Annotated in this window: 53 protein-coding genes, 3 tRNA genes and 1 pseudogene (2 of these 57 only partly in view); 36 read left to right on the top strand and 21 right to left on the bottom strand. The window is 33.7% G+C overall.

The features are described 5' to 3' along the window. Both purL and ACZ2G0_RS09700 read left to right on the top strand, forming a co-directional pair. Window positions 1-999: the 3' portion of a phosphoribosylformylglycinamidine synthase gene (purL, locus tag ACZ2G0_RS09705; protein ID WP_470307458.1), read on the top strand. Its footprint begins 2,712 nt before the window's first position; the window shows 999 of its 3,711 coding nt (coding positions 2,713-3,711); its start codon lies beyond the left edge, outside the window; it ends in the stop codon at window positions 997-999. Window positions 1,000-1,117: 118 nt separating this feature from the next. Further along, entirely contained in the window at window positions 1,118-1,897 is a 780-nt protein-coding gene (locus ACZ2G0_RS09700) for a DUF3667 domain-containing protein (RefSeq protein ID WP_470307457.1), read from the top strand. A 208-nt stretch (window positions 1,898-2,105) separates the two neighbouring features. Here the strand turns inward: ACZ2G0_RS09700 and ACZ2G0_RS09695 are convergent, their stop codons facing one another. The 3 genes from ACZ2G0_RS09695 to aroC form a co-directional block, all read right to left on the bottom strand. Next, window positions 2,106-2,597, bottom strand: coding sequence for a DUF4920 domain-containing protein (locus ACZ2G0_RS09695; RefSeq protein ID WP_470307456.1), 492 nt, complete (start codon window positions 2,595-2,597; stop codon window positions 2,106-2,108). 265 nt (window positions 2,598-2,862) lie between these two features. After that, entirely contained in the window at window positions 2,863-4,143 is a 1,281-nt protein-coding gene (locus ACZ2G0_RS09690; protein ID WP_470307455.1) for a dicarboxylate/amino acid:cation symporter, read from the bottom strand. Window positions 4,144-4,231: 88 nt separating this feature from the next. Further along, window positions 4,232-5,290, bottom strand: coding sequence for a chorismate synthase (aroC, locus tag ACZ2G0_RS09685; protein ID WP_470307454.1), 1,059 nt, complete (start codon window positions 5,288-5,290; stop codon window positions 4,232-4,234). 183 nt (window positions 5,291-5,473) lie between these two features. Here aroC and ACZ2G0_RS09680 point away from each other — a divergent pair, with 183 nt between their 5' ends. Both ACZ2G0_RS09680 and ACZ2G0_RS09675 read left to right on the top strand, forming a co-directional pair. After that, window positions 5,474-6,298 (top strand): UDP-2,3-diacylglucosamine diphosphatase, encoded by an 825-nt coding sequence (locus ACZ2G0_RS09680; RefSeq protein ID WP_470307453.1) that lies wholly within the window; start codon window positions 5,474-5,476, stop codon window positions 6,296-6,298. Between the two features lie 117 nt (window positions 6,299-6,415). Continuing rightward, complete coding sequence (locus tag ACZ2G0_RS09675) at window positions 6,416-6,919, top strand: hypothetical protein (RefSeq protein WP_470307452.1); 504 nt, start codon at window positions 6,416-6,418, stop codon at window positions 6,917-6,919. 45 nt (window positions 6,920-6,964) lie between these two features. Here ACZ2G0_RS09675 and ACZ2G0_RS09670 read toward each other — a convergent pair whose 3' ends face one another. The 8 genes from ACZ2G0_RS09670 to ACZ2G0_RS09635 form a co-directional block, all read right to left on the bottom strand. Then, entirely contained in the window at window positions 6,965-7,393 is a 429-nt protein-coding gene (locus tag ACZ2G0_RS09670; RefSeq protein ID WP_470307451.1) for a protease complex subunit PrcB family protein, read from the bottom strand. Between the two features lie 50 nt (window positions 7,394-7,443). Then, on the bottom strand, window positions 7,444-8,577 hold the full coding sequence (bshA, locus tag ACZ2G0_RS09665; protein ID WP_470307450.1) for an N-acetyl-alpha-D-glucosaminyl L-malate synthase BshA: 1,134 nt from the start codon (window positions 8,575-8,577) through the stop codon (window positions 7,444-7,446). Between the two features lie 247 nt (window positions 8,578-8,824). After that, window positions 8,825-9,307 (bottom strand): ABC transporter ATPase, encoded by a 483-nt coding sequence (locus ACZ2G0_RS09660; RefSeq protein WP_470307449.1) that lies wholly within the window; start codon window positions 9,305-9,307, stop codon window positions 8,825-8,827. Window positions 9,308-9,390: 83 nt separating this feature from the next. Beyond that, window positions 9,391-10,182, bottom strand: coding sequence for a (Fe-S)-binding protein (locus ACZ2G0_RS09655; protein ID WP_300284350.1), 792 nt, complete (start codon window positions 10,180-10,182; stop codon window positions 9,391-9,393). Between the two features lie 65 nt (window positions 10,183-10,247). Further along, a complete protein-coding gene (locus ACZ2G0_RS09650; RefSeq protein WP_470307448.1) occupies window positions 10,248-11,585 on the bottom strand; it encodes a 4Fe-4S dicluster domain-containing protein in 1,338 nt (445 codons plus the stop codon). An 11-nt stretch (window positions 11,586-11,596) separates the two neighbouring features. Next, complete coding sequence (locus tag ACZ2G0_RS09645; protein ID WP_470307447.1) at window positions 11,597-12,556, bottom strand: MlaD family protein; 960 nt, start codon at window positions 12,554-12,556, stop codon at window positions 11,597-11,599. A 376-nt stretch (window positions 12,557-12,932) separates the two neighbouring features. Next, window positions 12,933-13,715 (bottom strand): N-acetylmuramoyl-L-alanine amidase family protein, encoded by a 783-nt coding sequence (locus ACZ2G0_RS09640; RefSeq protein WP_470307446.1) that lies wholly within the window; start codon window positions 13,713-13,715, stop codon window positions 12,933-12,935. A 62-nt stretch (window positions 13,716-13,777) separates the two neighbouring features. Beyond that, a complete protein-coding gene (locus ACZ2G0_RS09635) occupies window positions 13,778-14,857 on the bottom strand; it encodes an N-acetylmuramoyl-L-alanine amidase (RefSeq protein WP_470307445.1) in 1,080 nt (359 codons plus the stop codon). A 79-nt stretch (window positions 14,858-14,936) separates the two neighbouring features. Here ACZ2G0_RS09635 and ACZ2G0_RS09630 point away from each other — a divergent pair, with 79 nt between their 5' ends. Together ACZ2G0_RS09630 and ACZ2G0_RS09625 are read left to right on the top strand one after the other, a co-directional pair. Then, window positions 14,937-17,687, top strand: a complete 2,751-nt coding sequence (locus ACZ2G0_RS09630; protein ID WP_470307444.1) for a putative LPS assembly protein LptD — start codon at window positions 14,937-14,939, stop codon at window positions 17,685-17,687. 47 nt (window positions 17,688-17,734) lie between these two features. Then, window positions 17,735-18,115 (top strand): RidA family protein, encoded by a 381-nt coding sequence (locus tag ACZ2G0_RS09625; RefSeq protein ID WP_300283962.1) that lies wholly within the window; start codon window positions 17,735-17,737, stop codon window positions 18,113-18,115. Between the two features lie 91 nt (window positions 18,116-18,206). Here the strand turns inward: ACZ2G0_RS09625 and ACZ2G0_RS09620 are convergent, their stop codons facing one another. The 4 genes from ACZ2G0_RS09620 to ACZ2G0_RS09605 form a co-directional block, all read right to left on the bottom strand. Then, window positions 18,207-19,058, bottom strand: a complete 852-nt coding sequence (locus ACZ2G0_RS09620) for an N-acetylglucosamine kinase (protein WP_470307443.1) — start codon at window positions 19,056-19,058, stop codon at window positions 18,207-18,209. A 120-nt stretch (window positions 19,059-19,178) separates the two neighbouring features. Further along, window positions 19,179-20,183 carry a type I glyceraldehyde-3-phosphate dehydrogenase gene (gap, locus tag ACZ2G0_RS09615; protein WP_470307442.1) on the bottom strand — a complete coding sequence of 335 codons (1,005 nt, stop codon included), beginning with the start codon at window positions 20,181-20,183 and terminating at the stop codon, window positions 19,179-19,181. A gap of 64 nt (window positions 20,184-20,247) precedes the next feature. Continuing rightward, a complete protein-coding gene (gene pfkA / locus ACZ2G0_RS09610; RefSeq protein WP_300283968.1) occupies window positions 20,248-21,234 on the bottom strand; it encodes a 6-phosphofructokinase in 987 nt (328 codons plus the stop codon). 370 nt (window positions 21,235-21,604) lie between these two features. Beyond that, complete coding sequence (locus ACZ2G0_RS09605; RefSeq protein ID WP_470307441.1) at window positions 21,605-26,038, bottom strand: translocation/assembly module TamB domain-containing protein; 4,434 nt, start codon at window positions 26,036-26,038, stop codon at window positions 21,605-21,607. Between the two features lie 210 nt (window positions 26,039-26,248). Here ACZ2G0_RS09605 and tsaD point away from each other — a divergent pair, with 210 nt between their 5' ends. From tsaD to ACZ2G0_RS09560, 9 genes and pseudogenes are all read left to right on the top strand, one after another. After that, a complete protein-coding gene (tsaD, locus tag ACZ2G0_RS09600) occupies window positions 26,249-27,271 on the top strand; it encodes a tRNA (adenosine(37)-N6)-threonylcarbamoyltransferase complex transferase subunit TsaD (RefSeq protein WP_470307440.1) in 1,023 nt (340 codons plus the stop codon). A gap of 4 nt (window positions 27,272-27,275) precedes the next feature. After that, window positions 27,276-27,983: a 16S rRNA (uracil(1498)-N(3))-methyltransferase gene (locus tag ACZ2G0_RS09595; RefSeq protein WP_470307439.1), complete on the top strand. Its 708-nt coding sequence runs from the start codon at window positions 27,276-27,278 to the stop codon at window positions 27,981-27,983. A gap of 10 nt (window positions 27,984-27,993) precedes the next feature. Continuing rightward, window positions 27,994-28,635 (top strand): DUF4159 domain-containing protein, encoded by a 642-nt coding sequence (locus tag ACZ2G0_RS09590; protein WP_470307438.1) that lies wholly within the window; start codon window positions 27,994-27,996, stop codon window positions 28,633-28,635. A gap of 156 nt (window positions 28,636-28,791) precedes the next feature. Continuing rightward, window positions 28,792-28,926: pseudogene (locus ACZ2G0_RS09585) on the top strand (zinc metalloprotease); the annotation flags it as partial. Between the two features lie 706 nt (window positions 28,927-29,632). Beyond that, a complete protein-coding gene (locus ACZ2G0_RS09580) occupies window positions 29,633-30,589 on the top strand; it encodes a zinc metalloprotease (protein WP_470307437.1) in 957 nt (318 codons plus the stop codon). 716 nt (window positions 30,590-31,305) lie between these two features. Beyond that, window positions 31,306-32,256: a zinc metalloprotease gene (locus tag ACZ2G0_RS09575; protein ID WP_470307436.1), complete on the top strand. Its 951-nt coding sequence runs from the start codon at window positions 31,306-31,308 to the stop codon at window positions 32,254-32,256. Between the two features lie 81 nt (window positions 32,257-32,337). Continuing rightward, window positions 32,338-33,429, top strand: coding sequence for an AI-2E family transporter (locus tag ACZ2G0_RS09570; protein ID WP_470307435.1), 1,092 nt, complete (start codon window positions 32,338-32,340; stop codon window positions 33,427-33,429). Between the two features lie 2 nt (window positions 33,430-33,431). Continuing rightward, window positions 33,432-34,610 carry a class I SAM-dependent methyltransferase gene (locus ACZ2G0_RS09565; RefSeq protein WP_470307434.1) on the top strand — a complete coding sequence of 393 codons (1,179 nt, stop codon included), beginning with the start codon at window positions 33,432-33,434 and terminating at the stop codon, window positions 34,608-34,610. A gap of 6 nt (window positions 34,611-34,616) precedes the next feature. After that, window positions 34,617-35,183, top strand: a complete 567-nt coding sequence (locus ACZ2G0_RS09560) for a hypothetical protein (protein WP_470307433.1) — start codon at window positions 34,617-34,619, stop codon at window positions 35,181-35,183. A gap of 1 nt (window position 35,184) precedes the next feature. On the opposite strand, the gene ddpX is transcribed toward ACZ2G0_RS09560, so the two are convergent. Both ddpX and ACZ2G0_RS09550 read right to left on the bottom strand, forming a co-directional pair. Further along, window positions 35,185-35,838, bottom strand: a complete 654-nt coding sequence (ddpX, locus tag ACZ2G0_RS09555; RefSeq protein WP_470307432.1) for a D-alanyl-D-alanine dipeptidase — start codon at window positions 35,836-35,838, stop codon at window positions 35,185-35,187. A gap of 142 nt (window positions 35,839-35,980) precedes the next feature. After that, complete coding sequence (locus ACZ2G0_RS09550) at window positions 35,981-36,847, bottom strand: hypothetical protein (RefSeq protein ID WP_470307431.1); 867 nt, start codon at window positions 36,845-36,847, stop codon at window positions 35,981-35,983. Window positions 36,848-37,167: 320 nt separating this feature from the next. On the opposite strand from ACZ2G0_RS09550, the gene ACZ2G0_RS09545 reads away from it, so the two are divergent. The 12 genes from ACZ2G0_RS09545 (at window position 37,168) to ACZ2G0_RS09490 (ending at window position 47,997) form a co-directional block, all read left to right on the top strand. Further along, complete coding sequence (locus ACZ2G0_RS09545; protein WP_470307430.1) at window positions 37,168-37,371, top strand: hypothetical protein; 204 nt, start codon at window positions 37,168-37,170, stop codon at window positions 37,369-37,371. Window positions 37,372-37,462: 91 nt separating this feature from the next. Further along, window positions 37,463-39,133: a sensor histidine kinase gene (locus ACZ2G0_RS09540; protein WP_470307429.1), complete on the top strand. Its 1,671-nt coding sequence runs from the start codon at window positions 37,463-37,465 to the stop codon at window positions 39,131-39,133. A gap of 6 nt (window positions 39,134-39,139) precedes the next feature. Continuing rightward, the gene (locus tag ACZ2G0_RS09535) at window positions 39,140-39,808 is read left to right on the top strand and encodes a response regulator transcription factor (RefSeq protein ID WP_470307428.1); all 669 of its coding nucleotides are present in this window, start codon (window positions 39,140-39,142) and stop codon (window positions 39,806-39,808) included. Window positions 39,809-40,182: 374 nt separating this feature from the next. Further along, a complete protein-coding gene (locus tag ACZ2G0_RS09530; protein WP_470307427.1) occupies window positions 40,183-41,241 on the top strand; it encodes a type I restriction endonuclease in 1,059 nt (352 codons plus the stop codon). A gap of 11 nt (window positions 41,242-41,252) precedes the next feature. Continuing rightward, the gene (locus tag ACZ2G0_RS09525) at window positions 41,253-42,284 is read left to right on the top strand and encodes a hypothetical protein (RefSeq protein ID WP_470307426.1); all 1,032 of its coding nucleotides are present in this window, start codon (window positions 41,253-41,255) and stop codon (window positions 42,282-42,284) included. A gap of 4 nt (window positions 42,285-42,288) precedes the next feature. Next, window positions 42,289-43,206 carry a hypothetical protein gene (locus ACZ2G0_RS09520; RefSeq protein ID WP_470307425.1) on the top strand — a complete coding sequence of 306 codons (918 nt, stop codon included), beginning with the start codon at window positions 42,289-42,291 and terminating at the stop codon, window positions 43,204-43,206. Window positions 43,207-43,210: 4 nt separating this feature from the next. Then, the gene (locus tag ACZ2G0_RS09515) at window positions 43,211-44,797 is read left to right on the top strand and encodes a hypothetical protein (protein ID WP_470307424.1); all 1,587 of its coding nucleotides are present in this window, start codon (window positions 43,211-43,213) and stop codon (window positions 44,795-44,797) included. Between the two features lie 2 nt (window positions 44,798-44,799). Continuing rightward, a complete protein-coding gene (locus ACZ2G0_RS09510) occupies window positions 44,800-45,336 on the top strand; it encodes a retropepsin-like aspartic protease family protein (RefSeq protein WP_470307423.1) in 537 nt (178 codons plus the stop codon). Continuing rightward, window positions 45,317-45,634 carry a DUF6804 family protein gene (locus ACZ2G0_RS09505; protein WP_470307422.1) on the top strand — a complete coding sequence of 106 codons (318 nt, stop codon included), beginning with the start codon at window positions 45,317-45,319 and terminating at the stop codon, window positions 45,632-45,634. Before ACZ2G0_RS09510 ends, ACZ2G0_RS09505 begins: the two co-directional genes overlap by 20 nt. A gap of 8 nt (window positions 45,635-45,642) precedes the next feature. After that, on the top strand, window positions 45,643-46,476 hold the full coding sequence (locus tag ACZ2G0_RS09500; protein WP_470307421.1) for an endonuclease/exonuclease/phosphatase family protein: 834 nt from the start codon (window positions 45,643-45,645) through the stop codon (window positions 46,474-46,476). Between the two features lie 76 nt (window positions 46,477-46,552). Further along, entirely contained in the window at window positions 46,553-47,233 is a 681-nt protein-coding gene (locus tag ACZ2G0_RS09495; protein WP_470307420.1) for a SanA/YdcF family protein, read from the top strand. Between the two features lie 170 nt (window positions 47,234-47,403). Continuing rightward, window positions 47,404-47,997, top strand: a complete 594-nt coding sequence (locus ACZ2G0_RS09490; RefSeq protein ID WP_470307419.1) for a CHAP domain-containing protein — start codon at window positions 47,404-47,406, stop codon at window positions 47,995-47,997. A 121-nt stretch (window positions 47,998-48,118) separates the two neighbouring features. On the opposite strand, the gene ACZ2G0_RS09485 is transcribed toward ACZ2G0_RS09490, so the two are convergent. The 3 genes from ACZ2G0_RS09485 to ACZ2G0_RS09475 all read right to left on the bottom strand — a co-directional run bounded on the left by ACZ2G0_RS09485 (window position 48,119) and on the right by ACZ2G0_RS09475 (window position 48,437). After that, window positions 48,119-48,192, bottom strand: a tRNA-Arg gene (locus ACZ2G0_RS09485). Window positions 48,193-48,230: 38 nt separating this feature from the next. Further along, window positions 48,231-48,305: transfer RNA gene (locus ACZ2G0_RS09480), tRNA-Pro, on the bottom strand. Window positions 48,306-48,353: 48 nt separating this feature from the next. Beyond that, a tRNA-Ser gene (locus ACZ2G0_RS09475) sits at window positions 48,354-48,437 on the bottom strand. Window positions 48,438-48,676: 239 nt separating this feature from the next. Here ACZ2G0_RS09475 and ACZ2G0_RS09470 point away from each other — a divergent pair. From ACZ2G0_RS09470 to ACZ2G0_RS09435, 8 genes are all read left to right on the top strand, one after another. Next, window positions 48,677-49,855, top strand: coding sequence for an acetyl-CoA C-acyltransferase (locus ACZ2G0_RS09470; protein WP_470307418.1), 1,179 nt, complete (start codon window positions 48,677-48,679; stop codon window positions 49,853-49,855). 19 nt (window positions 49,856-49,874) lie between these two features. Continuing rightward, a complete protein-coding gene (locus ACZ2G0_RS09465; RefSeq protein ID WP_470307417.1) occupies window positions 49,875-50,636 on the top strand; it encodes a C40 family peptidase in 762 nt (253 codons plus the stop codon). Between the two features lie 143 nt (window positions 50,637-50,779). After that, a complete protein-coding gene (locus ACZ2G0_RS09460) occupies window positions 50,780-51,112 on the top strand; it encodes an ArsR/SmtB family transcription factor (RefSeq protein ID WP_470307416.1) in 333 nt (110 codons plus the stop codon). 18 nt (window positions 51,113-51,130) lie between these two features. Beyond that, window positions 51,131-51,595, top strand: coding sequence for a DUF6428 family protein (locus ACZ2G0_RS09455; RefSeq protein WP_470307415.1), 465 nt, complete (start codon window positions 51,131-51,133; stop codon window positions 51,593-51,595). Window positions 51,596-51,611: 16 nt separating this feature from the next. Next, window positions 51,612-52,238, top strand: a complete 627-nt coding sequence (locus ACZ2G0_RS09450) for an arsenate-mycothiol transferase ArsC (protein WP_470307414.1) — start codon at window positions 51,612-51,614, stop codon at window positions 52,236-52,238. 3 nt (window positions 52,239-52,241) lie between these two features. Further along, a complete protein-coding gene (gene arsB, locus ACZ2G0_RS09445; RefSeq protein ID WP_470307413.1) occupies window positions 52,242-53,324 on the top strand; it encodes an ACR3 family arsenite efflux transporter in 1,083 nt (360 codons plus the stop codon). A gap of 118 nt (window positions 53,325-53,442) precedes the next feature. After that, window positions 53,443-54,027, top strand: a complete 585-nt coding sequence (locus tag ACZ2G0_RS09440) for a fasciclin domain-containing protein (protein WP_470307412.1) — start codon at window positions 53,443-53,445, stop codon at window positions 54,025-54,027. 178 nt (window positions 54,028-54,205) lie between these two features. Continuing rightward, entirely contained in the window at window positions 54,206-54,556 is a 351-nt protein-coding gene (locus ACZ2G0_RS09435; RefSeq protein ID WP_470307411.1) for a hypothetical protein, read from the top strand. Between the two features lie 148 nt (window positions 54,557-54,704). Here the strand turns inward: ACZ2G0_RS09435 and ACZ2G0_RS09430 are convergent, their stop codons facing one another. After that, complete coding sequence (locus ACZ2G0_RS09430) at window positions 54,705-55,451, bottom strand: NUDIX hydrolase (RefSeq protein ID WP_470307410.1); 747 nt, start codon at window positions 55,449-55,451, stop codon at window positions 54,705-54,707. Window positions 55,452-55,598: 147 nt separating this feature from the next. Here ACZ2G0_RS09430 and ACZ2G0_RS09425 point away from each other — a divergent pair, with 147 nt between their 5' ends. Further along, window positions 55,599-57,671 carry the 5' portion of a glycoside hydrolase family 3 N-terminal domain-containing protein gene (locus ACZ2G0_RS09425; protein ID WP_470307409.1) on the top strand. The gene runs 396 nt beyond the window's last position, so the window shows 2,073 of its 2,469 coding nt (coding positions 1-2,073); its start codon is at window positions 55,599-55,601; its stop codon lies beyond the right edge, outside the window.

Genomic DNA, 57,671 nt, shown 5'->3' with positions numbered 1-57,671 from the left:
AATCAGAACAACATTGAATTCTTTAAAATTGGCGTTGCAACAGCAAACAACACTTTGAATCTTGGAACTTGGACTTTAAACATCCCAACATACAGAGACACTTGGTTCAAAACTTCCTTTTTATTAGATCAAAAACAATCTAAAAACGGTACAGCGCAAGCTCGTTTTGACAATTACAAAAACCAACCGCTAACTTATACTTTTCCGGCTCATTTTACTGGAAAAAAACCAGTTATACCTACTGGAATTGCAAGACCAAAAGCTGCAATTATCCGTGAAAAAGGAAGTAATTCTGAGCGTGAGATGGCTAATGCGATGTATCTAGCTGGTTTTGATGTGAAAGATGTGCACATGACCGACTTGATTTCAGGTCGTGAGACGTTAGAAGATATTCAGTTTATTGGAGCTGTTGGAGGTTTCTCTAATTCAGATGTATTAGGTTCTGCTAAAGGTTGGGCAGGCGCTTTTAAATACAATGAAAAAGCAAACACTGCTTTAAAAAACTTCTTTAAAAGAGAAGATACTTTATCTGTGGGTATTTGTAATGGTTGTCAACTGTTTATGGAATTGGAATTAATCAATCCTGAGCACGAAGTACACGGAAAAATGTTGCACAATGACAGTCATAAACACGAAAGCATCTTTACCTCTGTTACCGTAAATGAGAACAAATCGGTAATGTTATCGACTTTAGCAGGTAGCACATTGGGAGTTTGGGTATCGCACGGAGAAGGTAAATTCAACTTGCCTGAAGCCAAAGATAACTACAACATTGTTGGAACGTATGGTTACGACAGCTACCCAGCCAATCCAAACGGATCTGACTACAATACGGCCATGCTTTGCGACACCACAGGTCGCCACTTGGTAATGATGCCACACATTGAGCGTTCAACTTTCCAATGGAACTGGGCAAATTATCCAAAAGATCGAAATGACGAAGTTTCACCATGGCACGAAGCCTTTGTTAATGCTAGAAAATGGATTGAAAATAAATAAAGTTTACTAAATTTCAACTTTGATAGAGCTTTCAAATAGTATAATTGAAAGCTTTATCAATTGAAAACAGTAGACTCTGTCTTTTACCGACTGAATAGAACACTTAACAAATTACCGTATGAATAACAAGCAATGTTTAAACTGTGAACAAAAGGTATCTGGGAATTATTGTGAAAATTGCGGACAAAAAAATGATACACACCCTATTACTTTAAAACACTTTTTGTTTCACGACATTATACACGGTGTATGGCATTTGGAAAAAGGTATTCTCTTAACAATAAAGGAAACTTTCACAAGACCTGGACAAGCAGCATTGGATTACATTAATGGTAAAAGAGTCAAATACTATAATGTTTTTTATCTCATTTTAATGCTGATCGGATTAAATATTCTTACGGTGCATTATTATCATGAAATTAACCACTCAGCAGTAAAGGAAAATATAGGCAATGGTTTAAAATTCATGAATTTTTTATCGGCTAATGTAAAAGTAGTTTTACTAGGGTTCGTTCCGTTAATTGCTATAAATGCAATTCTTATTTTCAGAAGATTGAAACTCAATATAGCTGAACATTTTATAATTGGAGGAATAAATTTATTAGGAATTCTAGTTTTATGCCTCTTCGTAAACTTGTTTTCACTCTTATTCATATTTCAAGGAATAAAAGACTTTGCACAGATTCTTAAATCTATTTGCCTATTCTTGATCTTTTTATTTCCAGCTTGGACTTACTTTAATGCTACAAAAAAAAAGTATTCTATCATGGGTTTTATATGGAGGATTCTCATGTTTTATTCGTTAACTATCATTGAAATTATCATTATAATGTGGTTTATTGTTTATCTAGTAACGGGTCAAACTCAAGCACATTTACCTTTAAATATCAATTTATAATCGTTATTTCTATAGAGCGTCTTGAATTAGGTTAACTTCTCTTTAAACATACTCTACAAGGTTTCAACATGGCATGAAGCATTTGTTAATGCACGATTGTGGATTGAGAAAAAGTAATTTTCTTTTTATAGTATTAGAAAGCGCTCTTGAAAAAGAGCGCTTTTTTTATGTACTTCTTCTGAGATTTCAAGATGTAAAGACTCCTGATTTATTTTCCAATTAAAACGCCATCAGCCATTAGCGAATACTTTGTTTTTGGTGCAGTTATACTATCAATTGCAGCTTGTGATTTACCACCATCCTTAGCATAATGTTTTAAATCGGCAACAGATTCAACACTTATGTATGCTTTACCACTAATGATTACATCTTCGTTTTTAGAATCTGTAGGAACGAAAAAAGCATAATCTTTAAATTTTACAAATACTTCCTTCTCTTCTGGTAAATCTAAGTTCATCCAGCATCCCTTTTCTTTACAAACTGCTTTAATTTTTGACTTAAACTTAACAGCTACAGTATCACCTTGTGACAACTTCGCATAAGTAGCTAGAATTTCTTGTTCAGAAAGCGCTTTATCTACAGAAATGCTATCACCAAAGCTAGCATAAGCTAGATCCGACTTCATTTCTGACTGTTTTTCTTCCTTTTTACAACTAGCTAAAGCTAGGATAGAGCATGCTATTACAATGGTTTTCTTCATAATTAAATATTTTAGTTGGAATAATATTGATCCAAAAGTAGGCATAAATTTAAAATATAGCTAAAAAATAAAAGCATGAATTTAGAATCTACGCTTCCGTTTCGACGGTAATTTTATTTGTGTTTTCCAACTATTTACAAAATGGAATTAACTTTGTGAACCTAGTACATAACTAAAAAACTCCACTTCCTCCTATTTTAAAAAGTCAAAAAAAAACCTCTTTTAAAAAATTAAAAGAGGTTTCTATGTATTTTAAAAGGCTTAATTATTCAGCAGTTCCAATTTCTAGATCACTATCACCTTCCCATTGTCCTACTACAGATGTAGCTAGTGCATTCCCTAAAACATTAGTTGCGCTTCTAAACATATCACAAAAGTGGTCAATTGGTAATATTAATGCAATACCTTCGATTGGAATATCAAACATACCACAAGTAGCAGCAACAACCACTAAACTTGCTCTTGGAACACCTGCAATTCCTTTACTAGTTAGCATTAAAACAAGTAACATCGTTAATTGTGTTCCCAAATCTAATTCGATACCATAGGCTTGAGCAATAAAAATACTAGCAAAAGTCATGTACATCATACTTCCATCCAAGTTAAAAGAATATCCTAGCGGTAACATGAACGAAACGATTTTATCTTTTACCCCAAAGCGCTCTAACTCCTCCGTTAATTTTGGAAAAACTGCCTCACTACTTGTGGTACCAAAAGCAATAATTAAAGGACTAACGATACGTTTCAATAAAACAGTCATTCTGCTTTTTAAGAATAAGTATCCAACTGCAATTAAAAACACCCATAATGTTGAAATTCCGACTAAAAAAGAACCAAAGAATTTAAAGTAGGTAATTGCTAATTCTTGGAAATCCCTAACAGCAAATACACCTGCAATTGCTCCAAAAACTCCAATTGGTGCAAAATTCATTACATAATTTACCATTTTTAGGATAATATGCGATGATTTATCTAATGCGTTAATTACTGGTTTAACGTGATCTCCAATTGAAGCAGCTGCCAATCCAAAAAAGATAGAGAATACTACAATTTGTAGAATCTCATTAGTAGACATGGCTTCAAAGATACTTTTGGGAACAATATGCTCTATGAAATTATTGAAGTTAATGTTTTGCGTTTTATCAGTCACTTCTGCAACCGAATTAGCATCAACATTTGATAAATTTAAACCTACTCCAGGCTCTAAAATATTAACATAAAATAATCCGATTAATAGTGAGATCAATGACGCAGTAAAGAACCATCCCAAAGCTTTTCCTCCAATACGACCAACTGCACTTACATTTCCAAGTTTAGCGATTCCTACTACCAAAGTTGTGAAAACTAAGGGAGAAATAATCATTTGAACTAAACGGATAAAAACAGTTGCTAAAATTTTAATTTTTGAGCTAAACTCCAATGCAGCTTCTTCTGATATTGTATTGTGAAGTACAATACCAAGTCCAGCTCCTAGTATCATCGCAATTAGGATTTGCGTTGTCAAATTGGATAAAATTGACGGTTTTTTTGTTTCTGTAGAATTCATTTACTTTTAATTAATTAGGTGGAAATACTCCAAAATTACTGTTTTGCCAATATTTTATAAGAATATGACTTTACCCTTAGGTTGTATTTTAATATGTTTTATTGATCAAATAAAAATCAGCTAAGACTATAGCTGCCATCGCTTCTACGATAGGCACTGCTCTTGGAACAACACAAGGGTCATGACGACCTTTGCCTGTCATCTCAGTAATATTTCCTTGATTATCTAAAGACTCTTGCTTTTGCATGATAGTGGCCACTGGCTTGAATGCTACATTAAAATAAATGTCCATACCATTGCTTATACCTCCCTGAATACCTCCTGACAAATTAGTTCGAGTAGATCCATCTGAATTGTAAAGATCATTATGTTGACTTCCTTTCATTTTACACCCCTCAAAACCACTGCCGTATTCAAATCCTTTTACCGCATTTATGGATAGCATGGCTTTTCCTAATTCAGCATGTAGTTTATCAAAAACAGGTTCCCCTAGTCCTACAGGTACATTTTGAATAACGCATGTTACCATACCTCCTACTGTATCTCCTTGTTTTCTAATTTCGCGAATATAATCTTCCATCTTAGCTGCCATTTCAAGATCAGGACAACGTACAGGATTACTTTCGATTAAACTAAAATCAAGCTCATGGTAGGACTTATCTAAAGCCAAATCTCCAACAGCAGAGACAAAGGCATGAATTTTTATTTCAGGCAGCATTTGCTTCGCTATAGCTCCCGCTACTACACGGCTAGCAGTTTCACGAGCTGAGCTACGACCACCACCGCGATAATCTCTAAACCCATACTTTTGATCATAAACATAATCAGCGTGACTGGGTCTGTAATTATCTTTGATGTGTGAATAATCATCTGACTTTTGATTGGTATTCGGAATGATGAAGCCAATTGGGGTTCCCGTGGTTTTACCTTCGAAGATTCCTGATAAAAACTGGACTGCATCCGGTTCTTTACGTTGCGTAACTATCGCTGATTGTCCTGGTTTCCTTCTAGACATTTCCAATTCTATGGCTTCTAAATCAAGTACTATTCCCGAAGGGCAACCATCTATTATTCCGCCTAATGCTTCGCCATGAGATTCACCAAAAGTGGTTATTTTATATAATGTTCCGTAGCTATTTCCCGCCATTATTTTCTGTTTTGAACAAATGTACTATTTTAGTTGAAAGTTAAAAAACTTATGGTTTAGAAGTTTGAAAAACCAATAGCAAATTAGGATAAAAAAGAGTCTTTTTATACTTTTTCTTAACTTTTAAAAGTATTTCAGTTAACAATAGTGGTTTTAATTTGTAAAACTTCAAATTAAATCAAATTGAAAAAAAGAAAAGTAGAACTAGTAGTGCTATCCGATGTGCATTTAGGAACCTATGGTAGTCATGCAGAAGAGCTTCATAATTATCTTTCTTCTATAAAACCTAAAGTTTTAGTACTGAATGGCGATATTATTGATATTTGGCAATTTAGAAAATCATATTTCCCAAAAAGCCACTTAAAAGTGATTCAGAAAATTATTAGTATGGCCTCCAAAGGTACCACCGTACATTATATAACTGGCAATCACGATGAGATGCTGCGAAAATTTTCAGATACTTTCATGGGGAACTTCTCAATAATTGATAAACTCGTATTGGAAATAGATGACAAGAAGGCTTGGATTTTTCATGGTGATGTATTTGATGCTAGCGTTAATCATGCTAAATGGATCGCCAAACTAGGAGGAAAAGGATATGACTACCTTATCTTATGCAATCGATTTGTAAATTGGTGTCTCAAAAAAATTGGAAAAGAACCTTACTCCTTTTCGAAAAAGATAAAGGCGAGTGTTAAAAAAGCAGTAAAACACATTTCAGATTTTGAGCAGACAGCTACTGACCTTGCTATTGAAAATAAATATGATTTCGTCATATGCGGTCATATTCATGAACCAAAAATCATTAAGAGAGAAAACAAGGAAGGTAGCACAACCTATCTAAACTCCGGAGATTGGGTAGAAAATCTTACTGCTCTTGAATACAATAAAAAAAGATGGAAACTATATAAGTACGAAGAATCAAATTTCAATGATGATGAAAACCTATTTGAAATGGAGGATCAAATAGGCAAACACCTCCTTACCAACATGATATTAAAAACATAATTTGCAGTCAGATATTATAAAAAACACCAAACATGGAAATTGTATAACATTTCAAAATAATCTCATAATCGTTAAGCATTACTTTGACTGTATCTTTGCTAAAACAAAAATCAAATTATGAAAAAGATTATTTTATCAGCTGTTATGCTACTAGGTTTAGCATTTAGCTCACAAGCTCAAACTATATCTAAAAATGCACTAGGACTACGTTTAGGAGACAGTGGTGGATTTGGCTCAGAGATCACTTACCAAAGAGGTTTAGGAGACAACAACCGTCTTGAACTTGACTTAGGTTGGAGAAACAGAAAAAACTTCAACAACAACGGTTACGATGACAATGCGATTAAATTAGCAGCTTTGTACCAATGGGTTTGGAACATAGATGGTGGCTTTAACTGGTACGCTGGAGTTGGTGGTGGATTAGGGAGTTATAACTACACAGCCGGTAACACACGTTACAATGACAACTTTGCTTTTGCCGCAGGAGATATTGGTATCGAATACAACTTTGATATTCCATTGTTAATCTCTTTAGATTTCAGACCTGAATTTGGAGGTAACGGATACTACAAAAACAACTACGGTTCAGATATTGCATTGGGAGTTAAATTCCAATTCTAATCAGAATCAATCTTATAAAAATGCCACTAGAAATAGTGGCATTTTTTATTCTATAATAATTTCTTTCTTAGAATTTACTTTCACAACGCAAAAAGGATAGGTGATTACTTGAGCTACCATGGCTCCAGTCGCAGGCACATTCTCTTTTACGGTGATAATAATATTCTTTTCAGTTTCTTCAACAGACTCAACTCCTATTGAATATCCAGCTGTAGCTTTTTCTCCCATATTAAGGATCACAAAATTGGACTTTTGAACATCCTGCAAACTAATTTTCTTGGCTAAACTAGGATCATTCTGGAGCATTTTAATTTCTCTGGGCTCCGATAAGATTTCAAAAAAACGAATATTCCCCCCACCATCTGATTTTTGCGTAAGTATTTCATATAGTTTGTTGCTTTCAGCCACGGGGATAGTAGCAACACCGCATGAAAAAAGAACTAAAAGGAAAGGAATGACAAAATATTTTTTCATTAGTATACTTTTATGCTACAATTTAAATCATAGGTAGTAAAAACAGCAACTTATCCGTGCTTCTTGATGGCTTTTTTATACAAATCAACATAAAGAGGTAAAATATTTTTAATATCAAACTTTTTAGCGACCGTCAATGCGCGCTCTTTAAACTGGCTAAGTACCTCGTCTTTTTCTAAAATTTGAATAGCATTAGTAGCCATTTCGTCTATATTTCCAACATCAGATAAATATCCTGAAATACCTTCAAAATTAACTTCCGGTAAACCACCGGAATTACTTGAAATTACTGGTACACCCCAAGCCATTGCTTCAAGAGCTGCTAAACCAAAACTTTCGGTTTCAGACGGAAGCAGAAATAAATCAGTATAACTCAATATTTTATCAATCTCATTACTGTTACCAAAAAAGATTACCTTGTCTAGTATACCTAACTCCTGACATAACATTTCTGCCTTTTCTTTTTCAGGACCATCCCCAACCATCATTAACTTGGCTGGAATTGTTTGCTGAATTTTATGGAATATCTTGATAATATCCGGAATTCTTTTCACTTTTCGGAAGTTACTGATATGTGTTATGATGCGTTCGTCCTTTTTAGCCATTACTGATCGATGGCAAGGAATAGAAGGATCTAATCTGTTTTTATCTAATTCGATAAAATTAGGAATAACATGAATGTCCTTCTTAATATTAAATAAATTGTAGGTATCATCCTTTAAGCTTTGCGAAACCGAGGTGACAATATCTGATTTATTGATACTAAAACTAACGGCCGGTTTATAAAAAGGGTGGTTTCCAACCAAAGTAATGTCCGTTCCATGCAATGTTGTTACCATCGGAATTTTTATTCCTTCGCTTTTTAACATTTGCTTAGCCATATAGCCCGCATAAGCATGAGGTATAGCATAATGAACATGTAAAATTTCAATTTTGTATAACTTAACCGTATCAACGAGCTTACTTGACAAGGCTAATTCGTAGGGTTGGTAATGAAATAAAGGATATTCAGGCACATTAACCTCGTGGTAATGAACATTAGCATTTAGCAAAGCCAGACGTACTGGCTGACTGTAAGTTATAAAGTGTACCTCGTGCCCTTGGCGCGCTAATTCTAAACCTAATTCAGTAGCTACGACACCACTTCCTCCAAATGTTGGATAACAAACTATTGCAATTCTCATGTATGTAATTTAATGGAACGAATTTAATAAAAATCAAGCGGACTTCATTTTAAATCGGCAAAGAAAAACCTTTTAAAATGTTAAACTTTGCATTTACTTGAATCAACTTTGTTGCTTTTACTAACGACATACTTTCACAGCAGCAATATTATTAACTAGAAAATCAAGACAGAGTTAACATAGAGCAAAAAAAAACATCTGAAATATATCCAGATGTTTTATATAAACTTAAGTACCTTAGAGTCATTTAAAAAAAGCGACTGTGCCAGCTGTCAATTGCGGGTACTTCCCACGACTCTTTGTATTCTTCTATATTATTTATAAGGTTGTTAAAAACGATAGTATTTTCAGTAACTGCTTTATCCTTCACCATTTTTTTAAAATCAAGTAGTGGTTTGTGAGCAATGTGTTCCCCTAACTTAAAGGTTACATTCATTTTATCTAACAAATCTACAGTATATTTCTTTTCTAAACTTTGAATAAATTCAACTGAAGCATCAATTGAACATCCCGTTGCAGCTTGAACATCTTGGTTCACTGCTAAAATAATAAAACGATTGTATTTTAATTGATAAGATGATTCTAAACTAGTACCGTGTGCAGCCCATCCATCAAGAAAAGAACGCAAGGCTGTCTCTACTTCAGCAAACTCCGCATCAGAAAATTTTCTATTGGATTGATAAATCCAAATTCTAGAATCTTCTGGTAAATCTTCAAATGGTACGTACATGTTTTAATTTTGTTTTTTAATTGAAAGCTTTTTCAACTGCTATGGGAATGAAATTTTCGCATACCAATTTTTTGGAAACTAAATTACAAATCTTGTGCATTAGCAATTAACTCTGCGATATCCATCACTTGAACTTCGCCTTCTTTCTCTTTATTTTTGATTCCGTCTGTCATCATCGTATTGCAAAAAGGGCAACCCGCTGCAATAATATCAGGCTGTACTTCAAGTGCATCCTCAGTTCTCAATACATTTACCTCTTTGTTTCCTGGTTCAGCATCTTTAAACATTTGAGCTCCACCTGCTCCACAACATAAGCCATTTGCCTTAGAACGCTTCATTTCTACAAGTTCCACGTCTAATTTTTCAATTAACTCACGTGGTGCTTCATAAATTTTATTGGCTCTACCTAAATAACACGGATCGTGAAATGTTATTTTCTTTCCTTTAAACTGTCCACCTTCGATTGTTAGTCTACCATCATCTAATAATGATTTTAAAAATTCCGTGTGATGTACCACTTCGTATTGACCACCTAACTCCGGATATTCATTCTTTAAAGTATTGAAGCAATGTGGGCAAGCCGTAACGATTTTTTTAGCTTCATATGCATTTAGCACCTCAATATTCATCATGGCTTGCATTTGAAACAAAAACTCATTCCCGGCTCTTTTAGCTGGATCTCCAGTACAACTTTCCTCAGTACCAAGTACTGCAAAAGGAACATTAGCACGGTTTAGAATACGTACAAATGCTTTAGTTATTTTTTTTGCTCTATCGTCAAAACTACCTGCACAACCTACCCAAAATAATACCTCAGGTTGTTTTCCTTGAGCTAACATCTCTGCCATAGTAGGCACAATTAAATTTTCTGACATTGTTTAATTTTTTATTCGGTTATCGCTTTTCAGCTTATTTCTTTTGAACTTTAACTACTAAAATATTAGTTTTCGTCTTTCCAGTTCAATCTATCTTGTTGGTTGTATTGCCATGGTGCACCATTATTTTCAATGTTAGACATCATAGCATTTAAGGGCATTGGCGCTGCACTTTGCTCCATTACTAGGTAGCGACGCATATCCATAATGATTGATAACGGACTAATATTTACGGGACATTCTTCAACGCAAGCGTTACATGAGGTACATGCCCATAATTCTTCGGTAGTTATATAATCGTTTAATAAGGTTTTATTATCTGGAATAAAAATACCTTTATTAGCATCTATATTTCTACCCACTTCTTCTAAACGATCTCTAGTATCCATCATAATCTTACGTGGAGACAATTTTTTCCCGGTTTGATTAGCAGGACATGACGAAGTACATCTACCGCATTCCGTACACGTATATGCATTAAGTAATTGTACCCAATTCAAATCTTGCACATCACTAGCACCAAACTTAGCTGGCACTTCTCCCTCTGCTGCTGGAGGCGCTGCCGCAAATGGGTCTGCATTAGGATCCATCATCATCTTTACTTCCTTAGTCACCGCTTCTAAATTATCAAACTCCCCTAATGGGTTCAAATCAGCAAAATAGGTATTCGGGAAAGCCAATAAAATGTGTAGGTGTTTTGAAAAATACAAGTAATTCATAAAGATTAAAATCCCAACGATATGCATCCACCAAAAAACCTCGGTCAATAACATTACAAATTCATTCGACATTCCGTTAAAGATCGGCTCAATGAATTGACTTATTGGAAAAGATCCTGCTTGGATAAAATGTGAAAATCCTCCTGGTACATTTTGCAAATGTAAATCAGTAGCATTCATTAGCAAAAATAAAGTCATCAATACAACTTCAAAATAAAGGATATAGTTCGCGTCATTCTTAGGAAACCCTTTTAAATCAGAATGTATAAAACGTTTTAGTCTAATTACATTTCTTCTGATCCAAAATACAGCTACAGCAAAAAGTACCAAAACTGCTAATATTTCAAAAGATGCAATCAAAACGTTATAGGTTGTGCCTAAAAAAGCAAAAACTCTATGCGTACCAAACAATCCATCAATAATGATTTCAAGTAATTCAATATTGATAATTATAAATCCTAAATAAACGATGATGTGCATAATTCCCGCTACTGGGCGTTTCACCATTTTAGACTGCCCCAAAGCAATCATGGCCATGTTTTTCCATCTTTCGCTAGGGTTATCCTTTCTATCTACATCAATTCCAAGATTGATATTTCTAACTATTTTCTTGATATTTATAAAAAAATAACCAAAACCAATTGCTAATACAATGGCAAATAATACATTATCTAAGTAGCTCATAAATGCTAGTTTTATTGTTTTTTAATTGTATCTGAAGGTGGACCAGTATAAGGTTTGTTTTTCTTGCCGAATAAAGAAATATTTACGTATCGCGTTGGATATAGGCGCACATCTTGAAGAAGTAACTCCAATTCCCTTGACGATTTTTCAAGATTGGAATATAATGCATCATCATTAAGTAATTTACCCATACTTCCTTTACCTGATTCTAGGCCTTTCATTATCGCGTTTACTTTTGCTATTGTAGCATTAATATCCCGAACGGTTTTACCTAAATTAGCTTTTTTGATAGAATCCGATATTTGTGCAAAATCTCCTGAAACTTTATTAAAATTAGTGACAACACCTTTAATTTGTGTTTTGTTCTCATCCAGCATCACATTAACAGTAGAGGATGCTTTACGAAATTGAACCATAGTTTGACTTAATTCAGACAAACTAACTTTTAAATCCTCTTGCGTTTTTTTATCCAAAACATTGTTGATTCCCGTCAGTAGCACATCGGCATTTGTCAATATCTTATCCAACTTCGCTTGAATAGGACTCAATTGATTCCCTAATGACTCAACTAAACCAACACGAACATTAGTTACCAATAATTGCCCATCCATTGCTAATTCTTTGTCCTGAAAATTGGGCTCAATGGCAATTTGCTTTCCTCCAATAAAACTTGGCTCATAAATGGTCGCCTTACTTGACCTTGAAATAGGAAAATCAGTTTTAACCTGCATTTCCACCATTAATTTACCGGTACTAGGATTGATCTTAATAACAGTCACTTTACCAATCACTAGACCATTCAAAGTCACTGGCGCAGAATTAGGTAATCCTTCCACAGAATCATATTCAGCGTAGAAAGTCGTGTAGGTACTAAAAAGTTCTCTTCCTTTCAAAAAACTGTAACCCCAAATAAATAATAAAAGGGATGCAATTACTAGAATTGCCGTTTTAATTTCTCTTGATAATTTCAAAATATATTTTTATTTATTGCAAATTTAATAATAAAAAATCAGAACTAAGCCTATTTAATTGCTTCTTAAATACTGATTTTATAGCCATCATTAATTGGTGCCTGATAGGTACTACCCAACCCGATTTATCATACTTCATTTGGTGTGATTTTAGCGCCCTCATAATCAGAAGTTTCATCATCACATAAACAGCATCCTTAACTACTAATTTCCTGCAGCTTTACTATCAAACCAAAATTTTAGTGGTTTACTTTTTATACTTTAAGGCTAAGTCGGAGTTTTTAACTTTATCTAAAGCAGTGGTCTTGGCTCTAAACTATTTCACGAGAGTAATTAAAAATACTTTATCTGTTAAAAGCGCATTTCTAATTTAACCTTATTCGCTTCCATAATATTCGTTTTTATAGCTCAAAATAGCATCTGAAATTGCTTTCGCAATCTCATTCTGACCTTCTTCTGAGTCGAGTATATTTCCTTCGGTATAGTTAGAAATAAAACCCATTTCGATTAAAACCCTTGGCATATACGCTTTGTGAAGTACCATATAAGGAGCTTGCTTTACTCCTCCTCCTCTAATTTTTTTACCAAGTGCTTCAAATTTATCTTCTACCTTACTTGCTAAAGCAATACTGTTTTCCAAATACTCTTCCTGCATCAAAGTCAGGCCTATCATAGTTTCAGGTGCATTGGGATCAAAACCTTCGTACTTGGTTTTATAATCTTTTTCTAAAGTAATTACGGAGTTTTCCTTTTTAGCAGCCTCAAGATTAGATGCTATTTTTGTCATACCCATCACGTAGGTTTCTGTCCCATCAGCGGCCGTGTTTTTATTGGCATTGCAATGAATACTAACAAATATGGAAGCATTAGCTCGATTGGCGATGTTTGCTCTTTCGACTAAATCAATAAAAACGTCGGTTTTACGCGTGTATATGACATCAATTTTCGAATTAGCTTCTAAAATTTTACCCACTTTTAATACCACAGCCAAAGCAATATTTTTTTCAATATGACCATTGTAAGATGCTCCAAAATCGTGTGCACCATGCCCAGCATCAAGTGCCACTTTAAAATTAGTGCCTTGACTATACGAGCTTACACTTGTTAAAAAACAAGTAAAAAGCACTAGTCCGGTTTTATATATTGTATTGTTTTTCAATTTTAAAATGTATTTTATATTTCTTCGATTCAAATTAAAAACCGCTAGAAAATGTGTTATTGTTAGTTTGGCATTACAATAAAAGCATCGACAAAACCAGCATTTTTTGCCTGAGCTTGCAACAATTTAGCTTCTTCAAAATCCGATGTTTGCCCATAAGTATACCTATAAATAGTATGATCATAAGAGCTTTTAACATCCGTCAATCCCTTAAAGTTTCGAGGAATTAAGGGAATATTTTTAGAACTAGCTAAAAGCTGAATTTTATACCCTCCTAAAACAGTTTTAGTATCAGTATTTGCTGAAATTACAACTGGCTTTACCATAGGAACATCCTTAATCTCGACTACCTTATTACTGCCTTTTTTACTACCATAATATTTCTTTTTGTACGCTACGATTGACTTAGCAATTTGTTCTGCCATTTGCTCTTGCCCTTCATCAGAATCAAGGTATTCACCCTCTTCCTTATTTGATAAAAAACCAAGCTCAATTAAAACACTAGGCATGTAAGCTGCATCCAATACCCATAGAGGCTGCTGTTTGATACCTCTTGAATTCCTTTTCAAGGTATGTGTAAAATTATTTTGAATTTCGTTAGCCAAAATAATACTGTTATTTAAATTTTCTTCTTGCAAAATTGTTAAACCAATCAACGATTCGGGCTTGTTAGGATCAAAACCTTGATAGGTATCCTTAAAATTATCCTCTAATAATATAACTGAATTCTCCTTTTTAGCAACCTCTAAATTCAAATCACTACGCGAAAGTCCCATCACGAAAGTTTCAGTCCCGTAAGGTTGGTAACTCTTTACTGAATTACAATGAATAGAAACAAATAAATTAGCATTCGCTTTATTGGCTATTTTAGGTCTGTTAGCTAGTTCAATAAAAACATCGGTAGTGCGCGTATAGATTACCTTAAAATTGGGGATTTTTTCCAAATACTCACCTACTTTTAACGTTGTTTTAAGAGCAATCTCTTTCTCAGTAAAACCATGATAGGAATTTCCGGGATCTTTACCTCCATGACCTGCATCGAGAATTATTGTAAAATTTTGATTTTCCTGAGCGAACACTATAGTTTTGTTGCACAACACCAAAATGGTTAGTAAAAAAAAACTATGATATTTGATTTTCATCTTAAAGAGTTAATTTTAATAGAAGGTTAGTACTTAATTTTTTTATTTGACTATTTTTGCCACAAAATAATCTGTAAGTTTGACACTTCAAAAAACAAGCCATAATTTTACAAAAATAGTATTTAAACCTTTGCAGACAAACTTATTTAATATCGTTTTGTTATCATTTTTCCTAATAATAGGTTGTGGTACATTGCACGCGCAAGAATTAGGGTCCCAAAAAAAACCGCAAACAACTATAAAACAAGTTGATGCAGTTAAAGCAACTACAAAGTCAAAAGATACGATCGCAACTAAGCCCCTTCAAGCAACAGACACGATTATAAAAATCAAAAAAAGCCCTAAAAAGGCAATTTTAGATGGAAAAGTGCGATACAAAGCAGAGCAATATGCTAAAATAGATCAAAAAAATAAATTGATTACCTTATACGACAAAGCCGAACTTTATTATCAAGACATCGAACTCAAAGCTGGAAAGATTGTTTTGGACTACGAAAAGAATGAAGTTTATGCAGGTCGCATGAAAGATTCGACTGGTAAATATTCTCAATATCCCAATTTTAAACAAGGCACCAATATTGTAGAACCAGATTCCATTAGGTTTAACTTCAAGACCAAAAAAGCGCTAATTTACAATTCCCGCTCAGACCAAGGTGAATTTAAAATTAAAGCAGCGATAACGAAAAAAGAAAACGATTCGGTTTACTTTTTAAAAGGCGCACGTTTTACCACCTCAGCAAATATTGAAGATCCAGAATATTATTTCCAAACTAATAAAGTAAAATTTATCCCTGGAAAAAAAGTAGTTACTGGATTGACAAACATGGTAATCGCCAATGTACCTACTCCTATTGCTTTACCTTTTGCTTATTTCCCAATGAGTAAAGAGACAAGTATCTCTGGTATCATACTTCCTAGCTATAACGATTCCAATGCTAGAGGCTTTTCATTGCAAAATGGAGGATACTATTTTGCTTTAAATGACCATTATGATTTAACCGTATCTGGAGATTATTATACTAATGGAAGCTACGGTATGCGTTTTGAATCCTCGTATGCTAAAAAGTATAGCTTTTCAGGAAATGTTAATTTTAGATTCGAAAATTTAATTACAAGCGAACGCGGTTTTCCAGACTATTCAAAACAGAAAATTTATAATATTCAATGGTCTCACTCTCGTGATGCCAAAGCAAACCCTAATTCCACTTTCTCAGCATCGGTGAATTTAGGAAGTAGCAAATACTTTAAAACATCCATTAATTTAGCTAATATAGGATCCAATTTAAATAACACTTTAAGTTCCTCTATATCCTATGCTAAAACGTTTAACACCATACCTCAGTTAAGAATGTCGCTAACAGCTACGCATTCACAAAACACACAAACGGAGGTAATCAATATGACGTTGCCTACTCTTCAATTAAGTGTGGACCGAGTTTATCCCTTTGTTGGAAAGGATGGCGTGAAAAAAGGATTTATAAAAAATATAAACCTCCAATACAACTTAAATGGGCGTAACGAAATAGTAACAAATGATTCCCTATTTTTCAAACCTCAAATGTTTAAAGATGCTAGAATTGGGATGCAGCACAGCATACCAATAAGCACTAATTTTAAGTTATTCAAATATTTTAGTGCCTCTACTACTGCCAATTACAACGAAGTTTGGACCGCTAAAACTTTGCAAAGAGGCTATAATACTGATAAAAATATTGTAGAAGATAAGGTAATCAACGGTTTTGATGCCTATAGAACGTATTCATTCTCGTCTAGTTTAGGGACCACGGTTTACGGTACTTTTAACTTTGGCGATGATAAAAAAATACAATCGATTAGACACGTCATGCGTCCTAATTTATCTTATTCCTATACACCTAGTTTTGAAAAGTATTACGACACCTATGCTTCTGATGCTACAGGAACCATTTTTAAACAATACAGTAGATTTGAAAACGGGCTATTTGGTGCTCCAGGTTTAACTAATTCCAATATCTTAGGATTTGATTTAAGTAATACTTTTGAAGCTAAAGTGAGAGACTCAGATAGTACAAAGGTAGCGCCTAAGAAAATTATGTTAATAAACAATCTAAATCTGTCGACCAGTTATAACCTGAATGCTGATGGTGTAAACAGCTTAGCATTTGCACCTCTTCAAGTTAGTGGTGGAACACAATTGTTTCAAAATAAGATGACTGTGAACTTTGGAACTACCTTAGATCCCTATGCAATTGACAATAGCGGTAATAAAATTAATGTTTTTAACATCAATAACGGTGGAAGCCTTTTTAGAATGACAAGTGCTAATATATTTTTAAACTATTCCATATCCAGTTCTTCAAACGATAAAAAATCGAAGGATAAAAATTCGCAAACCACCAGAAATGGAGGTCGTGAAGATGATTTATTTGGAAGTAATACGAATTTAAATGACAATCGAAGAAGTCAATTTGATGGTAGTGAAGAAAAGGGCACAGATGTGATTTCAGAATTTTTCCATTCTAAATTACCTTGGGATATGACATTTGCTTATTCCTTAACCTACGGAAACAACAATCGTCAAAAACAAATCACCGGAAACTCCATTATGATTTCTGCCAATGCTGATTTAACACCAAAATGGAAAGCTGGAATCTCTACCGGATATGATTTTGTTCAAAACGGAGTTACGTTTACACAACTGCGCTTTGAGCGTGATTTACTGAGCTGGAGAATGGATTTCAACTGGACACCTTTTGGAACTAATGCAAACTGGGGATTCTTTATCGGAATTAAATCAGGTGTCTTGAGTGATCTTAAATTTGATAAAAGAAGTCTAAATACAAACCGATAAGACGATTCATTACAAACAATAACCTAATTAATACCTTTTCCTATATTATGAAAAAAGTAATCTTTACCGACAATGCTCCTGCTCCTATTGGACCTTATAGTCAAGCTGTTTTAAAAGGTGATACTTTGTATACCTCTGGACAAATCGCAATCGATCCCGTAACCAATCAGTTAATTACGGAAACTATTGAAGCAGAAACAAAACAAGTGATGCAGAATATGGAAGCCGTTTTAAAGGCAGCGGGAATGACTTTTGATCATGTGGTAAAAGCTACTATATTCATTATGGATATGAATGATTTTGCGCGAATTAATGCCGTTTACGGATCTTATTTTGACGAAAGTACAGCGCCAGCAAGAGAAACGGTACAAGTTGCATGCCTACCAAAAAATGTAAATGTTGAAATTTCCATGATTGCCATACTGTAGTCACAAAGCTCATAAAATAACAAAAGCCAAATTATAAATACGTATTTATAATTTGGCTTTTTTACTATTTATCTTTCTTTACTAAAAGTCTTTATTTGTTGGCTACATGGTAAGCAATAAGGCCATCAATTGGTCTTCTTAAAACAGTACCTAGTTGCAAATCGTATTTCTCAAAGGTTTCCTTTAGTTCGTCTTTTAGATAAAAAGCAATAGAACCAACAAAGTGAACGGGAACCTCTTTACAGTTTTCAAACTGCTTGATATAGTTTTTCACAAAACTTTTCATTCCCTTTAAAATTATTTTGCGGCATAATTCATGATCTTTATGTTTGATCAAAAACTTTGCAAAAGTTGCCAAATAAGCGTTGGGATTCGTTTCTTTATATAATTTATTTTTGATAAAGTCAGGCTCTAGATTGTATTCTTTTTCAAAGTCAGTAGCTAGTTCCTTTGGCATTTTATTAAAGTAATACTTTCTAATCAACTCTTTTCCAAAAACGTTTCCGCTACAATCATCCATTACAATGTAACCTAATGACTGTACTTTTTGATGCAATTCTTTTCCATCAAAATAACTACAATTAGATCCTGTACCTAAAATTGATACAATGGCTTTTTCGCCCTTAGGCGTAGTAGCATATACAGCAGCATAGGTATCTTCCTCTACTGATATTATGGCATTTTTGAAATAATCTTGAAAAGCGCGTGACAGCGTAATCTTCATTTTATCCGTTCCACATCCTGCCCCATAAAAAAACAAGTGTGTCACCTCGTTTTTATTTTGAAGAATATCAAAACGATCATTCAATCGTTCAATTACTTCATGATTTTCTAGGATTTCAGGGTTTAAACCCAAAGTTTGTGTTGTAAACAATACTTTTCCGTTTTCATCAATTGCTATCCAATCTGCTTTAGTAGAGCCACTATCAACTATTAATCTCATTGTATTAGGTTTTGGTTTCGTATGTTACTTACAAGATTCCACTTAAAATCTGGCAGCTTATCACTTAAAAATAAAAGTCCCGTTACAGTGCAATAACGGGACTTTATAAATGTATAAAGATTATTTTAATCCTGCAATGTATACTGATAAATCAATTAATTTACTTGAATAACCGTATTCATTATCATACCAAGAGATGATTTTAAAGAAAGTACTGTTTAAACCAATACCTCCATTAGCATCAATGATTGATGTTCTTGAGTCACCTACAAAATCTTGAGAAACTACTAAATCTTCTGTAAATCCTAAAATTCCTTTCATTGTTGTTTCTGAAGCGTTTTTCAAAACAGCCATGATCTCTTCGTAAGAAGTCTCTTTAGCCACTTTTACTGTTAAATCCACTGCAGATACATCTGTAGTTGGAACACGGAAAGCCATACCTGTAAGTTTACCGTTTAATTCCGGAATTACTTTTCCTACTGCTTTTGCTGCTCCTGTAGAAGAAGGTATGATATTACATGAAGCGGCACGACCACCTCTCCAGTCCTTTCTTGAAGGACCATCAGTTGTCATTTGCGTCGATGTTGTAGCGTGAACTGTAGTCATTAAAGCTTCAACTATTCCAAAGTTATCATTGATAACTTTAGCTAAAGGTGCTAAACAGTTTGTAGTACAAGACGCGTTTGAAACGATTAAGTCAGAAGCTTTCGCTTCAGTATGGTTAACTCCCATTACAAACATAGGTGCATCTGCCGAAGGAGCTGAAATTATTACTTTTTTAGCACCACCTTTAATGTGCTCATTTGCTGTTTCAACAGTTGTGAAAAAACCAGTACATTCTGCAACTACATCCACATCTACTTCATTCCATTTCAAGTCAGCAGGATTTCTTTCTGCAGTGATTCGAATGTTTTTTCCGTTGACAAAAAGTTGCCCGTCTTTAACTTCCACAGTACCATTAAAACGACCGTGAACCGAATCATACTTTAATAAGTATGCTAAGTGATCTACATCTAATAAGTCATTGATCGCAACAACTTCAACATTATCTCTATTGAAAGATTCTCTAAAAACGATTCTTCCTATTCTTCCAAATCCGTTTATTCCTAATTTTACTTTTGACATTTCTTTTGTATTTACTATTAACTATTTTATTGAATTGAAGTACAAAATACCTCTGTTTAATTTTTTATGTTGACATGATATCAGAAACTCTTAACAGTTCTCTGTCAATCTCTGATTTTCCTTTTATAGCTTGTTCTAATGGGGTAAGATTTACTTTGTCATTTTGTAATCCTACCATATAATTGGATTTACCTTCTAATAATGACTCTACCGCTTTAACTCCTAGACGACTCGCTAACACGCGATCAAAACAGGAAGGCGAACCACCGCGTTGCATATGACCTAAGACAGAAACTCTAACATCATACTCCGGTAAATTAGCTTCGACATAATCTTTAAGTTCAAAGACGTTTTTACCTATTTTATCACCTTCGGCAATAACAACGATACTAGAGGATTTTCCTGAGGCTTTACTCTTTTTTAAAGAATCTAAAAGTCGGTCCAAACCTAGATCTTCTTCTGGTATAAGGATTTCCTCAGCTCCTGCTCCAATTCCTGCATTTAAAGCAATATGACCAGCATCTCTACCCATTACTTCCACAAAAAAGAGTCGGTTATGAGAACTCGCTGTATCTCTAATTTTATCAATCACTTCCACCACAGTATTAAGAGCCGTGTCATAGCCAAGAGTATGACTGGTACCAAAAATATCATTGTCAATCGTTCCTGGAATTCCCATTACTGGAAAATTAAATTCAGTATTAAACAACAATCCTCCTGTAAAAGTTCCATCTCCACCAATTACCACTAAGGCATCAATCTCAGCTTTTACAAGATTTTCATGTGCTTTTAAGCGCCCTTCAGGAGTTCTGAATTCCTGCGATCGAGCAGATTTAAGAACAGTCCCACCCTTGTTAACGATATTATTGACACTTCTAGGTCCCATTTCTTTGAAGTCTCCTTCAATCATTCCTTGGTACCCTCTATAAATTCCTATACATTCTATATTATGATAAGCGCATGTACGAACAACTGATCTAATAGCAGCATTCATTCCTGGAGAATCTCCTCCAGAGGTTAGTACACCTATTTTTTTTATTGTTTTTTGCATTATTAAAGTATTAAAGTGTAAAATTAACAAACATAAAATGGATTCAGCAATGAGTGAATACTTAAATTAGTTAACTATTTTAAATTCAAACGTTTTCGTTGATAAGTTTTCGATTAAATCAAAAAAAAGATGGTTTTTTCATAAAAAGTTAATTTATTTCAGTAAAAATTAACAATTATCGAAATATACCTGAATTTAAGCGTAAGCTGTTGTGCTTCTAATTAACTATTACTTAGTAATGTCTTGAAAAAAGACGCAAGAGGTAAACGAGTCCGCTATAGGTAAGTAGAGGCAATTAGAAATTCTATTACTAAGCCGCGACAGCGGTGATGTAAAAAAAAAAATTGATTATATAATAAAGGTGTAGTAATTAATCTTCCTCCGGTATTACAGCTTCACTATTTTTTTTTGGAGTTTCGGGTTTCGGTTTTTTACTGTTATTAAAGTTGATAAACTCCGGCGCTAGATTAGAATCTTGATACTGATCAATAGTAGAATCAGCCTTTCCTATTTTATATTTTTTAAAAATCTTGTTTACTAGTTCAGCGAAGGTGTCAAAATCTACTTCGTAACTCATTCCTACACCTTGTGTATAACCAATACCCTGTCCTATATAATTAATGTCGTTTTCTCTATTAAATAGCCTTAAGTTCAACGTTCCGTCAGCGTTTACCCTGTATTGGAATTCGACATCGCCTACAATCGCTGATTCATTGATACCTCCAAAAGGTACCCCAACTTTTCCATTAACTGTAATTCGTTCATTGATTCGTGAAGAAATGGTGGCTACTACTCGACCGTCTGTTTCCCTTCCAATTCGTCTATCTGCCGAAATGTAATTCAACCCAACCTTGAATTTATCATTATCTGATTTAATTATCCCACCCAATAAACTAGAGGCTGTTTCAAATAAACTACCTGAAAAATCAGACTGGCTTACACCTTCTTGACTTAAAAAACCACCTGATGAAAGTAAATAAAGCGCTTGGGTTTGCCTTACATCTTTATCATTCAGTTTGTACTGAATCTCAGATTTTAATACGTTACTAACCGTTGGGAATTCAATATTAAAATCAGGTTCAGGACTAGCTAAATCTCCTTGGATACCAATAACTACTTCAACGGGTACTTTTCTATTAAAAGACGAATTATCTAATAATACGGCAGGATTTGCAGTAGTTTTATACACCGCTTGCAAATTTAATTGTGCACGCATTGGATTCCCTTCCCATGAAATTTGACCTCCTTTTTTTACATCAAACTTCTTATCTATTAAACCACCATATTTAAAATTATAGGTTCCTTCGTATGCCTGGAAATCGCCCCACATATTGAACTTACCTAAAGTATTAATTTTAAATAGCAATGAACCATATCCTTTCCCTTTCATTCCGTGGCCTGAATTTCGATCTAAAATAACTTCCACTTCGGCATCAGGAGTGATATCTAAGTCAAACTCTAATTCCAGACCTTTGTAGTTTCTGGTATCTTCTATAATCCCCATTTTTCTATTGTATTTTTCTTTGGGACTTAAAAAGTGAATAAAAGAGTTTTCGCTTACGCTCTCTGCATAATTGATGGGGATTTTTATTTCAGTTCCTTTTTCGGACTCCGCTGCTACTTTGATAAAAAGACCATTTGTTGGACCTGTGATTGTAGCGCTTCCGTTAATAAATGCAGTTCCATAATAAGCAGCATCCTCAGCATCCTGAGTATCTAAAACTAGCAATCGACGCGAGCTTATGCCTAAATCTAATTTCCAATCAGCAAAATTATTGTGTTCAATGACTCCATTTAAAAGTCCTTTGGTTTTGAATTTAGTATCCGTAAGTGTGTTACTTCTAAACAAAAATTTCTCATCAACTAAATCAATTACTGATCGTTCTCCCAATTCATAATCAACATTTAAATACGGAATAGTTAAACCTGCCTTATCAGCAAAAAGACGTCCGTTGATAGTTGGCTTTTTGACATTTCCTTTCACAATAGCATTTCCTGAGACTAATCCACGAATATTGGATAAAACTCCTTTACCTAGAGTACTTAAAATGCCGAGATTAAATTGACTTAGCTGAACTTTTAGATCTAAAATAGTTTCCTTGTTGACAATGCCAAAACTACCATTAACATTAAAAGATTCTAAATTATCATTTTCTAAAAATGAGTTAATTGTAAATTTATCCAAACTCTGATTACCTTCAATATCAAAAGTTAATAAACCAAGATCTGTTTTATTAATATTTAATCCGTCAATTTTTAAGGAAGCCGTAGGTTTATATACGTTATCATTTTGCTTGAAATTAATGGCACCATTTAAATTTCCATTAAAAACAAACTGATCATTTGCAGGGGTTATTTTAAATAAATCAACATCTTTAAAACTTAATTGCAAGTCTTTGTTAATTCTATCTTTTATCTTGCCTTTAAGAGAAACTGCCTGTCCTTGATGCGACAGGATTATATCATCGAAGCTAAAATTCTTAAACGATTTGTCAAAAACAATTTTGTTGTCATGGGAGTCCTCTTCATTTAAAAACCACAGGTTATCCTTGAATTTAAGTTCGGACTTATTGATTCCAACAACATTATAATTATTTTCATTAATAGTATGATACAAGTTCAAGTTAAAATAATCCTCACCCTTAGATCCTCCTTTAAATTCGGATCTAAAGAATAAGGTATCATTCATTGTTACGTTAATCAAACTAAAGTCGCGCACCTTGTAATACTTAGTCTTTATGCTATCCAATTCGATAAATGCATTATACAATGGATTTTTATTATCGATAGCCACTCTAATATTGTCAAAAGTATTATCCGTTACGGTTATTTGTGGCGAATTAAAATTCAGTTTAAATTCTTTTATATCTGAATTAATATTCCCTTTCAAAACAGTATTAGTCCCTAATGCAATTTCAGGATAAAAGATTTCAATAATCTTACTATAAACCGTTAAATTAAATTTTAAGAACTGCCCTTTGCTGACTTTGTCTGGCTTAAAATTAGTGTACAAACTACCAATAGAGTTTCGAACCAGGTCCCCTAATTGATTGAATTTGTATTTACCAACAATTTGCCCTTCGGCAATATCAGGAGAGTTAACGGTAATCGTCCTTACGCGATCCGCATCAAAACTGGAATTGATATTAAAGTCATCAAAAGCATAGGTGTCTTTAGTATTTTGATACAACGTCTCTTTAATAAAAATATTCCCTTGCAAATTATCAAGTGTATTTCCTGATACTTGCACGATAACATCACCTTTAAAATTAGAGATAGAATCAGTAACAAATTTTAATTTTTTCAAGTTAGCATAAGCCACTTTGATATGAAAATCGTAGCTATTTTCTTTTTTACTCAAGTCAATTAACCCGTCGAAATCCATAATTAGATTGGGATCATTAACCGACACTTTCCCTCTATAATTGGGTATTTTGAAATATCCGTCAACAACTACATTATTATAAGTGTAGTTGTTGTATTCTATTTTAGTAACATCTCCTTTGACACCGGTATTCAAATATTTTTCGGTAAAACCTTTACCATCCACATCAATATTCATGGAAATCAGCCCTAAATCTTTCCTTTCCAGAAAAGTCCCTAAATCAAATTTTTCCAAAATTACATTTCCGTTGTAGGAGGCTTTATCAATAAAATCAATATTATCCATAGTAAAAACAGACTGTATCTTACCTAGATCCGAATTCATAATTACTCCAGCAGCAATAGACTGAGCAGTTAATTTAACAGTACCTATCAAATCAACAGTACCCAGGCGTTTTATTTCAATAGGTAGCTTTTTACCAAGGACATTAGGTACTACTGCTACTAAATTATCATAGCTAGTATGAAGATTGGTCAAATCAGCATCCATGGCAAACTTTTGGCTTGCATTTCCTAGGATATTTTTGAAGTTAATGGCTCCTGTAATCGTAGTGTTTTTTGAATCTTTTAAATTAAGTTTTTTAAAATTCAAATTATTTAATGGTCCTTTTATTTCACTGCTTAGTGTGAAAAACAAGTCTTTTCCTAACTCATCATAAAAATATCTGATATCGTTAGATGCAATTAATGAAGGATATAAGGTAACATCAAACTTGACTTTATCTGTGAAGTTCGCAAAATCTTCGATTTTGTAATTTAAAAAAACATCTGCTTTGATTTTTGATTCCTTAGTTTGCAGATAAAGATTTTCGAGTCGGATACTTTTTTTTGTGTAACTAAACTTCGAACTTAAATTAGCCACATAAGGTCCTCTTGAATCTGAAAAGGACATTTTATTTATGGATGTACTAACATTTGGACCATATAGTAAGAAATCAGTAATGGAAGCGTTCAACTTCTTAAAATCGACTTGAACAGGATATTGTTTATTTTCATCGGTTAAAATGAAATGGCTATTTACAATTTCAGCGCTATTGGCTTTTAAAAGAAAATGCTTGTTAGGATTAGTTGGTTTTCCCGAATCAAAAGACTTGATAAAAAAGTCCATGTTGGTCTCCTTTTCGTTTTTGTACGTTTTTAAATTAAAAAGCAGTCCTTCCAATTTAATATCTTCAAAAATCAGATCTCCATCTAAAATCTTCTTCCCTTCTAAAATGTTGGTATTGAGGATTTTTGAAAAAATAAGCGTGTCTTTATGATGATCTAAGATAACAACATCCTTGAATTTAACTCCTCCAAAAATAGAAATTCGTACTCCCCCAATTGCTATATTAGTTCCAAAATCTTTGTTTATACTGTTTGTAAAATAGCGAGCCACTTTGGTTTGAACATAGGGCAGCGATAATGCAATAGCTAACACTAATAAAAGTACGATCAGCCCCAGAATAAATCGGAAGATTATGTTTGAAATTTTTTTGATAGCTACTTTAGATTATAATTTTTCTATAAATAATATTTTGCCTCAGGAAAGAGGGGCACCTTTGATAAAAATTCTTTAATTTTGGCTGCGCCGTAAAAGTAAAAAAAATTAAATCGGTCTGTAAATATAATTCAAAATTTGTGCCTTTTTATGCAAAATTCCGACGTTTTTATTCTTGCTATTGAAAGTTCCTGCGATGACACAGCTGCAGCCGTTTTACATAACGATAAAGTACTATCAAATGTTGTAGCAAACCAACTGATACACACACAGTATGGTGGCGTGGTTCCGGAACTAGCCTCAAGAGCACACCAGCAAAATATTGTCCCTGTAATTGATGCAGCACTGCAAAAAGCTGGAATTAAAAAAGAACAATTAAGCGCCATAGCTTTCACGCAAGGTCCAGGCTTAATGGGCTCACTGCTTGTAGGTAGTTCTTTTGCTAAATCAATGGCAATTGCATTAGGAATTCCGTTGATTGCCGTAAACCACATGCATGCGCACATTTTAGCACATTTTATTGATGAGGAAGGATTTGACAAACCCGAATTTCCTTTCCTAGCATTAACCATTAGTGGTGGTCACACTCAAATTGTGAAAGTTAACCACTTTTTTGACATGACCATAATAGGCGAAACAACAGATGACGCCGTAGGAGAAGCATTTGACAAAAGCGCCAAGATCCTAGGTTTACCGTATCCTGGCGGACCCTTGGTTGATAAATATGCGCAGTTAGGAAATCCAACAGCCTTTGCTTTTACGAAGCCAAAAGTGGCTGGATTAGATTTTAGCTTTTCAGGTCTAAAGACAGCTATTTTATATTTTATCCAAAAGAAAAAAATAGAAAACCCTACTTTTATAGATGAAAATCTAAACGATATTTGCGCATCGATACAACACACTATTATTGAAATCTTGATGGACAAGTTAAAACTAGCCGTTAAAGAAACAGGAATCAAACAAATAGCGATTGGTGGAGGTGTTTCTGCTAATTCAGGAATAAGAAAAACACTGAAAGAATCGGAACAAAAATACGGTTGGAAAACCTTTATTCCAAAATTTGAATACACCACCGATAATGCTGCAATGATTGGAATTGTAGGTTATCAAAAATTTTTATCTCAACATTTTGAAACAGCAGCAGTTGTTTCTAAAGCAAGAATACAGTTTTAAAATTATGCAATTATTTTATAATCCAAATATAGACGAGCAAACAGAAAATTTCTTTTTTGATAAGGAGGAAAGTAAACACATCATTAAAGTACTTCGAAAAAAAGATAGTGATATTTTATACGTTACAAACGGTCAAGGTTTATTATTCGAAACAGAAATCACTTTAGCATCCGATAATAAATGTGCCGTAAAAATTAATGGGATTGTAAAAAAAGCGCCTTCTTCTTACCGATTGCACCTGGCAGTAGCACCTACAAAAATGAATGATCGATTCGAATGGTTTCTTGAGAAAGCAACCGAAATAGGGATTCACGAAATTACTCCTATTATATGTGATCGATCAGAGCGTAAAGTAATAAACAAAGAGCGTTTCGAAAAAATTGTCCTCTCAGCCATGAAACAATCTAATGAGTGCTATTTACCACAATTGAATGATGCGGTGACCTTTAAGGAATTTATCAAAAAACAAAATGACGGCTTACAATTAATCGCTCATTGTGAAGAAACGGATAAAAAAACACTTAAATCAGTTTTACAAAAAAACCAAAACACTACTATTTTAATCGGTCCCGAAGGCGATTTTAGTGAAAAAGAAATCGCACTAGCATTAGAGAGCAATTACCAACCCGTTACTTTGGGTACCACTAGACTTCGAACAGAAACTGCAGCAATTGTGGCTTGTCATAGTGTGGCCTTTTTTAATGAAGCGTAAATAAAACAGCATGAAGAAAACAGCTATTATCTTATTGTTATTGATTGGTTTTACTTCATTCTCGCAAGAAATTGCTTTGGTAAAATATGGAGGCGGTGGAGATTGGTATGCTAATCCTACTTCTTTGCCTAACCTTATTCGCTTTTGCAACAGCAATATTAATACAACTATAACTCCTAAACCTGCAACGGTAGAACCAAGTAGTCCTTCCTTATTTTCCTACCCTTTTATACACATGACAGGACATGGAAACGTAGTGTTCAATGATGCAGAGGTTACTAATTTGAAAAATTATTTGGAGTCAGGTGGTTTTTTGCATATTGATGACAACTATGGAATGGACCAATATATCCGAAAAGAAATAAAAAAGATATTTCCAAAAAATGAATTAATAGAAATACCTTCAAGTCATGCTATTTTTCAGAAACCGTATGCATTCCCTTCTGGTTTACCTAAAATTCATGAACACGATGGAAAGAGACCGCAAGCTTTAGGTATTTTTAAAGATAACAGGTTGGTTTTACTTTATACGGTTGAATGCGACCTAGGTGACGGTTGGGAAAATCCCGAAGTCCATAATGATCCTACACTCGTACGTGAAAAAGCTTTAAAAATGGGTGCTAATATTTTGAATTATATTTTCATTAATTAAGACCGTTTTCATTTCCTTTTCTACTTCTAAATTAAACTGAAATCACCATTTTTTTTCAGTCTTTGTTATTTATAGCTCGAACTACATTTCTTTCGTCCTTATAATCTCCAAATCAAGAGATCTACTTCCATGAATTCATTTTTTTTGTATATGAAAACTCCTGTAGAAATGACAATGAACCACATGGATTATACAGATGATAGAGGAATGTACATGTTCTCAGAAGGACAAAAAAGTAGAATGGCAGCTATCTTCGTTTCAAGAGGTGCTAGATCTGGCTTTGGAATCTAATCACTGAAAAATTAAAAGGATTGAAACTCGCTAGTAAATAGCGAGTTTTTTTATGTCTAAAATTTGACTTCAAAAAAAATGTAAATCTTGATAAAATAATTAACTGCGTCACAAAATATTTTTCTTCCTACGTTTACATTGCGATACCAACTACTTAAAACAAACATCCAACTACAAAAAATAAGATAACTATATTACCATAAAAAACCATATCTCAACTACATACTAATAAACGGAATCCTGCTTTTCTTGATAACGATAATTGATTATTGGTTAATGAGAAAAAATACTTCAAATCCTTTCCTACAAGATATCTATAAGAATTACAACCAAAAGAGATCTTACCATATAATCAACCACTCTTAGAAACAGCGTTTAATTAGGAAACAAATCGTTCTAAACCAACGCTAATAGTATCTAACAAAATAAAAGCAGAACTTATTTACACAAATATCGCAATTCACACTACCTGAAAGTATCCGAAAAATTTACAAAAGTACTATCTAAAACAAAAGTACTATCAGAAAATACCGCAATTTGAAAATTTATTTTATCTGTCTGTTTTTTGCGAAACCGCACTGTTACAGCAATCTTAATTTAATGTTAATTTATTTTTAATTTTTTCTTCACAACATTAGAACATTTGTTATATAATTGCATCAATGTTAACAAACCCGAATTTATTATAACAAACTCCAAAGAAATTATGAAAAAGATTATTTTATCTGCAGTAGCAGTAATGGTGCTTTTCTCTTGTCAAAATGACAACAATGAAGCTACGACTGTAGCATCAACAGCTAAAACAGTAGCAAAAAGAGCCTGTGCTTCTGATGAAGTACTAAAAACGCAACTTGCTGAAGACCCTACCTTAGCAATAAGAATGAACCAAATTGAAAGTTTTACTCAAAATGCAATGCGAACCGCTCGTTTAGTAAATGGCAAAGTTCAAATTCCCGTAATTGTAAATGTATTGTATCGTACGGCTTCAGAAAATATTTCAGATGCACAAATTCAATCTCAAATTGACGTCTTAAACGAAGATTTCAATGCTCAAAACGCTGACTTCGCTGATGTTCCAGCCTTATTCTCAGGAGTAAAAGCGAACGTTGGAATAACATTTGTTTTAGAAGGTATAAACAGAAAAGCGACTACAAAAACCTCATGGGGAACAAGAGACGTAATGAAAAGTACTAAAAAAGGTGGTTTAGATCCTACATCTCCAACGACCAAATTAAACATTTGGGCTTGTACCATAGGTGGTGGAATATTAGGATACGCTCAATTTCCTGGTGGAAGCTCTTCTACTGACGGAGTAGTTATCGATTCACAATATTTTGGAATGTCAGGTACTGGTGCTTATCCATATAACTTAGGTAGAACTGCAACGCATGAAGTAGGACACTGGATGAATTTACGTCATATTTGGGGAGATGCTACTTGTGGTAGTGACTTAGTAAGTGATACGCCTTCTCACAATGGTGCAAACTATGGTGTACCTGCTTACCCACACTACAGTACTTGTACAGGAACTCCTGTAGAAATGACAATGAACTACATGGATTATACTGATGATAGAGGAATGTATATGTTCTCAGAAGGACAAAAAAGTAGAATGGCTGCTATCTTCGTTTCAGGAGGTGCAAGATCTGGCTTTGGAATCTAATCAATCAAAAAAATCACATTATAGAAACTCGCTAGTAAATAGCGAGTTTTTTTATGCCTAACAAGGAATATACAACTTAAAGGAATAAACTCACGATTAAAAAAACACCAACTGTATAGACTAAAACTTTTTTTGCTTGTTTTCATAACTGTTTCGTCTTTAAGATTGATTAGATCAAATAAGCCTAGTATTACTTCTTTTTATTGCCCAAAATAAGCGGTACTTCATCTACTCAACAATAAAACAGTTTGGGATTTAAAACGTCAATTTTATACTTTACCTTATAAAAATTCAGTCTTGTTATTTATTCCTACATGATAACTGTAAGAATTATTCCTTACAACCATAACAATACGCTAATTACGACCTAAACGGTACAGCTCTAAATGTTACCTAAAAACGTCTCATAGTAATAGTAACAGTACCTAACAGTAACCCTAACCTAAAATTATTTCTTAAATAATAATAAAAAAACAGCATCAATATGCCTTACTTCCTAAGTACTAATTACAAGAAAAAAAATATTTACTATCAGAAATTACAGCATTAATGAAAAATATTTTACGGTTCTTTTTTTTATAAAACCGCGCCAATCCTGACTTCTTAATTTATTGTTAAAATATTTTTTATGTTTTTTATATAATTTAAAACTATTGTTATATAATTGAACCATTATTAACAAAACCACATAATATTTAACAAACCCCGAGTAAATTATGAAAAAAATTATTTTAACTGCAATGGCAGTACTGACTCTTTTCTCTTGTCAAAATGACAACACTGAAGCAACCGCTTTAACAGCAAAAACAGTAGCAAAAAAAGCATGTGCTACAGATGAAGTTCTAAAATCAAAACTAGCTGCTGACCCTACTTTAGCAATTAGAATGAACCAAATTGAAGCATTTACAGAAAATGCAATTGCAACTGGAAGAATCGTAAATGGTAAAATTCAGATTCCAGTAGTAGTTAATGTTTTGTACCGAACTACTGCTGAAAACATTTCGACAGCTCAAATTCAATCACAAATCGATATTTTAAATGAAGATTATAATGCATTAAATGCTGATTTCAATTCTGTACCAGCAGCATTTTCAGGAGTTAAAGCTAACGTTGGAATTAGTTTTGTACTTGAAGCGATCTACCGTAAAGCCACAACAAAAACTTCTTGGGGAACATCAGATGCTATGAAGAGCACATCAACAGGTGGTATCAACGCCACTGCTCCAACTACAAAATTAAACTTATGGGTTTGTACCATAGGTGGCGGAATTTTAGGATACGCTCAGTTTCCAGGAGGCGCTTCTTCAACAGATGGTGTAGCAATTGATTCAAAATATATTGGAGACACAGGAACTGCTGTTTATCCTTATAACTTAGGTAGAACTGCAACCCATGAAGTAGGACACTGGATGAATTTACGCCACATATGGGGAGATGCTAACTGTGGAAGTGATTTAGTAAGTGATACTCCTACGCACAATGATGCTAATTATGGAGTTCCTGCATACCCACACTACAGCACATGTTCCGGTAACCCTATTGAAATGACTATGAATTACATGGATTATACGGATGACAGAGGAATGTTTATGTTCTCAAATGGTCAAAAAAGCAGAATGGCAGCTATATTCCTTTCAGGAGGTTCAAGAGCAAGTTTCCGTTTATAGTATTACATCCTTTTTATAACAATTAAGAAACTCGCTATTTACTAGCGAGTTTTTTTTATCTTTATACTCTAAATTAGATTTATGATTCCATCAAAAATGATCGCAAATGGTATTTTAAGAGCTTTACTTATTATTGCTTTTTGTAGCTTAGCATTGTTATTTTTTTATAAAATTCAATCTGTCCTTCTTTATGTTATCATTTCATTGATAGTAACATTGATCGGCAATCCCATACTAGATTTCTTCAAAAAAAGGATGAAATTCAATCATCTTTTTGCCACTGTCAGCACTTTACTAATTTTTGTATTGCTGATCTTTGGATTCATTATGATGTTTGTCCCACTTGTCGTGTCGCAAGGTGAAAATTTATCGCTACTCAATACCAATTCTATTGAAAAAAACATCACGCAGTTAATGAATCAAATCACTATTTTTTTAGAGGATCATCAATTGGATTTATCGACACTTTGGAATGAGGCAAACATAGGGTCAAAAATAAATTTCAATATAATCCCTAATTTTTTAAATACAATATTAAATACCGTTAGTAGTGTAGGTGTGGCTTTAGGGTCCATTATGTTTATTACTTTTTTCTTTTTAAAGGACAGACAGATGTTTATTGATGGGGCTAAAAAACTAATCCCCGACAGCCATGAGGACAAAATTTTAAATTCATTAAACAAAATCAATATCTTATTATCGCGCTATTTCCTTGGTTTACTATTGCAACTCTTTATAGTTTTTATAATGTACTTAATTGTCTTGTTGATTTTTGGAGTCGAAAATGCGCTTGTAATTGCCTTTTTATGTGCAGTCCTAAATATCATACCTTATATAGGTCCTTTAATTGCTTCGGTATTGGCTGCAATTTTAACTATGTTAAGTAATTTAGGATCTGATTTTCAATCCGAAATTTTACCAACTACTATCTATGTTCTAATTGGTTTCTGGATTGTTCAAATAGTGGACAATAATATCTCTCAACCGCTAATTTTTTCAAAAAGTGTGAGTTCACATCCTTTGGAAATTTTCTTGGTTATCCTGAGCGCTGGCTTCTTATTTGGGATAGTAGGAATGGTTGTAGCTGTACCCTTATATACCATTATAAAGGTTATTGCAAAGGAATTTTTCCCGGAAAACCAACTTATAAAATTACTTACTAAAGACATTTAATTTTGGACAACACCCTTCTAAACGAAGCCATACAGGACTTTATAAATGCTAACGTTGCGAACCCTATCTCAAAATTAGCCCTTCAAAAAAATCCTTTCCCTACTGTAGATTGGATTCGTATTTTAAATCAAATTGAAGCAAAAGGAAAAGCTAAAGCCAAGCTTCCAACTTGGTTTAAAACATCTGGTATTTTGTATCCATCAAAAATTTCAGTTGAGCAAACTTCTTCGGAACAGACCGCAGCTTTCAAAGCAACTTTACTATCTGGAAATAGTTTGATTGACTTGACTGGCGGTTTTGGAGTAGACGATTATTATTTTTCTAAAAAACTTAGGGAGGTTGCGCACTGCGAGATAAACACCGAATTATCCGAGATTGTAAAGCACAATTTTGTTCAACTAGAAACAACGAATATTAGTTGCTATCATGGTGATAGCCTAGAAACACTCCAAACTTTAGATAAAAAATGGGATTGGATTTATATTGATCCCTCCAGAAGGCACGATGCAAAGGGAAAGGTTTTCTTATTACAAGACTGCTTACCTAATGTCCCTGCTCATTTAAGTACCTATTTTGAGTACGCAACTGCAATTCTAATAAAAACTGCTCCATTACTAGATTTAACGGCAGGCATGGCTGAATTAGCGCATGTGAAAATCATTCACATCGTTGCTCTTGAAAATGAAGTTAAGGAACTATTATGGGAACTACACAAAGATTACATAGGTCCTACAGCAATAAAAACCGTTAATCTTGGTAAAGAAAAAACCGAAACTTTCGAATTCGTCTTTAATAATCAAGTCACACTAGCTACCTATGGCCTTCCGCTAAAATACGTTTACGAACCTAATAGTGCTATTATGAAATCAGGTGGATTTGATGCCATTAGTAGCAGTTATAAACTCAACAAACTACATCAGCATTCACACTTGTATACTTCAGACGAACTTATTAGTTTTCCCGGTAGAACTTTTGAAATCCAGCAACTAATAAAGTACACAAAAAAGGAAATGAAAGAAGCTTTGGTTGGAAAACAAGCGAATATCACCATAAGGAACTTTCCGGATAGTGTAGAAAGTATTCGGAAAAAATATAAAATAAAGGAGGGAGGGAATAGGTACTGTTTCTTTACAACTGATCAGAATAACGATAAAATAGTTTTAATTTGCACTAAAATTTAAAATGTCATGAAACCACTAATTACGCTTACTTTTTTTTTACTATCTCTAGCAATGAATGCTCAAGTCCCATGTGAGTACAGCACCAATGTAACAGACTCTCTAGGAGTCTATAAGGAAACAAAAGCGTACCTAATGAGTGAAAAGAATTTTGGTGATAATGCGAGTTATATCTTTAACACCTTAACTTATGATGATGGTTTATTGATTTTGAATGTTCAACTAATTCAAAAAAGTAATGTTTTTATCAAGGCTAACTGTTTCGACAAGAACTCAAAACTTTATCTACAATTAGATAATGGAAAAATAATTACTTTACTACACATCGATCAAGAAAATTGTGGAACCTTACTGCGCGACGATAAAGGTTTTGACAATAGACTGACCGTGGGTACTTTTATGTTTTTAAAAGGAACTCTAGAGGATTTAAAAAATTCACCCGTATCGTTGATGCGCATAAAATTTTCGACTGGCTTAGAAGACTTTGTAATTAAAAAAGAAATAAAATCAGAGATGGATGGAACTGTTTATAATCCAGAAAACTATTTTATTAACTTCCTAAAGTGTGTAGAATAACCTATTCCTTACATTCCCATTTTTGATTGGAAACCTTATCCTGTAGCCCTGCTTTCAAATTGTAATGCCACCACTCTGAATCAAAAGAATTGAATGCATTCGCAGTCATTATTTTTTTTAGCAATGCTCGATTGATTCTTACTTTTTTAGAAAGTTTGGTATAATTATGACTCGCCTCTACTCCAAAAAAATCAAAAGCTGTCCCCATATCCAACTCCTTACCCGCTTGATCTACCAAGGTAATATCTACTGCTCCACCGCGATTATGAATAGATCCTTTGGAGGGATCGGCAACATATTTTGGATTGGGAACGATTTCCCACATTTTCTTTTGAATATCTAAAGGACGATAGCAATCAAAAAGTTTAATTCGTAAGCCTTTTTGCATAAAAATGGTATTGGCTTTCACTAATGCTTCTACCGTTTTTAACCTCAAAAAACATTCATCGCAATCATAAACTTTGGCATTCAAGAAATTGTCTGATGTAGCGTATTTCATGTCGTAAACAAAATCAGAACTGTACTCTTTTAAATTAACAAAGGTGGTATCACTAACTTTATTTTTGACTGCATCAGAGGTAACGCGCTGGGAGTTGCACGAAAAAAGAGGTAAGACTATAAGCACTGCTATTACTAACTTGAAGGATGATTGCATAATTGTAATTTGTATAAAATTAGCGTTTTTAGGATAGTTATTCAAGAATCGAAAATAAAAAACGTACTTATCAGGATGTAATATTGCAGTTTTTATTCCCAAATCCTTAAAAAATACAAATAAAACACACGATACTGCCTCACTACTCCTTGTTATGTATGTATTTATTAATTATATATTTAGTGATAGGTTTTAGTGGTTTGTCATTCTCAGGTTGAAAACCTGGTCCATTATAAAACTCTAAATCTTGCCCATTCTTACAATACCATACGGTAGCTTTATGATCTTTAAAAAAAATGGTAGAATCGCTCACTTGTATTTTCTTAAAAGTAAGCATGTTTTTATTTAGCGCCAACTTATCCTTTGCACCTACAAAACCCAAAGTGGTATCCTCTGAACAATCGACTATTTCATAATGATCACTTTGCCATTGCATACATTCCTCTTTTGAGAATATGTAAAATCCTATTCCGCATACTAAGAGGGTCAAAAAAACGGCCAGAACGATAGACTTCAAATAAAATTGCTTGGACTTTGAATGATGTTGTGTACTATTATTTCTTACGCGGCCAGTTGTTTCCTTATTACTTTTTAGTTGCTCTTGTGGCGAAACAGACTCTTTATCAATAGTAGTAGATGGTTCCTGTACTGCAACTTTACAAAATTTTAAAAAAGGTCTTACTTCAAAATCTACTAAAATGGCAGCCATATTCAGTGCTTCAATATCTGACAAAACAGTTTCCCTTTTAAAAAAGGTTTCTATCGGACGAAATTTATCGGTAACATCAGTCATTTTGTGAACAAGCAATGGGCTGAAATCAAAACCACAAAAAGCAGTAAAAGTCTTCAAGTCATCGGTACTAGAAGTATCCTTAAACACTTGAAAACATAACTTTCTAAGTTTAGCTCTCGATGGCAAAACTAAAAAACTAGCATTTACACCTTCTTTTGCAACTTCATATTGGGCCAAAATAGCGTTTTTATACTTTTCTAAATTAGTGTTCATCATATACCATTAGGAATTTAAAGGAATTCTTGGGAATTCACGGAATCATAGGAATTCCTAAGCAACACAGGCACAAAACAGCCTTTTCTTTGCTTCAGAAATTGTTACCGTTCTATTTCGCGATAGGAACAAATGTACAAAAACAACTTCTAAAAAGTGCTGCTATATAAGTCCCAACAGTTATTCGGGAAGTATAACCTAAAGATTTACACTAGCGCACTTTACTTCCCACAAACAGCAAATAACCAAATGGTTTGACCCTTACAGTATTCGATCTACAATGTCGAACGGCCAAACTTATGTCTAATTTTTAAGAAGCTAAAATGAAAAAAATATTTTTTACAGCACTAATTGTATTTTGCAGCATGCTAATCGTATCATGCGAAGCACCAGCAATTGAAGAGTCAAATCCTACTGCAACAGCCAGAATTATAGAGAACCCAATACCAACTATTCCAGCAAACACCTTTGCTGATGACGGACCGGGCGACACGGTGATAATTATTCTCCCACCAAAAAAACCATAATAAAAAGCCATATTTTGTAATAAAATAGTACATTCGGGGAAAGAAACTTAACATGTTCCGTTCCCCGATTTTTATATTTTTCGTTTGCCTTTTGGCTGTAGCCTGCCAACAAAACAGTTCACCTAAAACCACGCAGCAAGATAATTCAAGGCATTTGCAAGCCACCACCTATTCTGGAAAAGGAGATACCTTTTACTACGATAAAAAGTTCGATAGTGCCTTATTTTACTATTCCAAGTCAAAAGAATTATTTGAATCTGAAAAAGACACCGCGTACACCGCTTACAACCTAATGCAAATCGCCAGCATTCAACAAACCTATGGCGACTATTTAGGGAGTGAAGAGACATTAACTGAATCCTTACCGTTACTTCAAGAAAATCAAGCTTATCTATTAGGAGCCTATAACCTATTAGGAATTGCGGCCAAAGAATTATATAATTATCGTGATGCCATTAAATACTACAACCAGGTACTCGAACAAACAGAAAATAAGGTTTTAAAAACTGCCCCTATTAATAATTTAGCTGCAGTCGCCATCGAACAAAAGCAATATTCAAAAGCGATTGCACTCTTGGAACCTATTTACAAGCTAACCCTACTCGATACGATTCCGTCTCAAAAAGCAAACATCGTGGATAATCTTGGATATGCTTATTTCAAAAACAACCAAGTCGAACAAGGATTGACGCTCCTAAAAGAAGCATTAACAATAAGAACCAACAATAAGGACACTTACGGCAGTATCGAAAACTACTTGCACCTTGCTGATTTCTACAAAAATACTAATGCTACGATCGCGACCAACTACGCCCAAAAAGCATACGAAACAGCCACACTACATCAAAGTATTGATGAACGATTAGAGGCATTGCAGTTTTTAATGGCTGAAAATCAGGAAAAAGGAATTAATCCCTACACGGCTCGCTTTATTAGACTAAACGATAGCATTAAAAAAGTGCGGAATAACGCCAAAAATCAATTTGCTAAAATTAAATATGATGCTCGACAGGCCAATTTAGAGAACATCCAAATCAAGGCGCAAAGAGTAGAAACCTTACTGCTACTGGAAACTAAAAAAAATCAAAATTACCTTCTTTACTTTATATTAGCCTTAGTATTACTATCCATCGCTGCACTTGCCAATCATTATAAGTATAAAACTAAAAGAGAACGCATCCAAGCAAGTTATACCACTGAAACCCGCATTGCCAAAAAACTGCATGATGAACTCGCCAATGATGTGTTTTATGCTATGACATTCGCTGACACACAAGACTTGCAAAATCCAGAAAAAAAGGAAATACTTTTAAATAACTTAGACCTAATTTATACAAGAACCCGCAATATCTCTAAAGAAAATAGCACTATCGATACAGGAGAAAACTACGAATACCTGCTAAAGCAAATGCTAAATAGCTATAAATCCACCACTACCGAAGTGATCATTAAAAACGGTCAGCCCATAAATTGGTCCGTCACATCAATCGAAAAAAAGATTACCATACAGCGTGTTTTACAAGAATTTATGGTAAATATGAAAAAATATAGCCATGCTAGTTTGGTTGTAATCGGTTTCGATTTAGTCCAAAACACCATTAAAATCAGCTACTCAGACAATGGTGTTGGTTTTGCCAAAGAATTAATTTTAAAAAATGGACTCCAGAATGTGGAAAACCGTATTCATGCTTTGAACGGAATAGTTACTTTTGAAACCGAACCCAATAAAGGTTTTAAAGCAACAATTTCATTACCAAAATAAGAGAACATGTTTACAAAAGTCCTAATAGCTGACGATATCGATTTTAATGATTTAGGTGCCGCACAAATCCTTAGGGAACTCAATGTTGAAGAGGTGCAGTATTCCAAATATTGCGATGATGCATTATTGAAAATTAAAAAAGCAGCCCTTGACAACGAGCCCTATCAACTGCTAATTTCTGATTTATCCTTTAAAGCTGATCATAACAAAAACCAACTCAACTCTGGTGTAGAATTAGTACAAGCCGTGCGAAGCCTTTATCCTGAAATTAAAATAATAGTATTTTCGATCGAGGATCGCTCCCATCGCATCAAGATGCTTTTTGATGAATTACAAGTAAACGGCTATGTATTAAAAGGTCGCAATACCATGTATGATCTAAAAATAGCCATTGAAAAGGCATATAATAACCAATCAGAAAATATCTCAGCCGAGCTCCTGCACCTACTTCAAGACAAAACAACCACTGAAATCAATGATTATGATATTATGCTAATAAAAAACTTGTCCATTGGAATATCACAAGAAAGTATGGAAACGGTTTTGAAAGAAGAAGGAATCACTCCCAATAGTAAAAGCTCCATCGAAAAACACATCAATAAACTCAAAATTTATTTCAAAGCTAACAATACCGTCCACCTTGTGGCCATCGCAAAAGATTTAGGCATAATATAAAAACACCCGTACTACGTTTAAAGCTTCCTATTGGGGAGCTTTTTTTATTTACGCACAATCCAATCAACAATCCATCTTCTTTTTTGGGCGTAACCTCTTTGCACAACAATAGGCTAACCTCACTTTTGCTGCAAGCAACGAGGTCGAGCTGTACGCTATATCTTTTTATTTCGCCCACTCCTACCGTCGTTTGGCAAAATAAAAAGGATGCCGCTACCATCTCTTACGCGTAAAAACCCCTCTGCAAAGCTCAAAACCACTAAATCACAATATTCAAAAAAGTATTTGCCATAAATTTCACTCGATTACGGTTTCCCGTAAGGGAATCATTTTTTATGGCGGTAAGTTTGAGAAAACTTTTAAATCAAGAAAAGATGGAACTTAACATACAGCTTAAAGCATTGGCAGATAAAATTATTTTACTTAAAGATAAGATCCAAACAGAAGAATCTACAAAACATGCTTTTGTTTTGCCATTTATTAATTTATTAGGCTATGATACTTTCAACCCTACTGAAGTTGTACCTGAATTTACAGCTGATTTAGGTTTAAAAAAAGGAGAAAAAGTAGATTATGCAATAATACAAGACGACGAACCTATTTTAATAATTGAATGTAAAAATTGGAAGGAAAATTTAACTGTTCATGGTTCACAACTCTTTAGATATTTTCATGTTTCAAAAACAAGATTCGCACTATTAACAAATGGAATAGTTTATCAATTCTTTACAGACCTTGATGAAAAAAATAAAATGGATCAAAAACCATTTTTAGAATTTGACATAACCAATTTAAAAGATAATGTAATTAGTGAAATTTCCAAATTTCACAAATCAAATTTTGATGTAAACAACATCATCACCAATGCAAGCTCTTTGAAATATGTAAAAGAAATAAGAAAACAAATTAATGATGAACTGACAAATCCCTCAAACGAATTTGTGAAAATGTTTGCAAACAAGGTATATGCTGGCCGATTAACTGAAAAGGTAATGGAAGAGTTTAAAGACTTAGTCCAAAAAGGTTTTAATCAATTTGTTAACGAAAAAATTAACGACCGATTAAATGCTGCTTTAAATAAAGAGGCAAAACAACAAGAAGAGGAACTAGTTGAATTTGTAGAAGAAAGCCTTGTTCAAACCACTGAAGAAGAAATGGAGGGTTTTAGAATAGTTATCGCAATTCTTCGAAGAAAAATTTCTGTTGACCGTATCGTTCATCGTGACACCCAATCTTATTTTGGAATTCTCTTAGATGACAACAACAGAAAGCCCTTATGTAGATTACATCTTAATGCTAGTAAAAAGTATATTGGCCTTTTCAATGAAGGCAAAGTTGAAAAAAGAATGCTTTTAGAATCTTTAGATGACATCTATTCATTTGAGAAAGAACTCCTTGAAACGATTGGTAATTATGAAAACGAAAACAAATAAACTTAAAAAAAATGAAAAATAAATCAATTACTATTACAGATCTTTTTTTAGCAATCTTAGCCATTTTATTAATAAGTGTAAGTTTTTATCAAACTTGGCTTGGACTAGATCAAATTTTTGGTCCTGCATCATTTGTAATAGCATTAGTTTTATCACTCTTACTATTGTTTCTAGTTTGGATGATGAGAGTTGCAAAAGTTGAAGGTCGTTCAACATCGAGTTTAGTTGGTATCTATATATTTATTGCTTCTTTTTGTTTTATTGCAAATTTTAATGCTTTATACACAAGATTTATGCGAACTGATATATATACAACTGAACTACGGGATATTAACGAGCGTTTTAACAATTTAGAATCTGATATTCAATCAAAACTTAGCTACAAGTACAATCGAGAAACTGCTCAGAATATTGAAATAAAGAAAAAGCAGATGATGGAGCAAATAAAAGATCCTGGCAATAAAGGAATAGGAACAAGAGCACAATCTTTGATAAGAGATATTGAAAAATTAACGGGACAAAAAGTTGATTTTCTAACGCCTGTAGGAAACGATTACGACGATTTATCTGAAAGAATGGGGAGTCAAATTGATAATATGATTTCTGATCTTTCACCAGAAGAAAAAGGGCTAAAAACTGATGTAAATAATGCAGTTTTAAAATGGAATAAAAAAATTCAGGATTTATTACTACTTTCAAAAAAGGAAAAAGATGATATTTCGCAAGGCTTAATTGATGAATCGCTAACTGACTACAATAAATTAGGTAATCGTGCTCGTACCGTTTTAGGAGAAAGTAAATTTAAGTTTACTCCTGAAATTTCTAAAACTCAAGATGTCGGTAAAATTGGATTTGCATTTGACCACGCCATTAAAAACTTCAGTATGTACCAATTTGTTGTTCTTATGGGGTGTATCTTATTAGATTTTGTAATTGTAATTATCGTTTTATTAGTGACACCAAGCAACGAAAACAATAACAGTAGTTCAAGTGTCTTTAATAGCAGTAAAAGAAGTGGTAAAGTATTAATAGGAAAAAATTAGAAAAATGAGTGAAGAAAAATTAAAACCATTATCCTTTGATAACGACGATTTATTAAAACCAATTTCTTTTGATAGTGCAAATAATATGCCTACAGATTTTGTCCCTTTAGTGAATGCTAATACTAATGACATTAAAAACAAAGACAGTAATTTTGTTTTCTTTTTTGGTGTTTCAGCATCTGGTAAATCTGTTATTTTGTCAGCAATTTTATATTATTTAAGAACAAAAGGGGGAGTACTACGCCCTAAGCTAGGAACTCCAAATACTAAAGAAGCTCAAGTTCTACTAGCTGATTTTTTTGAAAATATTAGTAAAGGAATCTTACCTAATAGAACAACTAGGCATCAGGTAACAAGGATGGACTTTATATTCGAACCAAATAATAAATCAAAAAAAGTACCACCAATCAATTTAACTTTTTTAGAAACAGCAGGTGCAGATCATCAAGAAATAACTCGTGGAGGTTCATATCATAGCAGTATTGATGCTTATTTAAATGCTAAAATTCCGCTAAATATTATAATTGTTACAAGTTACGACACCGCTCACAGAGATGACTCTCTTATAAATGAATTTTTTGGGGAATTAGAAAGAAGGGGCAATCATATGAAAACTCTAAAAGTAATATTAGTGGTTTCGAAATGGGATATTTCTGGAAGAACTGATATTTCAAATGAAGAAGAATTAGAAAACTTTATACAAGAAAGATTACCAATGACAAACAATTTGATCAATTCTTATGAATTAAGCAAAACATACTTTACCATTGGAAATATTGAAAAGATAGGAAGCGAAGAAAAAATAACGCTACTTAATTTGGAATCTTCAGAAATTCTATCTCATTGGTTATATGAAAGTATAACCGGTTATCCATTAAATTTTGAGGGAACTTTTTGGGAAAAAATAAAATTTAGTTTTTAATAGTATGGAAAATATCTATGCCTTTGCCTTTGCAACATTTGGACATCCTAACGACTTTAGACAAATTTGTTTTCTACCAGCAAACAGAAAATCAGATTTACAGGTAAAATTATTTGACCTAACAAATGCAATTAAAGTTTATCCTAAAAGTACACTGTACTCAATAAGAAAAGAAAATATAAATGGTAAGATTGCTATTTCATACGCTATTTATACATTCGCTAAAGAAAAATTATCAGAAAGAGATGGAACTTTTATTGGTTCTAGTTTACTTTATACAAATGGAATTCCTAGTGAAAATATTACAATTGAAAAATTAAATCATTTCCACAAAGAATTAGTGAAAACAAATCTATCTGATGGGAGATTGGTTATTAATCATCCAAATGATTTCGTGATATCAAAATCAGTAACAGTTGATTTTGATAAAATAGTATATAATCTACGACGATTAGAAGAACCAACAAATTTTAATAATTCCAATTCAAATCTCGTTGTTTATTCTCAGATTGACACGAACACATTACAACAAAACTTCAAAAAATCATTGGAATTACTCAATAATTTTGACACAATATTTTTTACTAATAGCGACGAAATCGCAAAATTCACTGTTTCAAAAAGATTGTATAAACTATTAGATGAAAATAAAAACGAATTCGACAATACTGTACAATCCCTCAATGATGAAAAAAAGAAGCAGCGCCAAATTCTTGTTAGCGATTTCGGACGAGAACTATTAGAACTTGATAAAAAAAAGGAGGTGACAATAAATAATATCAAAGAAAGTATAAAACAAAACTTATTGTTACATCAGGAAAATGGAAAAAAAATTGAAGAATCCGAGAAACAAATTTCTACAGTAAATCAAAAATTTACTGAATATTCAAAAATAATTAATGAAGCAATCATTGATATTAATTCCAATAAAAATGTAGAAGATGTAAAAATGTTACACCTTTCAAACAAGCGTGAATTCACAAATTATATTGACCATAGTATAAAACCAACATATTTAAGTAGCCTAAAAAATAATCCAGTTAAAACTGAATTATCAATAAGTTATAATGATCAAGCTGACTGGTTACAGCCAAGTAATCTTAATCAACAGAGTGAAATAAAAGTTTTAAGAAAAAAAAAACCATTCAAACTTTATAAATTATTATCTCTGGTGTTTCTCATTTTATGGATATTTACATTATTCTACTTTCTTTTTATAAAAGAAACTGAACAGAATAATAATGTTATGACTACAAATGAAAATAGTAATCAAAGAACTGCAATGCCAGAAATTATTGAGAATTCGAATGCAGAAATACAACTCTTGCCACAACCAAACGGCAAACTAAACAAAAATGACATTAAAAATATTTCAAAAAACATAAAAAAGGGTATGTCATTAGAGAAGGTAGTTGAGATAATCTTTAACGAAAATCCAACTGACATTAAACAATATTTCGAAAATAACTTAGAGTTGTACTCTAATGAAATTTTGAAATCTAATAAAGAATGCTTTGAGCTAAAAGATAACATATTTTATTATACTAAAGATACAATTAGGAACATACCTTCAATAAAATCAAAATTGTAAATATGAAAAAATATCTTCTTATCCTTATTTTGATTTCAGGATGCAAGCATCCAGAAAGTGAAAGTTTTAATAGATTTGATTCCAAGAAATCAAATGATGAAGTTAGAATTAACAATGAAATTGTAAATATTTCAATAAATCAAACAACAGAGGAAAAGAATACAATTATAATGTCTGCAGAAGACGGAGTATATAAGATACCAGTTCAAATAAATGGCAGTAACATGAAATTTATCTTTGATACTGGAGCTTCAGATATTACAATATCGGCTACAGAAGCAATGTTTTTATATAAACAAGGTACATTGCAAGACGAAGATATTTTAGGACAGCAGCAATACCAAATAGCAGACGGTAGTATTTCTGAGGGAACGATCATAAATTTAAGAACCGTAAAAATTGGAAATAAAACGCTTGAGAATGTTAGAGCTTCTGTAGTCCATAATAATCAAGCTCCTTTACTTTTTGGTCAATCAGCCTTGGCTGAGTTTGGTAAAATATCAATTGATTACAAAAAAAATGAAATTACTTTTGAATAATTCGTTAATAAAAATCACCCTATCCATTCTCCTACTATCATGCCTCCTAAACTTACCCTACGGTTATTTTCAACTCGTTCGGTTTTTAGGGATGGTGGGATTTGGCTATTTAGCAGTTTTAGCGTCGAGTAACAAAAAGAAGAATGAAATGGTAATTTTCATTGCTTTAGCATTACTTTTTCAACCCTTTATAAAAATCGCATTAGGAAGAACCATTTGGAATATCGTCGATGTTGTAATTGCTATTGGTTTATTAGTCTCAATTAAATTACCTTCGAAAAGACAAAAAAAGAATTAAAACACACAATGAAATTACTGCTGCAGCCCTATAAATTAAGAGTCATAGTAATCCTTCTCTGCCTCTTTTGCAAACCAACAAGTGTATCCGCCCAAACCAAACTCCTATCCTGGAACATTGAAAACTTAGGGAAATCAAAATCCAATAGTGAAATCGCATTCATGGCGAATACCATTAAAGATTTTGATATTATTGCGATTCAAGAAGTAGTAGCGGGTTATGGTGGTTCACAAGCAGTAGCAAGACTAGCTGACGAGCTGAATAGAAAAGGCAGCAGTTGGGATTATGTGATCAGTGATCCTACTTCCAGCTCTGCCTACAAAACAGAGCGCTATGCTTTCCTATGGAAAAAAAGCAAAGTAAAGAAAATAGGTCGCCCTTGGTTGGAGAAAAAGTACCACTTAACGATTGATCGAGAACCCTACTTTTGCACGTTCGAATATGACAATAAACAGTTTACAGTAGTTAATTATCATGCAATAACGAAAAATAGACAACCAGAAACAGAAATCAAATACTTTAAGTTTTTACCATTAGAATACCCAAAACTGAATCTAATTTTTGCCGGTGATTGGAATTGCCCTCAATCTCATACGGTCTTTAATCCTCTAAAAAAAATGGGATATCAACCTGCATTTATCAACCAAAAAACTTCACTAAAAAAGGAAATGATACAGGGGCAATACTTAGCTTCTGAATTTGATAATATATTTTACAGTACACTGAATTTCAGTATTAAAAACAAAGGAATAATAGCATTTTATAAAGATTTTAGTTCCTTGAAAGAGGCACGTACTATTTCTGATCACGTCCCAGTTTGGGTAGAGTTGCTGCAAAAATAAATTCCATTTCTGGACAGTTAATACGATGCATTAGCTACAGAGTAAATAAAGTAAAAACCTGTTTTTTAAACTACTTATGACTACAGTTAATAAAAAAAAGAAGCAACATACAGTTATCAAAAGACTTTTACTTGTGTCGATTATCAGTGTCATTATTATTTTATCTATACCCTTATACATCAAGTATATGGTTCGCCACAGTTTACTCTCTAACATTAATAATGTTCATGAAAAAGAGTTCGCAATTATCCTTGGAGCAGGAATAAAAAAAAATGGAACACCTGGAAGTTATCTTAAGCAACGGCTGGATGATACTTACAAATTATTCACCGCTAGAAAAATAAAAAAAATAGTATTAACGGGAGATAATGGCGCGATAAATCACGATGAAATTTCAGTAATGAATAATTACTTATTAAGTAAAGGTATACCTCAAGCCATTATTTATGCTGATTATGCAGGATTTGACACTTATTCATCAATGGAAAGAGCGGTAAAGACCTTTGCTATTGATGAAGCTATTATAGTTTCTCAAGGCTATCACCTTCCTAGATCCGTTTTTATTGCCCAATATAAAGGGATAAATGCGGTGGGTTTTGCAAGCAATCCAAATTATGGAAAAAAAAGATACTTTACACGAGAATGGCTAGCAACCATAAAATCATTTTTTGATTGTGTAATTAAACGAAAAGCAAGATTTTATGGGACTAAAATTATTACTTCAGGAAAATCTAATGTAGTGCAAGAACAACTATAGTAATTCTGCACTACAGTCATTTTGATTTAGATCGAAAAGCAGAAAACTGTATACCATAGATTTTTTTCGAAACAGGTAATAACACAAAAATCTAATCAATACAACTTTCAATTTATGTCTTTTCAACCCAAAGTAAAAGAAGAAAATAATATAATTACTAATAGCAAACAATGAAAAAATCATTTTTAAAAATAGTACCATATATTGTAGCTGCAATACTGATACTAGTAGTTTTGATACTGTGGAAAGATGGTAAAAAAATAAACAAAAGGGTTGGTGATCCTATTGATAATCTAAATGGTGTAGTTGTTTATTATAACGGAAGTGTAAATACTACAAAAGGGCGAAATAAGACGAAAGACGGTTATAATCTTGGTTTAAAGTATCAATGTGTAGAATTTGTCAAACGCTACTACTACGAGCATTTAAATCATAAAATGCCTGATAGTTATGGTAATGCGATAGACTTTTTTGATAAAGGAATAAAAGATGGAGGAATTAACAAAAAAAGAGCTCTTTTTCAATACACAAATCCGAGTAAGCAAATTCCAAAAAAGAATGATCTACTTATATTTAGCGGAACTATTTTTAATAAATACGGACATGTAGCCATAATATCCAAGGTTTCTAATGAAGAAATCGAAATAATTCAGCAAAATGCAGGTCCGTTTAGCGCTTCACGAGAAACATTCGAACTAAAAAAGAAAAACAATCAATGGAAAATTGGCAACAAACGAATTATGGGATGGCTAAGAAAGGAATAGAGCTGTTTTTAGAATTTAGTAAAATGAAGTAAATTAAAAACCGGTAGTATTCATCAATCTATTTAAACGTTAATTGATTTATTACTATAAACAAAAAAACCACTCATGTGAGTGGTTTCTGTGAAGGCAGAAGGATTCGAACCTTCGACCGCCTGCTTAGAAGGCAGGTGCTCTATCCAGCTGAGCTATGCCTCCATTTATCTTTTAAAACTCAAATGGTAAAAGTTTTATTGTCGGGGTGGCAGGATTCGAACCTGCGGCCTCCTGCTCCCAAAGCAGGCGCGATAACCGAGCTACGCTACACCCCGTGACAATCTTCAATATGAAATTTTAAAACACAACATTTTAAAATTATGCGGAGGGACAGGGACTCGAACCCTGGCACCGGTTACCCGATGACAGTTTAGCAAACTGCTCCATTACCACTCTGGCACCCCTCCAAGCTCAGAGAACGTGTCTCGTTTTGCGGTTGCAAATGTAACACTTCATCCCATTACTCACAACTATTTCAACGCTTTTTTTTCGTATTTTTTTACTTTAATTTAAAACAACTTCACAATCAATCATATAGCATTCCCTAAAAATACCGTTTGGGAGCCAAAAAATATTAACCGCAATTCAAAATCGAATTTTGTTTAAAAAAGATTAAATTTGCTACACAAACTAACATTATAAAATCATGAACAAAAGAGTTGTCATCGTTTCTGCCGTTAGAACACCCATTGGAAGTTTCATGGGTGGATTATCTACAATCACTGCACCTAGATTAGGAGCTATAGCGATTAAAGGGGCATTAGATAAAATTAATTTAGATCCAAATTTAGTAGACGAAGTCCTTATGGGTAACGTCGTTCAAGCCGGTACAGGACAAGCACCTGCGCGTCAAGCAGCAATATACGCTGGTTTACCTAATACAGTTGCTTGTACTACTATAAATAAAGTTTGCGCTTCAGGTATGAAAGCAGTAATGATGGGCGCACAAGCAATTCAGGCAGGTGATGCTGAAGTTGTTATCACTGGAGGAATGGAAAACATGAGTTTGATTCCACATTATATGCACATGAGAAATGGAACCAAATTTGGTCCTGCTACTATGGTAGACGGATTGCAAAAAGACGGTCTCGTAGATGCTTATGACAATAATGCCATGGGTGTTTGCGCTGATTTATGTGCTTCTGAATATGAATTCACAAGAGAAGACCAAGATAATTACGCTATTCAATCCTACGAGCGTTCAGCAAAAGCATGGGAAGCTGGGAAATTTGATCAAGAAATTGTTCCTGTAGCGGTACCTCAACGAAAAGGAGATCCTATTATCATTTCTAAAGACGAGGAGTTTAGTAATGTAAAAATAGACCGTATCCCTACTTTAAATGCTGTATTTACTAAAGACGGAACTGTAACAGCTGCCAATGCTTCAACAATAAATGACGGAGCTGCTGCTTTAATTTTAATGAGTGAGGAAAAAGCAATTGCCTTAGGTTTAAAACCTTTAGCATTCATAAAAAGCTATGCTGATGCTGCTCAAGAACCTAAATGGTTTACCACTAGCCCAGCTAAAGCGCTTCCTAAAGCCTTAGATAAAGTGGGAATGACTGTAGCTGATGTTGACTTTTTTGAGTTCAACGAAGCATTTGCAGTGGTTGGTTTAGCAAATTCAAAAATTTTAGGTCTTGACAACGATAAAGTAAACGTAAACGGTGGTGCTGTTTCATTAGGTCATCCGCTAGGTTGTTCTGGAGCACGTATTATTGTGACCCTACTTAATGTATTGGAACAAAATAACGCAAAAACTGGAGCTGCCGCAATTTGCAATGGTGGTGGTGGTGCATCAGCGATTGTCATCGAAAGAGTATAAAGAAATAAAAAAAGTATAGATGTTTGGAATTTGCAATCTGGCTATAATCCCACTTCGGTTCGAACCAAGTGACAAAAGCGAAATTGTTTCTCAAGTTTTATTTGGAGAGCATTTTGAAATTTTAGAGCAAGTACAACAATGGTCTCGTATTAAATTACAATATGACTCCTATGAAGGTTGGGTAGATTCTAAACAATATCAAGTACTATCTGAAGCAAACTTTATCCAATTGTCTAATGATGCCTTAATTCTAAGTGCAGATCTAATTGAATACATTACAGGGAACAACAATATGTTATTACCGATTCCTTTAGGCTCTTCATTGTCTTTTTTAAATCATAACGAAATTAATACAACCAATTTTGAATTTGAAGGAAACAAGACGAACGGAATTAAAGACAAAAAACATTTGATCTCTACCGCTTATTTGTATTTGAACGCCCCTTATTTATGGGGAGGCAAGACACCATTTGGTATTGATTGTTCCGGTTTTACTCAAATGGTTTATAAATTAAACGGCTACAAGCTAACCCGTGATGCTTCGCAACAAGCAATGCAAGGAGAAGCCCTCAGTTTTATTGAAGAAAGTGAACCCGGTGATTTAGCCTTTTTTGATAACGATGAAGGCAATATCATCCATGTTGGGATCATTATGGAAAACAACTATATCATTCATGCTAGTGGTAAAGTTAGAATTGACCGTATTGACCATCTCGGAATCTATAATCCTGAAATCAATAAGCATACACACAAGCTTCGTGTGATTAAAAAAATAATTTAAATACTAAAACCTATCTATTTCAGATAGGTTTTTTTATTTTTTACCACAAACTGATTTAACCAAATAAATTTAGGATGCATTTTTTACAAAAAAAAATAAAAACCTCCATTTATTATCGTAATATTGCAATATACTTATACGATATGGGAATTACTAAATCCGAGAATTTTACGCAGGAACAAAATGAATTGGCAACTTTGGCGAAAGCCATAGGACATCCTGCCCGAATTGCCATTATTCAACACCTAATTAAAGTAGATAGCTGTATTTGTGGCGATATTGTTAATAAATTACCGTTATCTCAACCTACGGTTTCTCAACACTTAAAAGAACTGAAAAACGCGGGATTAATCAGCGGAAACATCGAAGGCAATGCCATTTGCTACTGCTTGAACCATGAAGGGTTTCAAAAAATTGAACAGTTTTTTGCAAGCATTTATTCCTCTTTAACTAAAACAAACACTTCTTGTTGCTAATATTTAAATCCAATTAAAATGAAATTATCCGTAATTAAAACTATTCTTGCTACTCTTGATACTGTAGAATTTCAACTACCAAACGGAACTTTCGTTCCCGAGCACTTTCACGTTACAGAGGTAGGTCTAATCACAAAAAACTTTATTGATTGTGGTGGTAAGGTCCGAAATGAATCGGTTGTTAATTTCCAGTTATGGAATGCCAATGATTTTGAACATCGCCTAAAGCCAAAGAAATTAATGAATATCATTGCGTTATCCGAACGAACTTTGGGTATGCCTGATGGCGAAATTGAGGTTGAGTACCAATCAGAAACCATAGGAAAATACGATCTTGACTTTAATGGTAAAAACTTTGTCCTTGTAAATAAGCAAACTGCTTGCCTAGCTGAAGACGCATGTGGTATTCCACAAATGGAGGCAAAAACAGAAACCATTTCGATCCAACAAAACACTTGTACTCCAGGTGGAGGCTGTTGCTAATTAAAATTTGATTACTATGAATAATCCAAAAGCGCTATTCCTTTCACTGGATGAGCTAATAAAAACAATACCTTTAGATACGATTACGGCAAATCGCAAAGCAGAACTGGAGCCTTTAATCGCTTATATTCAAGATAAAGTCAATTCAAATCAAGAAATCCGACTTAATTTTATTTGTACGCACAATTCGCGTCGTAGTCATCTAGCGCAGGTTTGGGCGCAAACTGCAGCTGCTTTTTATGCTATTGCAAAAGTGACTTCGTACTCAGGCGGAACCGAAGCGACTGCTCTATTTCCTATGGTTGCTCAAACTTTAGAAAAATCAGGTTTTGAAATAGACAAATTGGCCTTAGGTGACAATCCTATTTACAGCATCCGTTATAGTCAAAATGACCATCCTATCATCGGTTTTTCAAAAAATTATGATAACCCTTTTAACCCCGAAACCGAATTTACTGCCATATTGACCTGCTCAAGTGCTGATAAAGGTTGTCCTTTTATTACTGGGGCAGAAAAACGCATTCCGCTTCCGTTCGAAGACCCTAAGGCGTTTGACAATAGTCCGCAACAAGCCGAAAAATATATGGAAAGAAGTATCGAAATCGCGTCAGCACTTTTATACGTCTTTTCTAAAATAAAGTAAATTATGTCCGCTACTAACTGTGCTCCCGCCCTTAAAAGAAAAAAGCTTAGTTTTCTTGATCAATACCTTACATTATGGATTTTTCTTGCAATGGCATTAGGTATAGGAATCGCGAACTTTATACCTTCCAGTGCCACTTTTATCAATTCGTTTTCAAATGGAACCACGAACATCCCATTAGCCATAGGTTTAATCTTAATGATGTATCCCCCTTTAGCAAAAGTCAAATACGAGCAAATGGGCCAGGTCTTCAAAGACTTTAAAATTTTAACAGCCTCACTATTGCTTAATTGGATCGTAGGTCCTTTTATCATGTTCTTTCTTGCACTATACTTTTTACAAGATTACCCCGAATACATGATTGGAGTTATATTAATAGGTCTGGCACGCTGCATTGCTATGGTTGTAGTGTGGAATGACCTCGCAGATGGAAATAGAGAATATGCAGCTGGTTTGATCGCGCTAAACAGCATCTTTCAAGTGGTGTTGTATAGTGTGTATGCCTATTTTTTTATTACCGTTCTTCCTCCCTACTTTGGCTTTACTGGATTTGAAGTGAACATTAGCATTGGAGCGATCGCTGAGAGCGTTGGAATTTATTTAGGAATTCCGTTTGCTCTAGGAATTATAAGCAGGTATACGCTTTTAAAAATAAAAGGAGAAGAGTGGTTCAATACTGCATTTATTCCTTTGGTTTCTCCTATTACCCTAATAGCACTCCTTTTTACCATTGTGATTATGTTTAGCCTTAAAGGGGAATTAATAGTGCAAATTCCGTTTGATGTACTACGAATAGCTATTCCACTAGTGCTGTATTTTATTTTTATGTTTATTCTGAGCTTCTTTGTTGGAAAATATTTTGGAGCTGATTATTCGAAAAGTACCGCTATTGCCTTTACAGCAACAGGAAATAATTTTGAGCTAGCCATTGCAGTAGCCATAGGTGTGTTTGGTATCAACAGCGGACAAGCTTTTGCGGGTGTGATTGGTCCTTTAGTCGAAGTACCTGCCTTAATTGCATTAGTAAACGTCGCTTTTTGGTTTAGAAAAAAATACTATTCACAACCCAACTTACAGCATCAGTAAAGAATCCTACTTTAATTAAAATATATTTTTTGTTTAATAAAATGTTAAACTAGTTAAACAAACGATATTAAAGACTATCTTTGGTTATCTTAATTTAATTAACCATAAAACAATAAGTATGACAGTAGTTAAAACAATCAGCACACTTTTATTAGTTGGAGTAATCGCAACTTCTTGTGGAGACAAAAAGAAATCAGAATCAACAGAAATGACTGACACCACAGCAGTAGCAGTTGATACAACAGTTGTAGTTGAAACGCCTAACATTGTAGGAGTAGCAGCAGGAAACGAAGATTTTTCAACTTTAGTTGCAGCAGTTAAAGCGGCAGGATTAGTAGAGACTTTAAGCAGTGAAGGTCCATTTACCGTTTTTGCTCCAAACAATGCAGCTTTTGCAGCGTTACCAACTGGTACAGTAGAAACATTGCTAAAACCAGAAAGTTTAGATAAGTTAAAATCAATTTTGACTTACCACGTTGTTGCAGGAAAATTTGACGCCGCAGCGGTGACTGATGCAATCACTAAAAACAACGGTAAATTTACAGTTACAACCGTACAAGGAGGTAAAATTGACCTAAGCTTGAAAGATGGTAAAGTAATGTTAACCGACGCTAACGGAGGAACTTCGACTGTAATACTTGCAGATGTAGCAGCTTCAAATGGTGTAATACACGCAATAGATAAAGTGGTTATGCCAAAATAATTCAGTACTACTTTTTAATTGAAACCGTTGCCTTAAAGCGACGGTTTTTTTATGCTCCTTTTTTTTGAAATTGAGAAATAAATTAAAATCTACAGATAACAAATCAATGATAATCAACCATTTTTAAAGTACTTTAGTAGCTTTTTTACCTCAGCAACCACCTACATGACTATACGCAATGAATATAAAAGATATACTTGGTCGATTTTCCATCTTAGGAGCAAATCAGGACAACGAAGGAAATAGCTATTCTGGAACCTTAACATTAACGTTAGATCAAGACAACCGAATAAATGCAAAATGGAATATTGGACATGATCAAACACAACACGGAACTGGATTTTTTAGAGATAATATCCTAGTAATAAATTTTAATTACGAAGGCGAAGACCAAACAATTTATAAGGGCGTGGCGGTGTACCGTTGCATAACTCCTGATGTGTTAGACGGATTTTGGTCTGAAAAACACGGCGATCCCGCCTACTTAGGAACAGAGCGTTGTATTAGAATTACAGAGATGTTGCAGTAATAAACAGCCAATAGTGTAGAGAGTTCTCGACTGCACAAACTATTTTTTTTTTTTTTAAATTGTTAACGATGCATTAAGCAATAGCAACTGCTAGCAAGACACCAATAATTGAAAAAAAGTAATAGTAAAAAATACAAATTGAGCATAACTACCAACCGTTATTCAAGCCGTTTTCTAATGCAACTTTATACTTTTCAACATCAAATTGATATAAGTCTGGTGCTTTGTGAGCGCCTCCTTTGCGGCTTTCGTCTAACTTTAACAGAATATCAAACCGTAAAATTTTGCGATAGAAATTTCCTCGATTCAATTTTTTATTTAAAATAATCTCGTACAATCGCTGAAGTTCGGGGATTGTAAATTTTTCTGGCAATAAGTTATAACCAATGGGTTTATCATTTAATTGTTTTCTTAATGTTTCTAATGCACTATTAAAAATGATTTGATGATCCATCATTAGTTCTGGCAAGTCATCTATATTTTTCCATTCACATGCATCTGAAAATTCGTCAATCACTAAAGTAGCTTGACGGTAATCAACTAGAGCATAAAAACCAATCGAAATAAAGCGTTGCTTATTCCACAAAGAATCAGGATACTCTTCGAAAAAACCCTCAGAACGATTGAGTTCACCAAAGGTCTTAAATTGTTTTAAATAAATATTTTCTGCACCAGTACGCTTTTTCAGGATTCTGGTTGCTGCTTCATCTAGATTTTCGTTTTTAAAAACATATCCCCCCGGAAGCGCCCAAATTGGGTGTTGTTTCATCTTCACAACTAAGACTTTTAATTCTCCTTCGTGAAAACCAAATAAAACACAATCTATCGATATACCGGGCAAGTAAAGTTCCCACGATTTTTTAGAATTTTCTTCAATTATTTTTTTAAAACTCATGGCTGTTAATTGTTGGCTAAAATACTGTTTTGAACGCAAAGGAAGAAAAATAAATAAAAAACAAAGGGCTAAAAACTATTTTCTGAGTAAAAATGATTATTATTGCTTCTTAATGAAGCAATAAATATAAATTAAATAAATAGCAATATGAAAAATAAATTTGTACCAAAAGCATTTCAGTGTATTTTACTGATCGTTATGGGTTTCCCGTTAATCTCATGGTCGACACCAACTACCAAAAAAAAGCAGAATAAAGACGTACTATTGACGATAAATGGATTTACTTTTAGGGATTATAATAAAAATGGAGAACTTGATATTTACGAGGACTACCGCTTACCCATGAAAGACAGAGTTCAGGATTTAATTAAAAAATTAACGAATGAAGAAAAAGCATCTTTGTTAATAGGTTTAGGAATGCCCGGATTTGATCCCTCAACCGCTACGTTTGTTCCTAATGCAGACAAAGGCAAAGTAGCCGGTGCAGCTGGTGGTACAACTGCCATACCACGTTTAGGGCTCCCTTCTATCATAGTTTCAGATGGACCAGCAGGATTACGAATTAATCCTAAACGAGACAATGACTCTAAGACCTACTATGCCACTGCTTTCCCTGTGGGAACAGCTTTAGCCTCTACATGGAACGAAAACCTACTAAAAGCTGTTGGTGAAGCTATGGGTAATGAAGTCAAGGAATATGGAGTCGATGTATTATTGGGCCCGGGGATGAACATTCATCGTAATCCTTTGTGCGGTAGAAATTTTGAATATTTTTCAGAAGATCCCCTCATTTCTGGAAAAACCGCTGCAGCGATTGTCAACGGTATACAATCAAAAGGAGTTGGAACTTCAATCAAACATTTTGCAGCCAACAATCAAGAAAGAAATCGAATGAGTATCAGCGCCAATATAAGTGAACGAACGATGCGCGAAATTTATTTAAAAGGCTTTGAAATCGCTGTAAAAGAAGCGCAGCCTTGGACAGTTATGTCATCCTACAATTTAATAAATGGAACCTACACCTCAGCTCGTACTGATTTATTAACTACTATTTTAAGGAACGAATGGGGATTTGAAGGCTTAGTAATGTCTGATTGGTTTGGTGGATATAATAGCTTTAAAGATGCTTTCACCAAAGATGCCGTAAGTGATGTGAAAAATCAAATAGAGGCAGGCAATGATCTATTAATGCCTGGATTACCAAGTCAGCAAAAAAGTATTTTGAAAAACATTACTAACGGAACTTTAAAACCATCTGTAGTAGAGACGAGCTTACGCAGAGTCTTGGAGTTAGTCTTGAAATCCCCTTCAATGAACAATTACCGCTATTCTAACAGCCCAAACTTAAAAGAAAATGCTACCATTACTCGACAAGCTGCGGCGGAAGGAACTATTTTACTAAAAAATGACCAAAACTTATTGCCTTTCACTTCTAAAAACGCACCGATAGCCGCCTTCGGAATAACATCGTATGATTTTATATCAGGAGGTACAGGAAGTGGCGATGTTAATGAAGCCTACTCTATTTCACTTATTCAAGGTTTAACCAACTCGGGATTTGCAGTAGATACTGAATTGCAACAGTTGTACGCTCCATTTGTAGAAGATCAAAAAAATAAAGAGCTAGCACGTCGCGAAAAGGAAGGCGGACTTTTAGCGACACCTAAGCGACTTCTTGAATTAGAGCTTGGAAATGACATCATATTGAAAAAAGCAAACACATCAGAATTAGCTATTATAACCATTGGTAGAAATGCTGGTGAGGCCGATGACCGAAAAGTAGACGATGATTTTAATTTGGCTGCAGATGAACTGACGCTTATTAATCAAGTTTCTGCGGCATTTCATGCCGCAGGTAAAAAAGTATTGGTGATCTTAAACATAGGAGGTGTTATTGAAACAGCTAGTTGGAGAGACAAAGTCGATGCAATTCTGCTTCCATGGCAACCAGGTCAAGAAGGTGGTAATTCCGTTGCAGACGTTATTTCGGGAAAAGTGACGCCTTCGGGCAAATTAACAATGACGTTTCCAATTACATACGAAGACACCCCTTCATTCAAAAACTGGATTGGAATACCGGCTGAAGAACCAACTACTGTAAATTATGAAGAAGGTATTTACGTTGGTTACCGCTATTTCAACACCTTTAAAATCAAACCCTCATATGAATTTGGATTTGGATTATCATATACAACTTTTGATTATTCTAATTTAGAACTA

This window comes from Flavobacterium sp. KKT103 (genome assembly GCF_055640565.1).
The sequence above is the reverse complement of the archived record's forward strand: the minus strand, read 5'-3'. Positions and strand labels throughout refer to the sequence as shown.

Coding starts and splice junctions, on each gene's coding strand:
- ACZ2G0_RS09700 (WP_470307457.1), top strand. CDS start 1,118: ATGAATAACAAGCAATGTTTAAACTGTGAACAAAAGGTATCTGGGAAT.
- ACZ2G0_RS09695 (WP_470307456.1), bottom strand. CDS start 2,597: ATGAAGAAAACCATTGTAATAGCATGCTCTATCCTAGCTTTAGCTAGT.
- ACZ2G0_RS09690 (WP_470307455.1), bottom strand. CDS start 4,143: ATGAATTCTACAGAAACAAAAAAACCGTCAATTTTATCCAATTTGACA.
- aroC (WP_470307454.1), bottom strand. CDS start 5,290: ATGGCGGGAAATAGCTACGGAACATTATATAAAATAACCACTTTTGGT.
- ACZ2G0_RS09675 (WP_470307452.1), top strand. CDS start 6,416: ATGAAAAAGATTATTTTATCAGCTGTTATGCTACTAGGTTTAGCATTT.
- ACZ2G0_RS09670 (WP_470307451.1), bottom strand. CDS start 7,393: ATGAAAAAATATTTTGTCATTCCTTTCCTTTTAGTTCTTTTTTCATGC.
- bshA (WP_470307450.1), bottom strand. CDS start 8,577: ATGAGAATTGCAATAGTTTGTTATCCAACATTTGGAGGAAGTGGTGTC.
- ACZ2G0_RS09660 (WP_470307449.1), bottom strand. CDS start 9,307: ATGTACGTACCATTTGAAGATTTACCAGAAGATTCTAGAATTTGGATT.
- ACZ2G0_RS09655 (WP_300284350.1), bottom strand. CDS start 10,182: ATGTCAGAAAATTTAATTGTGCCTACTATGGCAGAGATGTTAGCTCAA.
- ACZ2G0_RS09650 (WP_470307448.1), bottom strand. CDS start 11,585: ATGAGCTACTTAGATAATGTATTATTTGCCATTGTATTAGCAATTGGT.
- ACZ2G0_RS09635 (WP_470307445.1), bottom strand. CDS start 14,857: ATGAAAATCAAATATCATAGTTTTTTTTTACTAACCATTTTGGTGTTG.
- ACZ2G0_RS09625 (WP_300283962.1), top strand. CDS start 17,735: ATGAAAAAAGTAATCTTTACCGACAATGCTCCTGCTCCTATTGGACCT.
- ACZ2G0_RS09620 (WP_470307443.1), bottom strand. CDS start 19,058: ATGAGATTAATAGTTGATAGTGGCTCTACTAAAGCAGATTGGATAGCA.
- gap (WP_470307442.1), bottom strand. CDS start 20,183: ATGTCAAAAGTAAAATTAGGAATAAACGGATTTGGAAGAATAGGAAGA.
- pfkA (WP_300283968.1), bottom strand. CDS start 21,234: ATGCAAAAAACAATAAAAAAAATAGGTGTACTAACCTCTGGAGGAGAT.
- tsaD (WP_470307440.1), top strand. CDS start 26,249: ATGCAAAATTCCGACGTTTTTATTCTTGCTATTGAAAGTTCCTGCGAT.
- ACZ2G0_RS09595 (WP_470307439.1), top strand. CDS start 27,276: ATGCAATTATTTTATAATCCAAATATAGACGAGCAAACAGAAAATTTC.
- ACZ2G0_RS09590 (WP_470307438.1), top strand. CDS start 27,994: ATGAAGAAAACAGCTATTATCTTATTGTTATTGATTGGTTTTACTTCA.
- ACZ2G0_RS09580 (WP_470307437.1), top strand. CDS start 29,633: ATGAAAAAGATTATTTTATCTGCAGTAGCAGTAATGGTGCTTTTCTCT.
- ACZ2G0_RS09575 (WP_470307436.1), top strand. CDS start 31,306: ATGAAAAAAATTATTTTAACTGCAATGGCAGTACTGACTCTTTTCTCT.
- ACZ2G0_RS09570 (WP_470307435.1), top strand. CDS start 32,338: ATGATTCCATCAAAAATGATCGCAAATGGTATTTTAAGAGCTTTACTT.
- ACZ2G0_RS09560 (WP_470307433.1), top strand. CDS start 34,617: ATGAAACCACTAATTACGCTTACTTTTTTTTTACTATCTCTAGCAATG.
- ddpX (WP_470307432.1), bottom strand. CDS start 35,838: ATGCAATCATCCTTCAAGTTAGTAATAGCAGTGCTTATAGTCTTACCT.
- ACZ2G0_RS09550 (WP_470307431.1), bottom strand. CDS start 36,847: ATGATGAACACTAATTTAGAAAAGTATAAAAACGCTATTTTGGCCCAA.
- ACZ2G0_RS09545 (WP_470307430.1), top strand. CDS start 37,168: ATGAAAAAAATATTTTTTACAGCACTAATTGTATTTTGCAGCATGCTA.
- ACZ2G0_RS09535 (WP_470307428.1), top strand. CDS start 39,140: ATGTTTACAAAAGTCCTAATAGCTGACGATATCGATTTTAATGATTTA.
- ACZ2G0_RS09530 (WP_470307427.1), top strand. CDS start 40,183: ATGGAACTTAACATACAGCTTAAAGCATTGGCAGATAAAATTATTTTA.
- ACZ2G0_RS09525 (WP_470307426.1), top strand. CDS start 41,253: ATGAAAAATAAATCAATTACTATTACAGATCTTTTTTTAGCAATCTTA.
- ACZ2G0_RS09520 (WP_470307425.1), top strand. CDS start 42,289: ATGAGTGAAGAAAAATTAAAACCATTATCCTTTGATAACGACGATTTA.
- ACZ2G0_RS09515 (WP_470307424.1), top strand. CDS start 43,211: ATGGAAAATATCTATGCCTTTGCCTTTGCAACATTTGGACATCCTAAC.
- ACZ2G0_RS09510 (WP_470307423.1), top strand. CDS start 44,800: ATGAAAAAATATCTTCTTATCCTTATTTTGATTTCAGGATGCAAGCAT.
- ACZ2G0_RS09505 (WP_470307422.1), top strand. CDS start 45,317: ATGAAATTACTTTTGAATAATTCGTTAATAAAAATCACCCTATCCATT.
- ACZ2G0_RS09500 (WP_470307421.1), top strand. CDS start 45,643: ATGAAATTACTGCTGCAGCCCTATAAATTAAGAGTCATAGTAATCCTT.
- ACZ2G0_RS09495 (WP_470307420.1), top strand. CDS start 46,553: ATGACTACAGTTAATAAAAAAAAGAAGCAACATACAGTTATCAAAAGA.
- ACZ2G0_RS09490 (WP_470307419.1), top strand. CDS start 47,404: ATGAAAAAATCATTTTTAAAAATAGTACCATATATTGTAGCTGCAATA.
- ACZ2G0_RS09470 (WP_470307418.1), top strand. CDS start 48,677: ATGAACAAAAGAGTTGTCATCGTTTCTGCCGTTAGAACACCCATTGGA.
- ACZ2G0_RS09465 (WP_470307417.1), top strand. CDS start 49,875: ATGTTTGGAATTTGCAATCTGGCTATAATCCCACTTCGGTTCGAACCA.
- ACZ2G0_RS09460 (WP_470307416.1), top strand. CDS start 50,780: ATGGGAATTACTAAATCCGAGAATTTTACGCAGGAACAAAATGAATTG.
- ACZ2G0_RS09455 (WP_470307415.1), top strand. CDS start 51,131: ATGAAATTATCCGTAATTAAAACTATTCTTGCTACTCTTGATACTGTA.
- ACZ2G0_RS09450 (WP_470307414.1), top strand. CDS start 51,612: ATGAATAATCCAAAAGCGCTATTCCTTTCACTGGATGAGCTAATAAAA.
- arsB (WP_470307413.1), top strand. CDS start 52,242: ATGTCCGCTACTAACTGTGCTCCCGCCCTTAAAAGAAAAAAGCTTAGT.
- ACZ2G0_RS09440 (WP_470307412.1), top strand. CDS start 53,443: ATGACAGTAGTTAAAACAATCAGCACACTTTTATTAGTTGGAGTAATC.
- ACZ2G0_RS09435 (WP_470307411.1), top strand. CDS start 54,206: ATGAATATAAAAGATATACTTGGTCGATTTTCCATCTTAGGAGCAAAT.
- ACZ2G0_RS09430 (WP_470307410.1), bottom strand. CDS start 55,451: ATGAGTTTTAAAAAAATAATTGAAGAAAATTCTAAAAAATCGTGGGAA.